51 protein-coding genes and 1 pseudogene (1 of these 52 cut by a window edge) are annotated in these 56299 nt (G+C 72.1%); 19 read left to right on the plus strand and 33 right to left on the minus strand.

The features are described from left to right. The 12 genes from ABZ464_RS37305 to ABZ464_RS37360 form a co-directional block, all read right to left on the minus strand. On the minus strand, positions 1–1931 hold a 1931-nt coding region (locus ABZ464_RS37305; RefSeq protein WP_359285031.1), incomplete at its 3' end, for a type I polyketide synthase. A gap of 205 nt (positions 1932–2136) precedes the next feature. Then, positions 2137–3195, minus strand: coding sequence for an LLM class flavin-dependent oxidoreductase (locus tag ABZ464_RS37310; protein ID WP_359285034.1), 1059 nt, complete (start codon positions 3193–3195; stop codon positions 2137–2139). After that, entirely contained in the window at positions 3192–4076 is an 885-nt protein-coding gene (locus ABZ464_RS37315) for an alpha/beta hydrolase (protein WP_359285036.1), read from the minus strand. Before ABZ464_RS37315 ends, ABZ464_RS37310 begins: the two co-directional genes overlap by 4 nt. A 1-nt stretch (position 4077) precedes the next feature. After that, on the minus strand, positions 4078–4956 hold the full coding sequence (locus tag ABZ464_RS37320) for a ferredoxin (RefSeq protein WP_359285039.1): 879 nt from the start codon (positions 4954–4956) through the stop codon (positions 4078–4080). Further along, positions 4932–6155, minus strand: a complete 1224-nt coding sequence (locus ABZ464_RS37325; RefSeq protein ID WP_359285042.1) for a cytochrome P450 — start codon at positions 6153–6155, stop codon at positions 4932–4934. The genes ABZ464_RS37320 and ABZ464_RS37325 overlap by 25 nt, the downstream gene beginning before the upstream one ends. Beyond that, on the minus strand, positions 6152–7330 hold the full coding sequence (locus ABZ464_RS37330) for an acyltransferase (protein ID WP_359285045.1): 1179 nt from the start codon (positions 7328–7330) through the stop codon (positions 6152–6154). The genes ABZ464_RS37325 and ABZ464_RS37330 overlap by 4 nt, the downstream gene beginning before the upstream one ends. 114 nt (positions 7331–7444) lie before the next feature. Beyond that, positions 7445–9064, minus strand: coding sequence for an ABC transporter ATP-binding protein (locus tag ABZ464_RS37335; RefSeq protein ID WP_359285047.1), 1620 nt, complete (start codon positions 9062–9064; stop codon positions 7445–7447). Next, positions 9061–9900 carry an ABC transporter permease gene (locus ABZ464_RS37340; protein WP_359285050.1) on the minus strand — a complete coding sequence of 280 codons (840 nt, stop codon included), beginning with the start codon at positions 9898–9900 and terminating at the stop codon, positions 9061–9063. The genes ABZ464_RS37335 and ABZ464_RS37340 overlap by 4 nt, the downstream gene beginning before the upstream one ends. Next, positions 9900–10868 (minus strand): ABC transporter permease, encoded by a 969-nt coding sequence (locus ABZ464_RS37345; RefSeq protein WP_359285053.1) that lies wholly within the window; start codon positions 10866–10868, stop codon positions 9900–9902. The genes ABZ464_RS37340 and ABZ464_RS37345 overlap by 1 nt, the downstream gene beginning before the upstream one ends. After that, a complete protein-coding gene (locus ABZ464_RS37350; protein ID WP_359285056.1) occupies positions 10868–12499 on the minus strand; it encodes an ABC transporter substrate-binding protein in 1632 nt (543 codons plus the stop codon). Before ABZ464_RS37350 ends, ABZ464_RS37345 begins: the two co-directional genes overlap by 1 nt. A gap of 57 nt (positions 12500–12556) precedes the next feature. Further along, positions 12557–13621: an LLM class flavin-dependent oxidoreductase gene (locus ABZ464_RS37355; RefSeq protein ID WP_359285058.1), complete on the minus strand. Its 1065-nt coding sequence runs from the start codon at positions 13619–13621 to the stop codon at positions 12557–12559. Positions 13622–13717: 96 nt separating this feature from the next. Further along, positions 13718–15166 (minus strand): DHA2 family efflux MFS transporter permease subunit, encoded by a 1449-nt coding sequence (locus ABZ464_RS37360; protein ID WP_359285061.1) that lies wholly within the window; start codon positions 15164–15166, stop codon positions 13718–13720. Positions 15167–15245: 79 nt separating this feature from the next. Here ABZ464_RS37360 and ABZ464_RS37365 point away from each other — a divergent pair, with 79 nt between their 5' ends. After that, on the plus strand, positions 15246–15923 hold the full coding sequence (locus tag ABZ464_RS37365; protein WP_359285064.1) for a TetR/AcrR family transcriptional regulator: 678 nt from the start codon (positions 15246–15248) through the stop codon (positions 15921–15923). Here ABZ464_RS37365 and ABZ464_RS37370 read toward each other — a convergent pair. From ABZ464_RS37370 to ABZ464_RS37405, 8 genes are read right to left on the minus strand one after another with little or no spacing between them, the layout of a single operon-like run. Continuing rightward, entirely contained in the window at positions 15913–16401 is a 489-nt protein-coding gene (locus ABZ464_RS37370; protein WP_359285266.1) for a flavin reductase family protein, read from the minus strand. The two genes, ABZ464_RS37365 and ABZ464_RS37370, sit on opposite strands and share 11 nt — an antisense overlap. 5 nt (positions 16402–16406) lie before the next feature. Then, on the minus strand, positions 16407–17495 hold the full coding sequence (locus ABZ464_RS37375; protein ID WP_359285067.1) for an alpha/beta hydrolase: 1089 nt from the start codon (positions 17493–17495) through the stop codon (positions 16407–16409). After that, positions 17492–18232: a 2-oxo acid dehydrogenase subunit E2 gene (locus ABZ464_RS37380; RefSeq protein WP_359285070.1), complete on the minus strand. Its 741-nt coding sequence runs from the start codon at positions 18230–18232 to the stop codon at positions 17492–17494. Before ABZ464_RS37380 ends, ABZ464_RS37375 begins: the two co-directional genes overlap by 4 nt. 23 nt (positions 18233–18255) lie before the next feature. Continuing rightward, the gene (locus ABZ464_RS37385) at positions 18256–18483 is read right to left on the minus strand and encodes an acyl carrier protein (protein WP_359285073.1); all 228 of its coding nucleotides are present in this window, start codon (positions 18481–18483) and stop codon (positions 18256–18258) included. Further along, entirely contained in the window at positions 18480–20381 is a 1902-nt protein-coding gene (locus ABZ464_RS37390) for an HAD-IIIC family phosphatase (protein WP_359285075.1), read from the minus strand. The genes ABZ464_RS37385 and ABZ464_RS37390 overlap by 4 nt, the downstream gene beginning before the upstream one ends. Beyond that, complete coding sequence (locus ABZ464_RS37395; protein ID WP_359285078.1) at positions 20378–21415, minus strand: 3-oxoacyl-ACP synthase III family protein; 1038 nt, start codon at positions 21413–21415, stop codon at positions 20378–20380. The genes ABZ464_RS37390 and ABZ464_RS37395 overlap by 4 nt, the downstream gene beginning before the upstream one ends. Before the next feature lie 26 nt (positions 21416–21441). Then, positions 21442–21849, minus strand: coding sequence for a hypothetical protein (locus ABZ464_RS37400; RefSeq protein ID WP_359285081.1), 408 nt, complete (start codon positions 21847–21849; stop codon positions 21442–21444). A gap of 49 nt (positions 21850–21898) precedes the next feature. After that, positions 21899–24496 carry an RHS repeat protein gene (locus ABZ464_RS37405; protein ID WP_359285084.1) on the minus strand — a complete coding sequence of 866 codons (2598 nt, stop codon included), beginning with the start codon at positions 24494–24496 and terminating at the stop codon, positions 21899–21901. Positions 24497–24741: 245 nt separating this feature from the next. Here ABZ464_RS37405 and ABZ464_RS37410 point away from each other — a divergent pair, with 245 nt between their 5' ends. Further along, on the plus strand, positions 24742–27444 hold the full coding sequence (locus tag ABZ464_RS37410; RefSeq protein WP_359285087.1) for an AAA family ATPase: 2703 nt from the start codon (positions 24742–24744) through the stop codon (positions 27442–27444). Here the strand turns inward: ABZ464_RS37410 and ABZ464_RS37415 are convergent. From ABZ464_RS37415 to ABZ464_RS37430, 4 genes are all read right to left on the minus strand, one after another. Beyond that, positions 27344–28015: a 4'-phosphopantetheinyl transferase superfamily protein gene (locus tag ABZ464_RS37415; protein WP_359285090.1), complete on the minus strand. Its 672-nt coding sequence runs from the start codon at positions 28013–28015 to the stop codon at positions 27344–27346. The genes ABZ464_RS37410 and ABZ464_RS37415 overlap by 101 nt on opposite strands. An 88-nt stretch (positions 28016–28103) precedes the next feature. Then, a complete protein-coding gene (locus ABZ464_RS37420; protein ID WP_359285093.1) occupies positions 28104–28964 on the minus strand; it encodes a metallophosphoesterase in 861 nt (286 codons plus the stop codon). Then, positions 28961–29743 carry an alpha/beta fold hydrolase gene (locus ABZ464_RS37425; protein WP_359285096.1) on the minus strand — a complete coding sequence of 261 codons (783 nt, stop codon included), beginning with the start codon at positions 29741–29743 and terminating at the stop codon, positions 28961–28963. The genes ABZ464_RS37420 and ABZ464_RS37425 overlap by 4 nt, the downstream gene beginning before the upstream one ends. A gap of 1 nt (position 29744) precedes the next feature. Continuing rightward, a complete protein-coding gene (locus ABZ464_RS37430; RefSeq protein ID WP_359285099.1) occupies positions 29745–30485 on the minus strand; it encodes an AfsR/SARP family transcriptional regulator in 741 nt (246 codons plus the stop codon). 230 nt (positions 30486–30715) lie between these two features. On the opposite strand from ABZ464_RS37430, the gene ABZ464_RS37435 reads away from it, so the two are divergent. From ABZ464_RS37435 to ABZ464_RS37450, 4 genes and pseudogenes are all read left to right on the plus strand, one after another. Continuing rightward, the gene (locus tag ABZ464_RS37435) at positions 30716–30931 is read left to right on the plus strand and encodes a DUF6059 family protein (RefSeq protein ID WP_359285102.1); all 216 of its coding nucleotides are present in this window, start codon (positions 30716–30718) and stop codon (positions 30929–30931) included. A 47-nt stretch (positions 30932–30978) separates the two neighbouring features. Next, the gene (locus ABZ464_RS37440; protein ID WP_359285104.1) at positions 30979–31152 is read left to right on the plus strand and encodes a hypothetical protein; all 174 of its coding nucleotides are present in this window, start codon (positions 30979–30981) and stop codon (positions 31150–31152) included. A gap of 395 nt (positions 31153–31547) precedes the next feature. Further along, a pseudogene (locus ABZ464_RS37445) lies at positions 31548–31826 on the plus strand (LLM class flavin-dependent oxidoreductase); the annotation flags it as partial. After that, positions 31822–32304: an LLM class flavin-dependent oxidoreductase gene (locus ABZ464_RS37450; protein ID WP_359285107.1), complete on the plus strand. Its 483-nt coding sequence runs from the start codon at positions 31822–31824 to the stop codon at positions 32302–32304. The pseudogene ABZ464_RS37445 and the gene ABZ464_RS37450, both read left to right, overlap by 5 nt. A gap of 809 nt (positions 32305–33113) precedes the next feature. Here the strand turns inward: ABZ464_RS37450 and ABZ464_RS37455 are convergent. After that, a complete protein-coding gene (locus ABZ464_RS37455; protein WP_359285110.1) occupies positions 33114–33731 on the minus strand; it encodes a TetR/AcrR family transcriptional regulator in 618 nt (205 codons plus the stop codon). A gap of 233 nt (positions 33732–33964) precedes the next feature. After that, complete coding sequence (locus ABZ464_RS37460; RefSeq protein ID WP_359285113.1) at positions 33965–34558, minus strand: helix-turn-helix domain-containing protein; 594 nt, start codon at positions 34556–34558, stop codon at positions 33965–33967. A 193-nt stretch (positions 34559–34751) separates the two neighbouring features. Here ABZ464_RS37460 and ABZ464_RS37465 point away from each other — a divergent pair, with 193 nt between their 5' ends. The 9 genes from ABZ464_RS37465 (at position 34752) to ABZ464_RS37505 (ending at position 43024) form a co-directional block, all read left to right on the plus strand. Continuing rightward, entirely contained in the window at positions 34752–35588 is an 837-nt protein-coding gene (locus ABZ464_RS37465) for a hypothetical protein (protein WP_359285268.1), read from the plus strand. 208 nt (positions 35589–35796) lie between these two features. Further along, positions 35797–36633 carry a mycofactocin-coupled SDR family oxidoreductase gene (locus tag ABZ464_RS37470; RefSeq protein WP_359285116.1) on the plus strand — a complete coding sequence of 279 codons (837 nt, stop codon included), beginning with the start codon at positions 35797–35799 and terminating at the stop codon, positions 36631–36633. 11 nt (positions 36634–36644) lie between these two features. Beyond that, on the plus strand, positions 36645–37838 hold the full coding sequence (locus ABZ464_RS37475; protein WP_359285119.1) for a cytochrome P450: 1194 nt from the start codon (positions 36645–36647) through the stop codon (positions 37836–37838). Continuing rightward, positions 37838–38074: a ferredoxin gene (locus ABZ464_RS37480; RefSeq protein ID WP_359285122.1), complete on the plus strand. Its 237-nt coding sequence runs from the start codon at positions 37838–37840 to the stop codon at positions 38072–38074. The genes ABZ464_RS37475 and ABZ464_RS37480 overlap by 1 nt, the downstream gene beginning before the upstream one ends. A 222-nt stretch (positions 38075–38296) precedes the next feature. Next, positions 38297–39085: an SDR family oxidoreductase gene (locus tag ABZ464_RS37485; protein ID WP_359285125.1), complete on the plus strand. Its 789-nt coding sequence runs from the start codon at positions 38297–38299 to the stop codon at positions 39083–39085. Then, positions 39082–39858 (plus strand): SDR family oxidoreductase, encoded by a 777-nt coding sequence (locus ABZ464_RS37490; protein ID WP_359285127.1) that lies wholly within the window; start codon positions 39082–39084, stop codon positions 39856–39858. The genes ABZ464_RS37485 and ABZ464_RS37490 overlap by 4 nt, the downstream gene beginning before the upstream one ends. Then, complete coding sequence (locus tag ABZ464_RS37495; RefSeq protein ID WP_359285130.1) at positions 39855–40703, plus strand: NAD(P)-dependent oxidoreductase; 849 nt, start codon at positions 39855–39857, stop codon at positions 40701–40703. The genes ABZ464_RS37490 and ABZ464_RS37495 overlap by 4 nt, the downstream gene beginning before the upstream one ends. Before the next feature lie 37 nt (positions 40704–40740). Continuing rightward, the gene (locus ABZ464_RS37500) at positions 40741–42222 is read left to right on the plus strand and encodes an aldehyde dehydrogenase family protein (RefSeq protein ID WP_359285132.1); all 1482 of its coding nucleotides are present in this window, start codon (positions 40741–40743) and stop codon (positions 42220–42222) included. Next, positions 42215–43024: a carboxymuconolactone decarboxylase family protein gene (locus ABZ464_RS37505; RefSeq protein ID WP_359285133.1), complete on the plus strand. Its 810-nt coding sequence runs from the start codon at positions 42215–42217 to the stop codon at positions 43022–43024. Before ABZ464_RS37500 ends, ABZ464_RS37505 begins: the two co-directional genes overlap by 8 nt. Positions 43025–43144: 120 nt before the next feature. Here ABZ464_RS37505 and ABZ464_RS37510 read toward each other — a convergent pair whose 3' ends face one another. From ABZ464_RS37510 to ABZ464_RS37525, 4 genes are read right to left on the minus strand one after another with little or no spacing between them, the layout of a single operon-like run. Next, positions 43145–43960, minus strand: a complete 816-nt coding sequence (locus ABZ464_RS37510) for an ATP-binding cassette domain-containing protein (RefSeq protein WP_359285136.1) — start codon at positions 43958–43960, stop codon at positions 43145–43147. Continuing rightward, the gene (locus ABZ464_RS37515) at positions 43957–45717 is read right to left on the minus strand and encodes a dipeptide/oligopeptide/nickel ABC transporter permease/ATP-binding protein (protein WP_359285139.1); all 1761 of its coding nucleotides are present in this window, start codon (positions 45715–45717) and stop codon (positions 43957–43959) included. Before ABZ464_RS37515 ends, ABZ464_RS37510 begins: the two co-directional genes overlap by 4 nt. Further along, positions 45714–46658 carry an ABC transporter permease gene (locus tag ABZ464_RS37520; protein ID WP_359285142.1) on the minus strand — a complete coding sequence of 315 codons (945 nt, stop codon included), beginning with the start codon at positions 46656–46658 and terminating at the stop codon, positions 45714–45716. The genes ABZ464_RS37515 and ABZ464_RS37520 overlap by 4 nt, the downstream gene beginning before the upstream one ends. Before the next feature lie 10 nt (positions 46659–46668). Further along, positions 46669–48255 carry an ABC transporter substrate-binding protein gene (locus ABZ464_RS37525; protein WP_359285144.1) on the minus strand — a complete coding sequence of 529 codons (1587 nt, stop codon included), beginning with the start codon at positions 48253–48255 and terminating at the stop codon, positions 46669–46671. A 420-nt stretch (positions 48256–48675) separates the two neighbouring features. Between ABZ464_RS37525 and ABZ464_RS37530 the strand changes: the two genes are divergently transcribed. From ABZ464_RS37530 to ABZ464_RS37545, 4 genes are all read left to right on the plus strand, one after another. Beyond that, a complete protein-coding gene (locus ABZ464_RS37530; RefSeq protein WP_359285147.1) occupies positions 48676–49293 on the plus strand; it encodes a TetR/AcrR family transcriptional regulator in 618 nt (205 codons plus the stop codon). Further along, entirely contained in the window at positions 49290–50087 is a 798-nt protein-coding gene (locus tag ABZ464_RS37535; protein ID WP_359285149.1) for a sugar phosphate isomerase/epimerase, read from the plus strand. The genes ABZ464_RS37530 and ABZ464_RS37535 overlap by 4 nt, the downstream gene beginning before the upstream one ends. Before the next feature lie 259 nt (positions 50088–50346). Next, the gene (locus tag ABZ464_RS37540; protein ID WP_359285152.1) at positions 50347–50595 is read left to right on the plus strand and encodes an alpha-L-rhamnosidase C-terminal domain-containing protein; all 249 of its coding nucleotides are present in this window, start codon (positions 50347–50349) and stop codon (positions 50593–50595) included. Between the two features lie 104 nt (positions 50596–50699). Further along, positions 50700–51578, plus strand: coding sequence for an alpha/beta hydrolase (locus ABZ464_RS37545; RefSeq protein ID WP_359285155.1), 879 nt, complete (start codon positions 50700–50702; stop codon positions 51576–51578). Between the two features lie 373 nt (positions 51579–51951). On the opposite strand, the gene ABZ464_RS37550 is transcribed toward ABZ464_RS37545, so the two are convergent. The 3 genes in view from ABZ464_RS37550 to ABZ464_RS37560 are tightly spaced (at most 28 nt apart) and all read right to left on the minus strand, a layout consistent with a single transcriptional unit that may run on beyond the window. After that, positions 51952–54495 carry a glycoside hydrolase family 78 protein gene (locus tag ABZ464_RS37550; RefSeq protein WP_359285157.1) on the minus strand — a complete coding sequence of 848 codons (2544 nt, stop codon included), beginning with the start codon at positions 54493–54495 and terminating at the stop codon, positions 51952–51954. After that, positions 54492–55733, minus strand: coding sequence for a family 1 glycosylhydrolase (locus tag ABZ464_RS37555; RefSeq protein ID WP_359285159.1), 1242 nt, complete (start codon positions 55731–55733; stop codon positions 54492–54494). The genes ABZ464_RS37550 and ABZ464_RS37555 overlap by 4 nt, the downstream gene beginning before the upstream one ends. Positions 55734–55761: 28 nt before the next feature. Then, positions 55762–56299 carry the 3' portion of a carbohydrate ABC transporter permease gene (locus ABZ464_RS37560; protein ID WP_359285161.1) on the minus strand. It continues 320 nt past the right edge of the window, so 538 of the gene's 858 nt are visible here — the last part of the coding sequence; its start codon lies beyond the right edge, outside the window — the gene reads right to left on this strand; its stop codon occupies positions 55762–55764.

Here is a 56299-nt window from a genome sequence, read left to right on the forward strand (position 1 = left end):
GTGAGTTCGCCGATGGAGTGTCCGGCGACCGCGTCGGGGGTGATGCCCCAGTGCGCGAGCAGGCGGGTCAGGGCGGTCTCCAACGCGAAGAGTGCAGGCTGTGCGTAGCGCGTTTCGTGGATCGACTCGTCGCCGCTGAGGACGAGTTCGCGTAGCGGGCGGTCGAGGTGGGGGTCGAAGGCGGCGCAGATCTCGTCGAAGGCGGCGGCGAACTCCCCGTACGTCTCGTACAGTTCACGTCCCATTCCGGGGCGCTGACTGCCCTGCCCCGAGTACACGAACGCCGTCCCGCCGCCCGAGGCGGCCGTGGCCTGGCCCCGTACCACCGCCGGATGCGCCTGACCCTCGGCCAGGGCTGTGAGGGCCGCCGCGGCCGTGTCGTGGTCGGTGGCGAGGACGACGGCGCGGTCCTCGAAGTGGGTGCGGGTCGTGGCCAGGGAGTACGCGGTGTCGAGCGGGCGCTGCCCGGTCGGGGCGAGGGTCCGGACGTGGTCGCGCAGCCGGGCCGCCTGGCCGCGCACCGCGTCGTCGCCGCGGCCCGAGACGAGCCAGGGCAGCGGGCCGGAGGGCGCGGCGGGCGTGGGGCCGGCCTCTGTGGGCACCGCAGTGCCCACGACCACATGGCAGTTGGTGCCGCCCATGCCGAACGAGCTGACGCCGGCGAGCAGCGGCTCGTCGTCCTGCCGGGGCCAGGCGCGGCCCTCCGTCACGACATCCAGGCCCAGCTCGGCGAGCGGGATGGAGGCAGGCGGCGTACGGAAGTTGAGGCTCGCGGGCAACCGCCCGTGGTGGACGGCGAGGGCGGTCTTGAGGAGGCCGACCAGGCCGGCCGCGCCTTCGAGATGCCCCACGTTCGTCTTCGCTGAGCCGACGAGCAGGGGCGGCGCCCCGGCTGCCACGCGCGCCGCGCCCAGCGCGGCCCCGAGCGCGGCGGCTTCGATCGGGTCGCCGACCGGTGTGCCCGTGCCGTGGAGTTCGACGTACTGCACCGCCGTGGGCGTGGTGCCCGCGTGGACGTGGGCCTCGCGGATCACCGCCTCCTGGGCCGCCCGGTCGGGGACGGTGAGACCCGCGGACGCGCCGTCGTTGTTGACCGCGCTGCCCAGCAGCGTGCACAGCACCGGGTCGCCGTCGGCGAGCGCCGCCGCCAGTGGCTTGAGGACGACGGCGACGCCGCCCTCACCGCGCACGTACCCGTTGGCCTCCGCGTCGAAGGTGCGGCAGCGGCCGTCCGGGGACAGCGCGCCGAACGTGGCGCTCGCGGCCGCGCTCGCCGGGCCCAGGACCAGGTTCACGCCGCCCACGATCGCCACGTCGGACTCGCCGCGGCGCAGGCTCTCACAGGCCAGGTGCACCGCCACGAGCGACGACGACTGGGCCGAATCCACGGTGAGGCTCGGACCGTTGAGACCGAGCACGTAGGAGAGGCGGTTCGCGAGGACGCCCCGGTTCAGACCGGTGATCGTGTGCCGGCCGACCGCGGCCGCGCCCTGGCGGTGGTGCAGCGCCGCGTAGTCGTCCCAGATGGCGGCGGCGAACACGGCGGTGCGGGTGCCGGCCAGGTCCGCGGGGACGATCCGGGCGTTCTCCAGCGCCTCCCAGCCCAGCTCCAGAAGCAGCCGCTGCTGCGGGTCCGTCGCCGCCGCCTCACGCGGCCCGATGCCGAAGAACGCCGCGTCGAACCGGTCGACGGCGTCGAGGTACGCCCCGAACCGGGGCGCGTCCCCCAGCTCCCGGCCCTCCGGCGCCTCACCCACCGCGCCCACGCCCCGGTCGAGCAGCTCCCAGAACGCGGCGACGTCCGGGGCACCGGGCAGCCGGCACGCCGCGCCGACCACGGCGATCGGGGCGCCGGACGCCTGCGGCGCGAGGGGGGCTTCGGCGGTCGGCCGGGCGGTGGGGGCAGTGGGGGCAGTGGGATCTGTGGGCATCGTGGGCTACCGGCTCCCTCGTCGACGACGGCACGGACCCGACGGCCGAGCCGTGTTCCTTCCTGCGGGATCACGCCCGGCCAGCGTCCGCGCGCCGCCTAACGGTGGCCTTTCGGCACGCTAAAGCCGTGCCGGGCCGGCCCCGGGAACGCCGAAAGCCCCGGCGACACCAGGGCCACCGGGGCGTGCGACGCGCGCCGCGCGCTCAGGGGGAAAGGCGGGGCAGGCAGTCCTTGGCGAAGACCCGCATTGACTCCCGCGCCGCCCGCGCCGGGAAGCGGCCGAAGCGGAAACCGGCGATGACGTACGACACCCCGACCTCGGTGAGTCGTGCCAGGCGCCGCGTCACCTCGTCCGCCGAACCGGCCACCAACAGATCCCCCGCCGCGGCGAGTTCCTCCGCGCTCAGCTCCTCGGCCCGCGGATACGGTGCCGCCCCGCCGAGCGGTACCCCGCCCTCGGCCAGTGCCCGCGACGTCGCCAGCTGCCGGGCCACCTCACGCACGGCCAGGCGCCGCGTCGCCGGGTCCGTACCGACGTACACGAAACGGTTCACGGCGACCTCACGGCTTCCCGCGGGCACCTCCGCGGCCGCCAGGGAACGGCGCACCGCCCGGCAGTGGTCCAGGACGGCCGGTTCGGGCATCGCCGCGTTCACCATGAAGTGGAAGCCCTCACGGACCGCGAAGGCCACCGAGTCAGGGCTGAGCGCGGCCGCCCACACCGGCGGGTGGGGGCGCTGCGCGACCCGGGGCAGCACCGTGGCCGGGGCGTCGATGCGGTGGAAGGCGCCCGCGAAGGAGGCGTCCCGCTCGCTCAGCAGCTTCCGCAGGACCAGCGCCGTCTCCTCGTAGCGGGCCCGGCTGTCGTCCGGCTCCCGGCCGAACACCCGGAACTCGTGCGGCTGGTAGCCGCGGCCGATCCCCACGTCGAGCCGGCCGCCCGACAACACGTCAAGGGTCGACACGTCGCACGCGAGGCGTACCGGATCCCACAGCGGCAGCACCAGCACGGACGTGCCGATCCGCAACCGCGGTGCCAGCGCGGCCACTTGAGCGAGCAACAGCAGCGGCGACGAGGTGAGGCTGTACGTCGAGAAGTGGTGCTCGGTGACCCACAGACCCTCGAAACCGGCCCCGTCCGCCCACACCGCGTCCTCGAACAACTCGGTGAACAGGACCTCGGCGTCGGCGCGTTCGGGCGACGGCGCCAGATTGAGGAACCCGACGCCCACGCGCAGCGCCGCGGGCGCGGCGCCGCTCACGGGTGCAGCCCCCGGCGCAGGGCCGCCAGGTGCTCGGCGCCGATCCTGCTCAGCTCGCGCGGATCGGTCGCCTCCCCGAACGCGTGGTACTGGCCGGGGAAGTTGTGCAGCTCCACGGGGACGCCCGCGCGAGCGAGCCGCAGCCCGTACTCGATGCCCTCGTCGCGCAGCGGATCGAGTTGCGCCGTCGAGATGTACGCGGGCGGCAGCCCCGACAGGTCCTCGGCGCGGGCCGGCGCCGCGTACACCGGGGCGCTGCCCAGCAGATCGCCCAGATACAGCTGCCAGCTCTCCTCCGCCAGCCGCCGGCTCCACACCGGGGTGTCCGTGAACGCCGTCATGGAACCGCTGTCCAGGCGGTCGTCCAGGACCGGCGTGCTCAGATGCTGGAACACCAGCGGCGGACCGCCCCGGTCCCGGGCCAGCAGCGCCGTACCGGCGGCGAGCGCCCCGCCGGAACTGGCCCCCGCCACCGCGAGCCGCGCCGGGTCGACACCCAGCGGGCCCGTGTTGCCGGCCATCCAGGACAGCGCGGCGTAGCAGTCGTCGAGGGCCGCCGGATAGCGGGCCTCCGGGGCGAGCCGATAGCTCACCGCGACGACGACCGCCGAGGCGTGCACCGCGGCCTGGGCGGCGCTGCCGTGCACCGCGTCGACATCGCCGAGGACGAAACCGCCGCCGTGGATCCACAGCACCGCGGGCAGCGCCGCCGCCGTGTCGTCCGGACGGTAGACCCGCACCCGGACATCGGTGACGCCGGGCGGCCCGGGCACCCGCTCCTCACGCACCTGCACACCCGGCACGGGCGGCAGTCGGCGCACATCGAGCAGCGGACCGCGATGCTCACCGAGCACATCGACGAGTCGTCCGGTCACCGGCATGTCAGGCCCCCTTCCCGACGGACCGGGCGTCCGCGATGCCCACGACGTCCGCACCGGCTCCACCGGGCCTGATGGGTCCGGCGTCCGCGCCAGTCCCGACGGTCCGGTCGGCCTCGTCGGTCGCGAGGGTGCCGTCAGTCCCGGTGTCCGCGGCGGTCCCGAGGGTCGGGTCGGCCTCGTCGGTCGCGAGGGTGCCGGCAGTCCTGGTGTCCGCGGCGGTCCCGAGGGTCGGGTCGGCCTCGTCGGTCGCGAGGGTGCCGGCAGTCCTGGCGTCCGCGCCAGTCCCGACGGTCCGGTCGGCCTCGTCGGTCGCGAGGGTGCCGTCAGTCCCGGTGTCCGCGGCGGTCCCGAGGGTCGGGTCGGCCTCGTCGGTCGCGAGGGTGCCGGCAGTCCTGGTGTCCGCGGCGGTCCCGAGGGTCGGGTCGGCCTCGTCGGTCGCGAGGGTGCCGGCAGTCCTGGCGTCCGCGGCAGTCCCGACGGTCGGGTCGGCCTCGTCGGTCGCGAGGGTGCCGTCAGTCCCGGCGTCCGCGATGCCCGCGACGTTTGCACCGGCCGCATCGGGCCCGGCGATCCCGTCCGTCCCAGCGACTCCCCCAGTCCCGCCGTCCACGGCGACTGGGTCGTCCGCGACCAGCGCGAGCGCCTGCGACGGGCACAGCGACACCGTCTCGCGCAGCCGCGTCTCGTCGGCCTCGTCGGCCACCCGCGCGTCGAGCACGAGCACGGTTCCCTCCTCCGACTGGTCGAACCGGTCCGGCGCGGACAGCACGCACTGTCCCGCGCCCAGGCACCGGCCCGGGTCCGCCGTGATGCGCATACGACGCACTTCCTCTCCCGACCACCCGCCCCGGGCGGTCACCATGTGACGGGCAGTTCCCATACGCCCTGCACCCCGCCGGGCTCCTTCACGGGCAGCCGCTGCGCGGGCACCGCGAGCCGCAGCCCGGGCAGCCGGCGGAACAGGGTGCTGAGCGCGATCTCCATCTCGGCGCGCGCCAGGTTCTGGCCGATGCACTGGTGCACCCCGTGCCCGAAGGAGATGTGGTGCCGGGCGCCGCGCGTCACGTCGAACGTGTCCGACCCGGCGAAGGCCAGCTCGTCCCGGTTCGCCGTGGAGATCACCACGACCACCCCGTCGCCCGCGCGGATCCGGTGCCCGGCCAGCTCGATGTCCTTCGTGGCGAACCGGGCCACCCCGTCGGCGATCGCCATGAACCGCAGCAACTCCTCGACGGCGGTGGGCAGCAGCGCCGCGTCCGCGCGCACGGCGGCCAGCTGGTCCGGGTTGTCCAGGAGCGTCAGGACACCGAGCGCGATGGCGCTCGCGGTGGTCTCGTGGCCCGCGACGAGCAACAGCAGCGCGATGTCGACCAGTTCGCGCCGCGTCAGCGCACCGGTGTCGACCTGCTCGGCGATCAGTGTGTCGAGCAGACCGTCGCCCGGCTCCGCCTGCTTGTGCCGGATCAGGCCGTCCAGATAGCGGCTGAGCTCGCCGAATGCTGCCGCGCTCTCCTCCAGGCTCGTAGACCCGGTGACAACACGGCGCGACTGGTGCTCGAAGAACGCGTGGTCGGAGTAGGGCACACCGAGCAGTTCGCAGATCACAATGGACGGCACCGGCAGCGCGAAGTCCGGCACCAGGTCCGCCACCGGGCCGCGCTCCTCGATCCGGTCGAGGAGGTCGTCGACCACCTTCTGAATCCGCGGCCGCAGCAGCGCCACCTTCTTCACGGTGAAACTCGACAGCATCATCCGCCGCTGCACCGTGTGCTCCGGCGGGTCCATGCCGATGAAGTTGCGTACCTTGCGCGCCGACTCGAAGCGCGGTGCCAGCGCGGGGAAGTGCGGATGGACCCGGTCCGAGGAGTACGTGGCCGCGTCCAGGAGCACCTGACGCGCCTCGGCGTGCCCGCTGACCGCCCACACCTGCCGCCCGTTGTAGAGCCGTACACGGGACACAGGCCCGTCCTCGGTGTACCGGTCGTAGCCGGCCGGCGGATGGTACGGGCAGCCGCGGGGCAGCGGATACGCGGGCGGCTCGGCGGCCGGCGCGGCCGAGGTCTCGGTCGTCTCGGTCATTCCTTGACCTCCAGGACTTTGGGGGCGTCCGGAACCGCGCCGGGGGCCACCCCCGGGCGCTGCCGGGGTGCGGAGAAGCGGCGCACGAGCGGGGTCTCCACCCAGGTGAACAGGGCGTGGGCCAGAGCCAGCGACACCGCGAACGCGGCGAGGGCCAGAGCGATGCCGGCCGCCGACGACCGGCCGGCGTCCTGGATCAGCCACTTGTGGCCGTACGTGACGACCAGGCCGTGCACCATGTAGAACGCGAACGAGATCTCGCCGAGCCGCACCAGGACCCGGCCGCGCAGCGGCGAGCGCCGCCCGTCCGTGTCCGCGAGGGCGGCCGCCGCGACCAACGGGGCCAGCCACAGCGCGGCGGACCCGGCCACCGAGAACAGGTACGGGACGTAGGAGACGACGACGTATCCGGCGACCGCGATGGCGACGGCCGGGGCGAGGGAGACGCGCGGCCAGCGGCCCGCCCGCACGATCAGGGCCAGCAGCATGCCGAGGACGAACTCCAGGGCCCGCACCGGCGGGAAGAAGTACACGAACCAGATCTGCTCGAAGGAGTACGTGCCGTCGGCGATGCCGGGGAGTCTCGCACCGGAGATCGCGGAGCGGGCGATCAGCGGAGCGGCGAACATCAGGGCGGCCACGACGGCGACGGCCGGCCACAGCAGCCGGACGGGGATCGCCTTCACCGCACGCAGCAGCAGCGGGAACGCCAGGTAGAAGAAGACCTCGCAGGCCAGCGACCAGCTCACCGCGTTCATCGAGTTGGTGGTGGCCATGTCCGGGAACCAGCTCTGCACGAGGAACAGGTTCGCCAGCGCCTGCCCGCCGCTGATCTTCTCGGCGGCGACGGTCATGAGGACCGCGGCGAGCGCGAAGGTCACCAGATGGTTGGGGTAGATCTTGACCAGCCGGCGCCGCCACAGCCGCGGGGCCGTGTCGTCGGTCCGTGCCGACCAGGTCAGCACGAACCCGCTGAGGACGAAGAAGAAACAGACGCCGTAGAAGCCGGCCTTGGCCAGGATGTCGCCCAGCGAGTCCCCGAGCCCGCCGCCGATGTAGCGGGACGGCAGGAACGTGACGTGGAAGGCGAACACGAGGAAGGCGGCGATGAAGCGAAGTCCCGTCAGGGACGGCAGTTTTCGGGCGGCGGCGCCCGGTGGTGGGGACTGCGGCATGGTCTCGCGCTCCTGGGTGGGAGGGAACGGGCATGCCGAGGCTGGCAGTTGCCGATTGGCCGGATCTAAAGTCGTCCTTTGGCCGGTGTTGGAGGACGGCGGCGGGAGGCGGGGTCACGTGGGCTCCCCGACGTGGTCGTCGCGCCGCGGGCGGGGCACGGCGTCCAGCAGGGCCCGCGTGTAGGCGTGCCGGGGCCCGGCGAACACCTCCTCGACGGGGCCGCTCTCCACGACGCGGCCGTCCTTCATGACGAGGACGCGTTCGCTGATCTCCCGTACGACGGCGAGGTCGTGGGAGATGAACAGGGTGGCAAGACCGAGTTCCTGCTGGAGCGAGCGCAGCAGCTGCAGCACCTGGGCCTGCACCGACACATCGAGCGCGGACACCGGTTCGTCGCACACGAGCAGCCGAGGGCGGGACGCGAGGGCCCGGGCGATGGCGACGCGCTGGCGCTGGCCGCCGGACAGGGCGAGCGGCCTGCGCTCCAGGTGGGTCTCGCCGAGCCCGACCTGCTTCAGCAGCCGCAGCGTCTCGGCGCGCCGGGCCTCGCGGGGCGTGTCCGCGGTGCCGAGCGCCTCACCGATGACACGGGCCACGCTCCAGCGCGGGTCGAAGGCGCTCAGCGGGTCCTGGGGGACGAGTTGCAGGGTGCCGCGGCGCGGGCGGCGCTCGCGCTCGCGCAGGCCGCTCCACGGCTCGCCCGCGAGCCGCACCTGCCCGGCGTCCGGCGGGAGGAGGCCGAGGACGATCCGGGCGAGCGTCGACTTGCCCGAGCCGGACTCGCCGACGATCCCGAGGGTCTCGCCCGGATGCAGGGTCAGGGAGACGTCGTGCACGGCGGTGCGCCGCACACCCCGGGCCGCCCTGAACTGCTTGGCGACACCGCTCACTTCGAGCAACGGGGTGCCGGCCCGCGGTGCCCGCTCGGGGCGGCGGGCCGGCCGGCCGCGCCCCGGGACGGCCGCCAACAGGCTCTTGGTGTACGGGTGTTGAGGGGCGTGCAGGACGTCGGCGGCGGCGCCGTTCTCGACGATCTCGCCCGCGTGCATGACGGCGATCTCGTCGGCGAGCGCCTCGACGACCGCGAGGTCGTGGCTGATCAGGAGCAGCCCCGTGCCGTCCGTCTTGAGGCCGCCGAGGAGTTCCAGGACACGGGCCTGGACGGTGGCGTCGAGCGCGGTCGTCGGCTCGTCGGCGATGAGGGCGCCGGGCCCCGCGGCCAGCGCCGACGCGATCAGGGCGCGCTGGCGCAGCCCACCGGACAGCTGGTGGACGTAACTGCGGGCGCGCTCACGGGGTTCGGGCATCCCGACGCGTTCCAGGAGGTCCACGACCCGGCCGGGTGCCTCTCTGCGGGTCACGAGACGGTGGGTGAGCAGCGGCTCGGCGACCTCCCGGCCGACGGGGCGCAGCGGGTCGAGGGCGACCAGGGCGTCCTGCGCGACCAGGCCGACGCGGCGGCCGCGCACCGCACGCCACTCGCGCGGCCCGAAGGCGAGCGCGTCCTGCCCGTCGAGGCGCAGCCGGCGCGCGGTGACGTGCGCGGTCGGCCCGGCGAGGCCGAGGAGACTGCGGGCCAGGGCGCTCTTGCCGGACCCCGACTCGCCGACCACGGCCAGGCAGCGGCCCGCGTCGAGGCTGAGGGAGACGTCGCGTACGGCGTGCACGGCGGCCGGGCCCGACCCGAACCGCACGTCGAGCCCGTCGACGTCGAACAGCGGTGTGCCGGTCATCGCGGGGACCGCCCTTCCCTAGGGGCCTGCGCGTGGCGTCCCAGGACGGTCACGGCGAGGACGGTGCCGACGAGCAGCAGACCGGGGAACAGGGCGATCCACCAGGCCTGTTCGAGATAGCCCTGCCCCTCGGTGAGCATGGCGCCCCACTCCGGCGTCGGCGGCTGAGCGCCGAGCCCGAGGTAACTGAGCGCCGCGCCGGTGGAGATGGACGCGCCGAGCGTCACCGTGGCCAGGACCAGGAGCGGGCCGACCGTGTTCGGGACGATGTGCCGTACGACGACGAGCGGGCGCGGTACACCGAGTGCGACGGCCGCCTCGACATAGCCGGAGCGGCGCACGACGAGGGCCTGGGAGCGCACCACGCGGGCGAACCCGGGAGCGGTGCCGACGGCGACGGCGAGCGTGGTGCCGAGCACCCCCTTGCCGGTGATCAGGACGACGAGGAGCGCGAGCAGCAGCCCGGGCAGGGCGAGCAGGGCGTCGGCGGCGCGCATCAGCACGGCGTCCCCGAACCGGCCCAGCAGCGCCGCCCCGAGCCCCCAGACGACGGCGAGCCCCATGCCCACGCCGGTGGCGGCGGCGCCGACCGCCAGCGAGTAGCGGGTGCCGTGGACGACCCGGGCGAACACGTCACGGCCCAACTGGTCGGTACCGAACCAGTGGTGGCCGTCCGGCGGCAGCAGCGCCCGCGCGGGATCGGTGGCGGCCGGGTCGCCGGGCGCGAGGAGCTGGGGTGCGAGGGCCGCGAGGAGGATGACGGCGAGGACGAGCGCGGCGACGGTCGCGGCGGCGGCGCGCGGCCGGCTCCTGGCCGGGTGGCGTGATGTCGACATCAGGCGGCGCTCACCCCCGTCTCCTTGCGCAGCCGCGGGTCCACCACGGTGTACGCCAGGTCGACGAGCGCGGCGACCACGACGAACACGACCGCGGACAGGGCCACCACCCCCTGGATCACCGGCAGATCGCGGTCGGCGACGGCCTGCAGGGTGACCCGGCCGATGCCGGGCCGCGCGAACACGTTCTCGACGACGACGGCACCGCCCAGCAGGGTCCCGGTGAACCAGCCGGCCAGGGTCAGCGCGGGCAGCGCCGCATGCCGCAGCGCGTGCTGGGAACGCACCCGGTGCTCGGCGAGGCCGCGCGCCCGGGCGGTCAGCGTGAACGGCTGGTCGAGCGCGCCGAGCAGCCCCTCGCGCAGCACCGGGGCGAGCACCGCCGCGATGGGCAGGGCCAGCGTCAGCACCGGCAGCACCAGGGAGCGCGCGTCGCCGGAGTCGGCGACCGGCAGCCAGCCCAGCCGGAACGAGAACACCGTCAGGAGCAGGATGCCCAGCCAGAACGAGGGCGTGGAGACGACGACGAGTTCGACGACCGAGGACAGCCGGCGCGGCCAGCGGGCGCGCCCGGTGGTGAGCAGGGTGACGGCGACGGCGAGCAGGACGGCCGTGATCGTCGACCACAGGGCGAGCTGGGCCGTCGGCCCGAACTGGTCGGCCAGGACGTCGCCGACCGGCTGCTGCAACTGGTAGGAGTCGCCGAGCTCGCCCCTGGCCAACTGCCCCAGATGGCTCAGGTACTGCAGTGGCAGCGGCCGGTCCAGGCCGTACTCGTGGCGGATCGCGTCGCGCTGCTCGGCGCCGACCAGCGCGTGGGAGCCGACGATCGCCTTCACCGGGTCGCCCGGCACCAGTTGGAGGACGACGAAGGCACAGGTGGCCGCCGCCCAGACGACCAGGAGCGCGGAGCCGAGCCGGGTGGCCGCGTAACGCAGCACGAGCGGGGCGCGCGTCGGCGCACTCATCAGCCCTCCACCCAGGCGCCGTAGAACTCGGGCCACGCCGAGATCGACATCCGCAGTCCGTGCACCTTCTTGCTGAAGCCGACGACGGAAGTGTTCACGTAGGCGGGGACGACGGCGGCCTGACGGAGTGTCCAGCGCTGCACCTTGGCGTAGTTCGCGGCGCGCTCGGCCGGCCGCTGCGCGGTCTGCGCCGCGTGCAGCCAGCGGTCGACCTGGTCGTCGGTGACATGCGCGAAGTTGTGGCCGCCGCCGACCGACGTCTCGCTGGACAGGAAGAACTGGCTGAGGATGTCGCCGTCGGCGCGCGCCCAGCCGGTCTCCACCACGTCGTAGCGCCCCTTGTCGAGCCGGTCGGAGACCTCGGTGGCGTCGGTGGAGGCGTCGAGCGCGAGCAGGATGCCGGACTTCTTCAGGTCGCCCTGCACCGCCTGCGCGAACAGGCTCGGCTGCCCGTAGACGGGGGCGCGCACGGTGAGCCGCTTGCCGTTCTTGGTGCGGTAGCCCTCGGCGTCACGGCCGGTCCAGCCCGCCTCGTCGAGCAGCCGTGCGGCCAGCTTGCGGTCGACGGGCCAGGACTTCTCCAGCGACGCGTCGTAGCTGTGCGGGGTGGTGGGGGCGAGGGTGCTCCAGGCGCGGGTGCCGGTGCCGAGGAAGACGGACTTCACCAACGCGTCCAGGTCGATGGCCCGTTGGAAGGCGCGGCGCACCCGTACGTCGGAGAAGAGCGGGCTCGTGGTGTTGAGGTAGAAGCTGTCGACGGCGCCGGGCGTGGCCCTCTTCACCACGCCCAGGCGGGTGTTGCGGGCGACGGCCGCGTACTGGTTGGCGGGCAGCGCGCCCGCCGCGTCGATCTGCCCGGAGGTGAGCATGCCGACCCGGGTCGCAGCCTCCGGCACGAACCGGACGGTGACCTGGTCGAGGCGGGCCGGGCCGGACTGGCCGGCGCCCTGCGGCGCCCAGTCGTAGGCGGCGTTGCGGGTGTAGACGCGCTGCTGCCCGCGCGCGTACCGGCCCGCCTTGAACGGCCCCGAGCCCACGGAGTCGGTGCCCGCGCACAGTTTGTCGTTGCCGTCGTCGAGCGAGGCGGGGGAGGCGATGCCCAGGTTGGTGGTGCTGGCGGCCTGGAGGAAGGGGGCGTAGGGGCGGCTGAAGCGCACCTGCACCGTGTACCGGTCCTTGACGGTGGTGGAGCGGTACGGGCCGAGCAGCCCGGCGGCGTACTGGGACTGGGTGCGCTTGGCGGTGATGTGGTCGAAGTTGGCCTTCACGGCGGCCGCGTCGAAGTGGGTGCCGTCGTGGAAGGTGACGTCCTTGCGCAGCGCGAAGGTGTACGTGCGGCCGCCGTCGCCGATCGTCCACTTCGTGGCCAGCCACGGCTTCAGGTCGCCGTCCGGCGTCTGGTAGACGAGCGAGTCGAAGACCGGGCGCTGCACGAACGCCGTCACGTCCTGCGCGCTGGTGTGCGGGTCCCAGCAGTCCGGCTCCTGGTCCGCCGCGTAGCTGAGCGTGCCGCCGGACCGTGGCGCCGCGGCCCCGGCGGCGCCGGGGCCGCCACCGCTGCTGCAGCCGGCGACGGCGAGCGCGAACGGGACGAACAGGGCTGCGGTGCGGACGGTCCGGCGTGGATGCATGGGGGCTCCGTATGGCGCGAAGGGGTGCGAGTGCCGAGGGAACTGTCGCCAGCCGGGCTAAAGCGGAGCTGAAACGCTCTCCGCGGTGCCGGGCCTGACCTCGGCCGCCGCCTGTGCGAGGAGCCGGAAGGAGTGCAGCCTCTCCTCCTGGTCGGGCACGACGGTCAGCGCCATCACCTCGTCAGCACCGGTGGCCGCAACCAGTGCGTCCAGCTTCTGCCGCACGGTGTCCGGGCCGCCGATCAACTGCGGCTCGGCGAGGTCGTCGAGGAAGCCGCGCTCGGCCTGCGTGAAGGTGTGCGCGGCCGCGGTCGCCGCCGAGGGGAACGCGTCGAAGCGCGGCACCTGGCGCATCCAGATCTTGCCGAGGAGATACGGGGCCGCGACCCGCCAGGCGTCCCGGTCGTTGTCCGCCACGGTCGCGAGCGCGGCGATCAGCGTGCGCGGCCGGTCCAGGTGGGGGGAGGGCCGGAAGGCGCTGCGGTAGGCGTCGAGCGAGGGCAGCGTCGCGTACGGGTTGATCTGGTGCGCGTACGCGTACGGCAGCCCGAGCGCGCCTGCGAGCTGTGCGCTCGACGGGCTGGAGCCCAGCGCCCACAGGTCGGGACGGCCGTCCGCGGCCGGTACGGCGATGATGCCGGAGGTCGGGTCGCCCGGCGCGAAGTAGCCGTTCAGCTCGGTGAGTTGACCGGTGAAGTCGTCGCCGCCGCGGTCGGGTGCCCGGCGCAGCGCGCGGGCGGTCAGCGGGTCGGTGCCCGGGGCCCGGCCGAGACCGAGGTCGATGCGGCCCGGGTGCAGTGCCTCCAGCGTGCCGAACTGCTCGGCGACCACCAGCGGCGCGTGGTTGGGCAGCAGCACCCCGCCGGATCCGACCCGCAGCGTTGTCGTGGCGGCGGCGAGCCGGCCTATGAGGATGCCCGGCGCGGACGTGGCGAGGCTGGGTGTGTTGTGGTGCTCGGCGACCCAGTACCGCCGGTAGCCGAGCGCCTCGACCTGTGGGGCGAGGGCGACGGTGCGGCGCAGCGCGTGGGTGGCGGAGTCCTCCTCGAAGACGGGGACGACGTCGAGGACGGACAGGGCGAGGGGGGAAGACGGGGAGAGTGGAGAATCGGTTCGGCTCATCGGTGGACTCCGGTGTGCTCAGGGGCTGTCGGTCCGGGGCTGCGCCCGCCGGCGCGGGGGATTGACCGGCGGGCACAGCGGTACCGGGGGTGGACCTCAGGCGTGGTCCGCGACGGGCTCGGCCGGTGCGGCCGCGGGCGCGGGCTGCGGCTTGCCCGGCAGCAGCAGGCCCGCGACGAGGACGACGACCGCCGCCGCGACCGGCCACCAGAAGGCGTTGCCGAACGAGTCGGCCGTGGGCGCGGTGTGCGCGCCGCCGCCCTGCAGCAGCAGCGCCACGACGGCGATGCCCAGGGACGCCCCGATCTGGTTGAGGATGAACACCGCGCCGGTCGCGCCGGCGACGGCCTCGCCGGGCACGGTCCGGTACACCGAGCCCATGGTGGGAGCGCCGACCAGGCCCATGCCGAAGCCCGCGGCGAGCTGCGCCACCGTCAGCGCCACCTGGGAGCTGTCCGCGTCGGACTGCGTGAACACCAGCGCCCCGGCCCCGATCAGCAGGGCGCCGACGGGCACCAGCCGCTTCGCGCCGAACTTGTCGGCGAGGTTGCCGGCGACCGGCATGCCGATCAGGGTGCCGAGCCCGAGCGGCGCGAGCAGCAGCCCGGATTCCAGGACGCTGTGCCCGTGCACCTGCTGGTAGTACAGCGGCAGCAGGAACAGCAGGGAGAACAGACCGCCGCCGAGCAGGAACATCGTGGCCACGCTCGCCGAGAAGCCCTTGCTGGAGAAGAGCCGCACATCGAGCAGCGGGGTCTTGCTGGTGCGCAGCGCGTGCACGGTGTAGCCGACGAACAGGGCGAGCCCGAGGACGAGACCCACGACGACCGTGGCGCTGCCGAAGCCGTGCGCGCCCGCCTGGGACAGGGCGTAGACGACGGCGGCGAAGCCGGGGCACAGCAGGGCCACGCCGAGCGCGTCCAGAGATACGGGATCGGAGCCGCGCGGCGGGTCGGCGGGCAGCACCCGGATCGCGAGGACGATCGCTGCGAGCGCGAAGGGGATGTTCACCAGGAACATCCACTCCCACGAGAGGTTCTCCAGGAGCAGACCGCCCACGATGGGGCCGACGACCGGGCCGAGCGTGATCGGCACCGAGATCAGGCCCATCACCCGGCCCATCCGCTCCGGGCCCGCCGCGGTCGCCACGACGGTCATCATGATCGGGTCGACCATGCCGCCGCCCAGGCCCTGCAGGACGCGGAAGGCGATCAGGCTCTCCGCGTTCCAGGCCACGGCGCACAGCGCGGAGCCCGCGAGGAACAGGGTCAGACCCAGCAGCCACATCTTCTTGGCGCCGAAGCGGACCATGGCCCAGCCGGCCACCGGGATGGTGAGCGCGACGGCCAGCAGATAGCCGGTGGTGACCCACTCGATGGTGGAGAGGGTCGCGCGGAACTCGCCGCCGAGCGTGCTGATCCCGACGTTGACGATGGTCGCGTCCAGGTAGGACATCATCCCGCCGAGCACCATCACGCCCACCACGGTGAGCAGTGCGGCATCGAGCCGGGCGGGCCCGGCCTCCTCCGCCTTCGTTACAGACACAGCAACTCCCTTTAACCGACTAGCCCTGCGAATTGAACTGGGTAGTTAAATTCTATGGCTGGCACGGTAGCATGGCCGTATGAACGTTGGCGAGAGCGAGAAGACCGCGGCCGTACCCGCCGAGCGGGGACGCATGGACAAGCGCAGGGCGATCGTGGATGCGGCGCTGCGCGTCTTCGCGCGCGTGGGTTACACGCAGGCGAGCCTCGACATGATCGCCACCGAGGCGGGCGTCTCGAAGCCGACGATCTACAACCATCTCGGTTCGAAGGAGAACCTGTTCCGGCACGTCATGACCGAGACGGCGGCCGGGGCCAACGCCAAGACGCTGCACGTCCTGCAGGACTTCCCCACCGACCCCGAGCGGCTGCGGCCGGGCCTCCAGGACGTCGCGCACAAGCTGGTCGACTGCTACTGCGACGAGCGCTCCGAGGCGGTGCGCCGGCTCCTGTACGCGGAGGCCGTGCGCTTCCCCGACCTGTTCGACGCCGTACGGGCCAGCGGGCCCGACCAGTTCACCGAAGCCCTCGCCGGCCGGCTCGCCCGCCTGTCCAACGCCGGGCACCTGCGCATTCAGGACCCCGTCCGGGCCGCCAACCAGTTCATCGCCCTCATCTACGACGAGCTGCCGGGCATGAGCGCCCTCGGCACCCGCCCGCTCGACCCGGAGCAGGTCGCCGAGGTCGTCACGGCCGGCGTCGAGACGTTCCTGCGGGCCTTCGGCGCGGGCGCGGACGAGGAACGGGTCAGCGACTGAACCCGCCGAAGACGCCGCGGTAGAACAGCAGCGGCTCGCCGTCCGCCGTCGCGTCCAGGGCCCGCACCCGCGTCACCACGATCGTGTGGTCCCCGGCCGGGTACTCCGCCTCCACCGAGCACTCCAGCCAGGCCAGCGAGCCCTCCAGGACCGGCGTCCCGCCCGGCGACCGGGTCCAGGGCAGGCCGCGGAACTTGTCCGTGCCCGACGCCGCGAGCCGGTTCGCCGCCTCCCGCTGCCCGGCGCCCAGGATGCTGATGCCGAGCAGCCCCGCCGCCCGGATGCGCGGCCAGCTGCTGCTGGTGTGCGCCACGCAGAAGGACACCAGCGCCGGTTCGAGCGACACCGAGCAGAACGAGTTCGCCACCAGGCCCGCCCGCGTCCCGTCCGCCGGATCGGTCGCGGCCACGGCGACCACGCCGGTCGCGAACCGGCCCAGCACGTTGCGCAGACATCGGGAGCCGCCGTCGAGCAGCATCTCGCTCACGCGGACCGCCCCTGGCCGTATCGCAGCCGGGCGAACTCGCGGGTAAGGGCGGCGCGTTCGGCCCCGTAGCCGCCGCGCATCCGCAGCACCGACAGCAGCGTCCACAGCCGTGTCTGGGCGAAGTGTGACGGCGAGCCGTGCACGTCGTCATGGGCCAACAGCCGTATCCCCCGCACCTCTTCGCGCAGATGGCGGGCGTCGGCCGGTGGGATGATCTCGTCGCGCAGACTGGTCACATGGGCCACCGGCACCCGCAGCGCGGCCAGTTCGTCCCCGGTCAGCGCCCAGTCCCGGATGAGGTCGTACACCTTCTCCGGCGCCGTGCCCGTCAGATGGGCGAGGGTGGCGGTGGTGACCTGCGGCACATGCCGCTGCCAGCCGGTGTCCGTGAAGAAGTCCCGCACCGGCAGTCCCGCCCCCACCACACCCCGGATCCGGTCGTCGCGCAGCGCGGCCCGCAGCGCCAGATGCCCGCTGAAGCTCAGCGCCAGCGCGTACGTGCGGGACACGTCCGCGCGGCCGGTGACCGCGTCGAGCAGTGCGGAGAACATGCCGGGGGAGTCCGCGTCGTAGGGCAGCGTGTTCTCGCCGACGCCCGGCATCTCCGTGACCACGCCCGCGAAACCGAGGTCGCCGAGTTGCGTCAGCACCGGCGCCCACTGCTCCTTGACCGAGACGATGCCGCCGGTCATCACCAGCAGCGGCCGCGGTTCGGCGGCGTTCAGGCCCACCGTCCAGCAGCGCACCCGGCCCGCGTGCAGCGTCACGTCGAGCCGCTCGATCGCCGGGAACGCCTCCGTGCGCCAGGCGTCGAACGTCTCGGTGCAGCGCTCCAGGGCGCCCTGCCGGGCCGGGCCGTCCACGTACGGGAAGCGGGCCATGTTGTAGTGCACACAGGCGTCGAGGAGGCGTCCCCGCCCGGCCAGCCGGTCCGCCTCGGCGCTCCACTCGTACGTCCACGACCCCGGCGTGCCGTCGCCGTCGTCATGGATGCGGGCGAGCAGCGGGTCGTAGTGCTCGGGCGGCAGACCCTGCGAACGGGTGTGGGCCACCACGAAGTTCTTCAGTTCCGCGATGTCGTTCATACGCTCTCCAGCGCCTCCTTGACCTCGGTCAGCACGTCCGCCGCCTCGGCCCCGTCGATCACCCGGTGGTCGAAGCAGCAACTGAGCCGCAGTACGGGCGCCACCGTCACCTCCCCGTCGCGCGCCACGGGCCGGTCGGTGACCCGGCCCACGCCGAACGTCAGCGTCGTGCCGCCCACCGACTGGAAGGAGTCCACCGCCCGGTGGCCGAGCGACGTCACCGCGACCGTGCCCGTCAGATGCGGCCGCAGCGCCAGCGAGCGGGCCGCCTGCCTGAACCGCCGCCGGGCCGCGAGCAGCGCGCCCCGGTGCAGCGCCCGGATGCCCTCGAACTCCGGCGCCCGCTCCGGATCGCTCTCCCGCACCCGCTCCAAGTGCCGCTGGATGTCCGCCAGCCGGGCCTCGTGCAGATCAGGGACGACCGTGCCGAGCACCACCCGGTGGCCGTCCAGCGTGCGGTCCAGGGTGAGCTTGCCGCTGACGAACGGATAACGGGCGACGCGCGGCCGCCACGGCGGGCCGCTCACCGCCGCGTTCGCCTCAGGATGCTTGGCAAGCACCCCGCCCACCGCGTGCAGCACGTACGCGGTCGTCGCGTACCGCACCCCGTCGGCAGCCAGGGCCGCCGCCCGGTGCGCGCGGACCGCGCTCATGTCGACCTCCGTGTCCAGGAAGACCGGCGCGAACTCCCGGATCACCTCCTGGAAGAACAGCGTGTGCCGGCGCTGGCGTGGCATCGGTTCACCGACGCGCGGCGCGCTCACGACGCGGTCGCCAGACGGTAGACGGCCTCCAGGGACGGCGCCTCCAAGACCTCGGCGAGCGCCAGCGGCCGACCCGTCTCCCGCTCCAGGATCGTGCACAGCGACAGCAGGTGCACCGAGTCCCACGACGGGACCGCGTCGAAGCCGAGGCCGATGTCGTCGGCGGTGACGGACAGGGCGAGTTCGTCGCGCAGCAGGGCCACGAAGTCGTCGATGGAATTCACGGGGTGTCGTTCCCTCCGGTTTCGGGCCGCAGCCTCGCGGTCAGACGGATGTGCTCCGGCGGCTCGGGCACCTGGGCCAGGTCGTGCCGGAACAGCTCCTTTGGCCCGTCCGCCGCGCCGGTCACGGCGGTGAATCCGGAGCGCGGGTAGAAGTCGGCCACCTTGCCGTTCTTCGCGCTCGGCACATAGCGGCCCACGACCTGACGGGCGCCCGTGTCCCGGGCATGCGCCAGCACGGCGGACAGGACCGCCTGCTCGATGCCGCGCGAGAACACCCGGCAGCTCAGCAGGAAGTTGTCGAGCCGTACCGTGTCGCCGTCGCGGTGCAGCAACACCGCGCCGACCAGGCCGTTGTCCCCGAACCTGTCGCCGGACGCGATCACCAGGACGTCCGCGTCGGGCGCCTGCGCGAGTGCCTGCACGTCGGCGGTCTGCAGCCGCTCGGTGGTCAGATTGAACTGGTTGGTGCGCAGCGTGATCTGGGAGACCCGGGCCAGCTGTGCGGCCGTGGCGGGCGCCACCGTCACCGTCACGCCCAGCTCCCTCAGATAGCCCTCCAGGGAGTCGAAGTCGTCCAGGAAGTCCCGGCGTGCCCGCTCCTCCTTGTACCGGGCGGGCCGCGCCCGGTCCTCGGCGGTCAGTTCCCGTACGTCGAACCAGCCGTCGCGCAGCAGGTCGCCGACGTGCCGGGCCGGTTCGTCGCCCACCGCGACCACGGCGACACCCGGCAACTCCCGGCGCACCAGACCGCGCTCGAAGGAGCTGTCGTCGACGAAGACGACGCTGTCCACGGACAGGTTCAGGTCCGCGGCCAGCTCCGTCAGGTTCTCGTGCTTGGGCCGCCAGTCGGCCCGCACCTGCACGAAGTCGCCCTCGCGCACAGCCAGTTCGGGGTGGTCGCGCAGTACCTTCACGACCGGCTCCAGGTCGTTCTTGCTGACCGCTGCCAGCAGCACGCCCTGCGCGGACAGCTGCCGGGCCACCCGCTGGAAGCGCTGGAACGCCTCCCCGCGATGGCCGCCCGCCACCTCGATGCCCTCCGGCCCTGCCTCGCCGAGGACGCCGCCCCACAGCGTGCCGTCCAGGTCGAGGGCGAGCACCTTCTTGCCGCCGCCCGCGAACTGGCGGAGCAGATGGCCCACTTCGCGCGCGTACGAGTCGAGCAGCTCCGGTGACAGATGCGCCTTGGCGTACACGCTCTGCCGTACGTCGCGGGCGGGCAGCCCCTCGGCGAGCAGCGGGTCCAGGTCCACGGTGACGGTCTGCGGCCACCGCTCGGGCAGCCGCAGCAGCCGCGCGTTGGCCTCCCGCCACGCGGCGCCGAGCCGGGCACGGGAGCGCAGGTCGACGAGTTGCGCGGTCAACTCCCGTGGCAGTGGAAGGGTGTTGAGGACGAGGGTGGCGCCGGGCGCGGCCCGCGCGAACACCTCCGCCGCCCGCTCCACCAGGTCGGCCTTCTGGGTGAGGACCCGCTCGGCGTCCTCGGCCGTCCACGGCAGCGGCAGCTCGTCGGCGACCAGGGCCGCGTCCAGGACGCACAGCACGAACGCCGGGCGGCGCGCGTACAGGGCGCTGTCCGGGGTGACGAGGTCGAAGACCCAGCTGTCGAAGTCCGACAGCGCCACCCGGGCGAGCAGCCCGTGCCGGGCGGCCTGCGCGGTGAGCGCGGGCGACAGCGCGGACAGGGTGCCGTGTCCGGTCACGGCGACGAGCGGCGCGGGGGTGTCCGGGTGGGCGGCCAGCACCTCGTCGGCGTCGAGCCGGGCCAGCAGATGGCCCGCACGGGCCAGGCCCGCGTCGTCGAGTTCCGCCAACAGGCCGCGCACGTGCGGGTAGTGGGCGGCGAGCAGGCCGTCGTGGTGCAGTGCGGCGAGTTCGGCCGCGGCGTCCCGGGTCACCGGGCGCTCCCCTCCAGCGCGAAGCCCGCCTTGAGCCACTTGCTGGACTCGATGGAGACACCCAACGCCCGCTCACCCGCGCCGAGTTGGGACAGGGCCTGCTCCAGCTGGAGGAAGACGATGGCGTTGCCGCAGTTGCCCGCGTCGTCGACCACCGAAACGTCGCGCGCCGCGGGCAGCGCGAGCCGGTCGCTGATCAGCCGGGTCATCCGGCCCGACAGCTGCGGCGGCAGCAGCAGGCCCACGTCCTCGGGGCGCCAGCCGGTGTCCGCGAGGAGTTCGTGGAGCACCTCCTCGGTCATCGGCGGCACGTGTTCCTCGATCGCCTTGTAGTCCTCGGTGGCGGCCGGCCGGTCGCTGTCCCGGTCGGCGGGCCCGAACCACTCCAGGACGGCGCCCGGTTCCCGGCCGAGCCCGACGAGCCGGGTGAACAGGGCCCGCACCGCCGCCGACCCGGGGCCCGGTTCGGCGGACACGACGGCGGCGCCCGCGGCGTCGCCGAACAGCACGAAGTTGACCAGCTCGGCCGGGTCCGCGCGGCGCAGGTCGGTCGTCACGTCGTAGAACCGGGCGATCACGTCACCGCCGAGAGCCAGCACCCTGCGGGCGGCGCCGCCGAGCACCAGCTGCCGGGCCACGTCGAGCGCCTGCACGGCGCCCGAGCAGCCCGACTGCAGCTGGAAACTGCGGACCTGGTCGATGCCGAGCCGGTCGGCGACCACGTTGACCGTGGCGGGCATCAGCCGGTCCGGGGTCGCGGTGCCCAGCACCACCGCGTCGATGTCGCCGGGTGCGAGGGCGGCCGCCTTGAGTGCCTTGCGGCCGGCCTCCTCCGCGAGGTCCGCGAGCGTACCGGTGAGCCGGCCGGACTCCAGGTCGAGGGCGAGATGCCGCGACCGGGTGCCGATGAACACCTCGACCCACTGCTCCCACAGCGCGTCCATGCCGAACCGCCGGGCCAGCGCCGCGTTGTCCACCGCCGGTCCCGGCAGCGCCGAGGCCGCCGACAGAATGTGCACGTCCTGCTGGGACATGTGCCGTTCCTCCTTGGGGGCCGCGACTAGTCGGAGAGCAGGATCCGTGCCTCGGCGGACGCCCGGACCCCGGTCATCCGCCACTTGCGGAAGCCGGTCAGACCCGCGTAACGGCCGCTCGTCCCGGTCGCCGGGTAGAACACCCACTCGCTGGTGCGCACGTCGTGGAAGTCGGCCCACCCCTCGGCGTGGATGGTGCCGTCCTCCAGGGTGATGTCCTCCGAGTAGTAGGTGAGCAGCCCGTCGTCGCCGGGGCGCACGTACTTGATCGTGAAGGTGCCGTGCGAGGTGCCGATGAGCGTGCCCGTCTCGTCGTACAGCTCGTCGTCGAAGGTGCCGCCCTGCCCGATCTGCGGGTCCTCCAGGTTGTGCACGTCGTCGACGACCTTGACGACGACTTCCTTGGGCACACGCAGCACGATCTGGTCCGCCATGGTGGCTGCCTTTCTCGATGGGTGAGGTGAGGAACGAGGAACCGGGGGTTCAGGGGGTGAACAGGGCGCGCCGCGCCCGCTGTCCGGCGACGCGCGGCTGCCGGTCGGGTGTCACACCGGGGCCGGTCACGTCGAACACGGCGGCGCCGGGCGTGCCCGGTCCCGGCGGGCGGGGGAAGAAGCCGCGCACGCCACCGCCGCGGGCCGCGACGGCCCACACGTCGTGCCGCGTCCACGTCCCGGTGTTCACCGGGTCGTTGTCCGCGAACGTGTACGGCGCGTACTGCAGCCCCGTCGGGTCGGGCTGCGTGAAGCGGCCCCAGAAGCCGTTGTAGAAGTGGTGGTCGAGCAGGTGGGCGCTGCGCAGCAGCTGGTAGGCGCCCCGGTAGCGGAAGGGGCAGGCCGCCGCGGCGTCGCCGGACGCCGTCACGGCGCCGTGCGGGGTGTGGCGGTAGCGGGCCGCGACGTGGCCGTCCTCGTCCAGCAGGGCGAGGACCGAGCCCTGCTGGTCGGTGACGGTCCAGTAGTGCCGGCCGTCCGCGGTGAGCACGGCGAGCAGCGTGCCGTCGGGGGCGCGCACGGCGTCGGTGGGCACCCCGTCGTCCAGGACCCGCCCGATGCCGAGCGGCGTGTACGCGAACACGTGCGTGACGGTGCGGCCGTCGAGCGCGGTCTCGGTGATCCGGCGCGGCATCTCCTGGCCGAGCGCGTCGTAGCGCATCTCGGCGACGAGCTGCCCGCCGAAGACGCCGGCCAGCGTCTGGTTCGTGGGGCTGTAGCTGAAGGAGCCGGTCGGGTTCACCTCGTCGGTGAAGTTGCCGGCGCCGTCGTAGCCGAACTCCGTCTCGCCGAACCGCACCACCTGGCCCGCCGCGTTGAGGGTGAAGTCGATCGAGCCCAGCCGCACCAGATGGTGCGCGTCGTCGTAGGAGTACGTGACGGCACCGGCCCGCACCAGCCGCTTCAGGCCGTCGTACGCGTACGCCGTCGTCTCGCCGTCGACGGTCGCGGAGCGCAGCACATCGGTGTCGGTGCCGTCCGGCCGCGCGTAGCCGTAGGCCGCGTGCAGCAGCTCCGTGCCGTCCCGGCCGCGCACGACCAGCGAGGTGCGGCGGCCCGACGCGTCGTAGCCGATCTCCTGCACGACCGTGCCGGCGTCGAGGCGGACGGGGCGGCCCGCCGCGTCGTGCGTGAGGCGGACGGTCCGGCCCGACGGGCCGGTGACGGCGGCCAGGGTGCCCGCCGCGTCGTAGGTGTAGCGGGTGGTGCCGCCCGCCGTCGTCAGGGACAGCGGGGCGCCCGCCGCGTCGTAGGTGAGCCGCACCTCCTCTCGGCCCGCGCCCTCGGTGCGGACCGCGGCGGCCAGGCGGCTGCCGGCCTGCGTGCGCACCCAGGTGAAGTCGTACGACCAGTCCGCGCCCGCCTTGCGGACCACGCGGCCCAGCGCGTCGTGGACCAGGGTGAGCAGGACGCCGCCCGAGTCCTCGTCCCGCACCTCGGTGAGCCGGCCCGACGCGTCGTACCGGTAACCGGTGCGCCGCCCGTTGCCCGCGGTGACCGCGGTGATCCGGGACAGGTCGTCGTGGTGGAAGACGGTGCGGCCCAGCGGCGCGGGCGGCGCGACCGCGGTGAGCAGGCCGTCCGCGTCGTACTCGAAGGCCGTCGTGTCGCCCTTGCCGTCGGTGAGGGAGAGCAGCCGGCCGTGGCCTGGGTCGTAGGTACGCCGGTCCAAGGCCTCGGCCCGGTCGGGCGCGCCGATGGTGACGAGGCGGCCCTGCGCGTCGTGGGCGAGGAGCAGCGTGTTGCCCGCCGGGTCGCGCAGCGCGGTCGGCCGTTCGGGATGGTCCGGATCGTCGTACGCGGCCGTGGAGCGCGCCGACGTCGGCAGCGTCAGCTCCGTCACCTGCCCCTGCGGGCCATGGGCGTAGCGGGTGGTGTGTCCGGTGGCGTCGGTGGCCGCCGTGAGCCGGCCGTGAGCGTCCCACGTCCAGCGGGCGAGCTCACCGGCCGGGCCGGTCACCGACAGCGGCCGGTCCTCGGCGTCGAAGGCGTGCACGGTGACCCGGCCCACGGCGTCGGTCACCGTGGCCCGCCCCGGCGCGTACCCGAACCGGACCCGGGCGGGCCCCTGCGGCCCCTCCCAGGCGATCTGTGCCACAGCGCCCGCCGGGTGGTAGGCGATGTCGACGGCGCCGCCGTCGGGCAGCAGCAGAGCGGCGAGCCGGCCCTCCGTGTCCCACCGGTAGCCGGTGTCGTGGCCGTCCGCGTCGGTGTGCCGCACCAGCCGCCCGTCCCCGTCGTACGCGAACGCAGCGGCTCGTGTGCCCAGCGGATCGAGCACTGCCGTGACCCGCCCGTCGGCGTCGCGCGCCAGCACCGCCCGGCGGTCGCGCGTGTCGGGGCCCGCGCAGTACGGCATCCAACCGGGTCCGAACCCGTCACCGGTGTCGTCGGGCCCGTCGGGCTTGCCGCCGCCGCGGTACTCGCCCACCACACGCAGTTCACCGCCGGGCGGGCCCGCCACGAACAGGTCCTGCCTGCGCAGCCCCAACTCGCCGGTGGGCAGGGCCACATGGAGTTCCTGCGTGTCTCCGAGAGGGAATCGCCACTGGACGGCATCGGTCAGGAGGTCGCAGGGCACGGTCACGGGTGGGCTCCTCGGTCCGGTTGGCGGAGCGCCAGCCTCACCCAGGGGTCTAAAGCTGTCCTAAGGGCCCCAACTCCCTTAGGCCGGGCGGCGGATGAATGATGTATGACACTCCTGTTACGCGTTGTTCGTCGCCGCGTGGCCCCCGTACGCTGGGTCGAGTCGAAGCTGTCCCGTGCACCGTCTCGGGTGCAACGCGCCCTTGAGACCGTGTCCGCGGGGCCCGGGGGAAAGGGACATCAGACTTGACCACCACCACGACCCGAATACGGACCGGCGCCCCGTTCACCGTGCGGAGCGCCGAACTGCAGCGGCTGCTCGCCGCGGTGGACCAGTGCGCGGTCCGCCGGGGCGGTGTCATGGAGGTCGGCGGTGACCCCGGCGCCGGCAAGACCCGGCTGCTGACCGCCCTCGCCCAGGAGGCCCCCGCCCGCGGCCTGACCGTGCTGCGCGGTACCGCCGCGGAGAGCTATGCGGACGTCCCCTTCCAGCCGTTCCTCGAAGCGTTCGGCAACTGGTTCCCCGGCCCGGGCGACCCCGCCCCGCACCCGGCCGCCGCCCTCGTGCGCGCCCTGGCCGACCCGCCCGCCGGACCCCGGCACACCGACTTCACCGGCCGCTGCCGCTTCTACGCGGAACTGCGCACCCTGCTCGCCGCCTGCGTCGCCGCCACCGACCGTGGACTGCTGTTGCTGCTCGACGACGCCCACTGGAGCGACATCGGCTCCGTCGAACTCCTCGACATGCTGGTGCGCTGGCCCGTCACCAGCGGACTGACCGTGGTCGTCGCGCACCGGCCGCGCCAGACCCCCGTTGCGCTGCGCGCCGTGCTGCAGCAGGGCGTCGAACTCGGCGCGGTCGAACCGGTGCGGCTCGAACCCGTGACCGTCACCCAGAGCGCGCACCTCCTCCAATGGGCAGGCCGAGCGGAGGAGTTGACCGCGCTGCACGCCCGCGCCGCGGGCAATCCCCTCTACCTCACGGCCCTCACCGAGACCGCCCCCGGCACCCCGGACACGGAAGCCGCGAGCACCCTGACGGCACGGCTGCTCACCGAGACGGCGCACCTCGACGACACCGAGCGGACCGCCCTGTACGCGGCGGCCGTCCTCGGCGACACCTTCGACGTCGACGGAGTCGCCGAGGTCGCCGCCCTCGACCGCGACGCCGCCTGCCGGGCGCTCGGCGCCCTGCGCCGCCGCGACCTCGTGCGAAGCGCCACCGCCGGCCATCTCGCCTTCCGGCACCCGCTGATCCGCCGCGCCCTGTACGCGGAGTCCGACGTCTGCTGGCGGGCCGGCGCCCACCGACGGGCCACGCACCGGCTCGCCGCGCTCGGCGCGCCGCCCGTCGAACTCGCCCCGCACATCGAGCGGGCCGGCGCCAGCCCCTCCCCGGCCGACCTCGCCGCCCTCGCCGAGGCCGCCCGCGCCGCCCTGCACCTGGGACGCGTGGACGACGCGGCGCACTGGCTGACCCGGACGCTCGGCACGACCGGCACGGCCCCCGACGGCACACCGGAGCTGTGGCGCTCCGTCGTCCGCGCGCTCGCCGCCCAGGGCGCGGTGGACAGTATCCGCGCCCTGGGCCGTGGCTACCTCGCGACCCCCGCGCCGGCGGCCGTCGACCGCGACGGCGACGTCGCCTTCCTGGCCACCGTCTACGGCGGGCTGGGCCACGCCGATGAGGCGCTGGGCCTGATCGCCGCCCACCTCTCGCGCGCTGACGGCACCGATCCCGCGCAGGCCGTGACGTTCCAGGTACAGCTGCGCCTGGTGCAGGTGCTCGCCGGATCGCTGCCGACCCGCTCCGACGTGGAGACCCTGGTGCGCGGCACCCGCGACGCCGACGCGACCACCGCCGGCGGTGCGCTCGCCCTGCACGGCATGTGCGCCGTGCTCACCGGCGACATCTGCACCGCGGAGGCCCGCCTCGACGCCGCCGCCCGACTCCTCACCTCCGTCGACACCGCAGCCGCACATCTGCCCGAACATCTGCTGACCCTCGGCTGGGCCGAGTCCCTCATGGGCCGGCACCAGGCGGCCCTCGGCCACATCGAGCGCGCCGTGCCGCTCGTAAGGGAGAACGGCGACAGCCACCTGCTGGCGCCGATGCTCAACACCCTGTCCTACACGCACTACCAGAGCGGCCGGATGGCCGACGCCCTCGACGCCGCCCAGGAGGCTCGCACCATCGGCCGGGCCATCGGCCGCACCGACCAGGCCGGTCTCGCCGAGGCCGTCATCTCGGCCGCCCTCGCCCAGTTGGGCGGCCCCGCCCAACTGGGTCGCGGCCCGGCCGCCGTCGGCCCCACCGAGCAGGTGCCGCGCACCCCGCTCAACGCGCTGCTGCACGCCGAGGCCGCCCTGGCCCGCGGCGATGGGGACCGCGCCCTGTCACAGCTGCTGCCGACCGGCGCCGCCTGGCGGGTGTCCGAACCGGTGCCCGTCCTCGCCGCCCGCGGCTACGAACTCCTCACCGCCGCCGCGCTGTTGAGCGCAGCACCCGACAAGGAGGCGGACATCGAGCAGTGGGCCGAGCATGCCGCCGAGGCCGCCGCCGGGATCGGACTTCCCGAGCAGAGCGGCCACGCCCTGCTGGCCCGCGGCCACCTCCTGGTCCGGCGCGGCCGGGCCGAGGAGGCGGCCCGCACCTACGAGGACGCGCTGGAACTCCTCGGCGGCGAGACCCCGGCGGGCGTGCGGGCCCGGCAGCTGGCGCGCCGTGCCAGGGCCGGGGCGGGGCGCGGCACCGCGCTGCTCGCCGATCTGACCGGGCGCGAGCGGGAGGTCGCGGACCTCGCGGGGCAGGGCTTCAAGTCCAAGGACATCGCCGAACGGCTGAGCGTCAGCCCCCGGACCGTGGACGTCCATCTGACGCGGATCTACAGCAAGTTGGGGGTCGACTCGAAGGCCGCGCTCGTCCGGCTGATGGCCTTCGCCGGCTGAGCGACGACAACGGCGGAGGCGAGCAGTCCGCCGGCCGCCGTCCAGCGTCCCTCGAACACGGCGACCGGCCGCCCGCCGACCACCGGCCCGGCACCAGGAGCCGGGCCCGGAACGTGCCCTGCCGGACCCCGGACGGCGGCACCGCGAAGACGATGTCCGCCTCCGGGAAGTCCAACAGCCGTCCGGTCAGCGGGAACCACACCTTGTATACGGCCTCCTTGGCGCTGAACAGCAACCGGTCCCAGGCGACCGAGGGCACGGCGGCGCGCAGCTGCGGCATCCGCGCCCGCTCCTCGTGCAGCGACACCGCCTCCGGCATGCCCGCGGGCAGCGGCAGATCGGGCTCCGCGTCGATGCCGAGCGCGGCGGTGTGCCGTACCCGCGCCACCGCCGCGGCCCGGTAGCCGGCGCGGTGCGTCATGCTCCCGACGATCCCGTCCGGCCACCGCGGCGCGCCACTGCGGCCCGGCAGCAGCGGCGGCCCGGCGAACCCGAACCGGGCCAGGGCCGTGCGCGCGCAGTGGCGTACCGTCGTGAACTCACGGCGCCGGGACTCCACGGCGTGTGCCATCAGCGGCTCCTCAGCCGGATGGGCCGGGCCTGCGGCGGGTCGCCGTACGCCTCCGCCACCTCCGTGCCCGGCGGCAGCAGCTCGCGGATCACCGTGGTCCTCCCCGCGGCGCGGGCAGGATACGGCGCGGTGCGCCGACCGGCCGGGCTCGGGTGCGCCACTCCCGTGGATAGCCCACGGACACCTCCTCGAAGCGGACCCCGTCGTGCCAGGTGGTGCGCGGAATGTGCAGATGCCCGTACACCACCGCCGCGGCCCGGTAGCGCAGGTGCCAGTCGCGGGTCGCCTCGGTGCCGCACCAGGCCGCGAAGTCGGGGTGGCGCAGGATCCGGGTGGGCTCGCGCACCAGCGGGAAGTGGTTCACCAGGACGGTCCGCACCTGCGGGTCCAGCGCGTCGAGGCGGGCCGCGGTCGCGTGGAGCCGAGCCCGGCACCAGGCGTCGAGCGACGGGTACGGGTCCGGGTGCAGCAGCGCTTCGTCGGCGGCCACCACCCCGTTGGCGTGCGCCCGCGCCAGGACCTCCCGCTTGGTGTGCGCGCCCGGCTGCCGGAACGTGTAGTCGTACAGCAGGAACAGCGGTGCCACGGTGACCGGGCCACCCTCGCCGTGCCACACCGGGTACGGGTCCTCGGGTGTGACGACCCCCAACTCCCGGCAGACATACACCAGATGGCGGTAGCGCTCCGCGCCGCGCAGCGTGACCGGATCGAGCCGGTGGGTCCACAGCTCGTGGTTGCCGGGCGCCCACACCACCTTCGCGAACCGCTTGCTCAGCAGCTCCAGCGCCCAGAAGACGTCCGAGACGATCTCCCCGGTGTCGCCCGCGACGATCAGCCAGTCGTCGTCGTGCTCGGGCCACAGGGCCTCGGTCACCGCACGGTTGTCGTCGAAGGCGACGTGCAGGTCACTGATGGCGAGCAGGCTGCCTCCGCCGGCTGCGCCGCTCACACCGGCGCGCCGGGCAGTCGCGACGCGACCAGTCGCGCCACGGCCGCCCACTGGTCGGCGAGGAAGAAGTGTCCGCCCTCGAACACCCCCAGCTCGAAGGTGCCGGTGGTGTGCCGAGCCCAGGCTGCGACGTCGTCGACGGACGCTTCCGTGTCACCGTCGCCGGCGAGCGCCACGACGGGACACGACAGCGGCGCCCCGGGCGTGCCCCGGTAGGCGGCGACGGCACGGTAGTCGGCCCGCAGCGCGGGCAGGATCAACTCCCTTACGCCTGCGTCGTCCAGGAGGCGTGTGCCGGTGCCGCCGAGCCGGCGGACCTTGTCGAGCAGCGCCCGGTCGTCGTCGAACGACTCGGTGCTCCGCCGCGGACGGGACGGGGCGCGGCGGCCGGAAACGAACAGCGCGCCCGGTCCGTCGCCGGAGTTCCGGGACAGCAGCGCTGCGGTCTCGTACGCCACCGAGGCGCCCATGCTGTGTCCGAGGAACGCCCAAGGGGCCGCGGTGACATGGGGGCTGTCCGCCAGGACCCCGGCGATCGTTTCGGCCAGCCGGTGCAGATCCTCGACGGCGGGCTCCCGGTGCCGGTCCTGACGGCCCGGGTACTGCACGGCCAGCACCTCCACCTGGGACGGCAGTGCCGCCGCGAGCGGCTGCCAGTACCCGGCGGCACCGCCCGCGTGCACGAAACAGAGCAGGGTGGCCGCCGTGTCGCGGCCGGGCCGGAGTCTGCGCAGCCAGCGGGCGTCCGCACCGGCCCGTACACCGGTTCCGAAGGCCATCTCAGCTCGCCAGCGGGAGGTCGAGGTGCCGGTCGGAGGTCAGGATCGCCTGGTGCATCCGGCGCAGCGAACGGCAGGGCTCCAGGCCGAGTTCGGCTCGCAGGACCCGCTGCGCGGACCGGTACACCTGCAGTGCCTCCGCCTGCCGCTCCGAGCGGTACAGCACCAGCATCAGCTGCCGGTAGAAGGACTCACGCAGCGGGAACTGGGTGATCAGCGACGACAGCAGGCTGATCACCTCCCGGTGATGGCCGAGTGCTGTGCGGGCGTCCACCATGAGTTCGAGGCACGCCAGCCGTTCCTCTTCGACCCAGGTGGAGAAGGAAGCCAGCACCGTACCCTCCGCTGTTCCCGTGCGCACCGGTCCGCGGATCAGTTCGAGCGCCCGATCGAGATCGGCGGAAGCCTGTTCGTAGCGCCCGGCGCGCTGGTGTTCGCGGCCGGTGCGCATCGCGTCCTGGAAGTCGTCCACGTCGAGCTCCGCGCTGCCTCGCTGCAGGAGGTAACCGGCGGATGTGGTCGCGATGGCACGCCCTTCGGCATCGCCGGCGGACATGAGGAACTTGCGCAACTGTGAGATATAGACATGCACGGCCGCTGCCGCACGGCGTGGCGGCCGCGTCCCCCACAACTCGGAGATCAACTGGTCCTTGGTGATGCTCCGACCAGCGCTCGAGAGCAGCAGGGCCAGGAGGGCCTCCATCTTGGGGGCACTCAAGGTGAAGTAGTCGCGGCCGTTCACCACTCGCAGCGGACCCAATAGTTCGTAGCGCATCGACACCTCGTGCGATCAGGGGAACTGAGTTGCGAGCTGTGTTCACAGTCGCGCATCAGGTGTCGTCGAGGCATCAGAGGTATTACGTACGTGACCGCGGTTGGCCGAGAACAGCCCTTGGCTGAGAGTCGATGTGAGACGGGACGCCAGCACTCGACTTTGGATCCGCTTAGGCCTTCCGGCGGAGACTGCTTCGCATGCGCTTCCTCGTCGCCCGTATGGTCCGCGCCGCATATGAGGCCCTGGTCGCCTTCGGATGGTTGTGGCTGGCCCTGCCCCCACCTCCTGTCGACGAGGCCGGCCCGCTGCTGGCCGGCCCACCGCGAGACCACCCGGAACGGCTGTGTCCGGGGAGCCCCCTGACGCCGATCGAACAAGCCTTGGAACGGGAACTGCAGGATCGCGCGCAGTGAGGTCCGCATGTTTGATCCTTCGCTGTCCCGCCACACATCTGTCTCCGATGGGACAGGGTGAGGTGGTGGAGCAGTTCGTCGCCCGGCTCCGCCGTCAGGCCGGCGCCAAGGCGCACCGCGAGAACTGCACACCGCTCACGGGCTGCGACAGCCACGCGATCACGCAGACCGCGCTGCGGCCCGACGCCCCGGCCACTGCGGTCACCGACGGGGCCTTGTGAACCCGGACAGCCCTTACGGATCCAGCTGGTCTCTGCCGTTCGAGCAATCGATCTCCCGGTCGACGTCGGGAGATCATGGAGTGCCCTGCTGTGAGGCCACATCGTCGAGCATGTCCTTGAGTTCCTCGAAATCCCGCTCGTCACCGCCGCGGCAAGGCGGACCCGCCAGACGTCCATGAACGGGTCCGCGCGAATTCCCAGTGATTCGCGACGGAGCGTCAGCGCATAAATGCTTACAGTGGCTTCGAGTCCGGGTGGTCTGGAGGAGAAAGCCCCCTCCAGACAACCGACTTGTAGCTCTAGAAGAACCCAAGTTTCTTTGGACTGTATGAACCAGAAGGTTCTTCGTCTGCTGGTGGTACACGCTCACCGTCGCCTCTGACCTGCGACAAAGGGTGGAATCGTCTGCACTGAGCCGAGGTGGTCCGCACCTGGTCCGGATCTTGGTCCGTGATCTGTGGTGTTGGCGTGCGAGTCCTGCGGTACGACATGGCACAGGTTGTAGAGACCGTCCGTGGGCGTCCGGGCGGCACATCGCCCGCAAGTTCGTCTGCCTGGACCACCTCTCGGGCGGCCGCGCGGGCTGGAACGTGGTCACCTCCGTCGTACCGCTGGAAGCGGCGAACTTCGGCTACGACCGCCATCTGGACCACGAGCTGCGCTACGGCCGTGCGGACGAGTTCGTGCAGGTCGTCAAGGCGCTCTGGGACAGCTTCGACGACAGGGTGGTCGTACGGGACAAGGCGACCGGCCGCTACTACGAACGCCGGACTGCACACCCCGCACCACCGCGGCGAGCACTTCGCCGTCCGCGGGCCCCTGAACATCGCCCGCCCGCCCCAGGGCCATCCCGTGGTCTTCCAGGCCGGATCCTCCGACACCGGACGGGAGTTCGCGGCCCGGCCCGGCGAGATCCTCTTCACTACCCAGCACGACCTGGGCGCCGCGCAGTCCTTCCACGCCGACATCAAGGCGCGAGCGGCCGCCCAGGGCCGCCGCGACCCCGCCCATGTCCTCGTCTGGCCGGGCCTCTCCCCGCTCGTCGCATCCACCGAGACGGAGGCGCGACGACGGCTGGCCGAGCTTCAGGACCTCATCCACGACGACGTCGCCCGCCAGCTCGTACAGGACAACATCGGCGACCCGGCCTGACCGACCACCCGGTGGACGGTCCGCTGCCGGACCAACCGCAGCAAGTCGCGCCGGGATCTGCTACTGAAGCTCGCCCACGACGAGAAGTTGATGATACGTCAGCTCGCGCACCGGTTCGCCGCGGGCTCCGCCGTCGCCGGCGCACCCAAGTAGATCGCCACCAAGGCCGAAGGAGCGGGAGGCACCATCGGTCTGGCTGTGGGTCTTCGAAAACCGGTGCGGCCCCCGTGCCACGGACCGGTCGGGTACTCCGACGCCAGGAACCGGATGCCGAGCATCTGCTCCAGGCCGGCCTCGACCCGCCGCCGCAGCGCCACCGTCGAACCCCGCAACTCGACGTCCCGGCCATCGGAACAGCTTCGCTACTGCCCTTGCAGCCTGAGCGCGTGAACATGTCCCGCCTGGAACCTCATGGCCCGGACTCAGCCTCGGAGGAAGATCCCCGAGGGCGCAGGGAGAAGGAGTTCCAGATCCCGGCGCGCCGGCTCGGCGATGGGCCCGTCTCCGCAGGCGAGGGGAGCAGATCGAGCTCGACCAGCAGGACGCGGCGATCAATGTTGGGCAAGGAGTCGGACCGATCTGCCGCCGACGAGCGGTACGAGGAGGCCGGGCCCTCGATAGCCCTGGGAGACATGATCGTCGCGCATCAAGGCGCTCAGTTCTTCTACTGCCGTTGACCATTCGATGAGGTCGTCGCGGGACACGCCTACTGGAGACTCAACGTCGGGTCGATCCCTCGCGTCGGAGCCGGTGACGGGGCGGGTGCGGAGGCGCTGGAGCTTGTCGCGCGAGAGGCGGCCGCGGTGCCCTCAACCTTGCGGTGACGCCTCGCCGTTCCCCTCGAACAGCAGCCGTACGAAGTCGGTGACCGGCCCGACGATGTCGAGTTCCTGGTCGAGGATCCACTGCAACTGGAGTCCGTTGAGCACTGCCTGGAAGAGGATCGCGGCGCTTTCGGGCGAAACGCCCTTGCGGAGGCCGGCGCGGGAGGCCTCGTCGGGGAACCCGTCCGTGAACTGGGCCCGGCTGCGTTCGTAGCGGTCGACGAAGTACGCGTGCGCGGGGTGATCCGGTCGGGAGGCCGCGGCCGCGAGCTCTATCCACAGCCGCATCAACTCGGGGGCCTCCTGGTGGCGGTGGATCAGCTCGGCGAGGTAGGGCCCGAGGCGGTCGGTGCTGTCGACCTCCTCCACGCCGTGCTGCCACTCCTCGGAGTCGCGGTCGGCGAGCACCTCGGCGAGTAGTTCGTCCTTGTTGCGGAAGTGGTGCAGGAGCCCGGCGTGGGTGATGCCTGCCCGTTCCGCGATGTCGCGCAGGGAGGCGTTGGCATAACCGCGCTCGGCGAAGCTGTCGCGCGCCGCGCGTACGATCTCGGCTCTGCGGGCCGGTGTCTTCGCGTACGGCCCCCGTGCCTTTGCCTGACTCACGGTGTGCTCACTCTCCTCGATGGCGCCCAGTATGAAAACCTACCACATGGTCGTAATTTAATTCACCACCTTCGCCGAGTGAGTGAAGTGTAACGCTCTGGTTACGATGTTCGATCGTGCACTTCCTGGCCTTCTCGTGCGGGCCTAGCGTCGAAGCGAAAATCAACCAGTTGGTAAAAGTCGAACCCTCCCGGGTGCCGGCCTCTCCATCGCACTCTCCCGAGTGCATCGTCTCAACCGTTCGTGGTGGCTCCCTCGTAGCGCCGCAGGAACCGCTCCACGAAGTCGAGGGCGTCGGCGTGACGGGTCGTCATCCCCATCGCGTTCTCCATCATGATGATCCGGCCCAGAGCGTTCGTGAGCATGAGCAGTACGGCTGGGGACACCTCGGGCGGCAGTTCGACGCCTGTTTCCGTGAGTCGTCTGGTGAGTGCCGCCAGTTGTGCCTCACGGTAGCGGTCGGCGTAGCGGGCGAGTTCGGTGCGGATCGTCTTGCGGTGGTTGGCCAGGGCGGCGAACTCCGTGGTCAGCGCGTTGCCCGGGTGGCTGGCGATCTGCCACAGGGTGTGCAGCGGCTGCGGGCCGTCCAGTAGGCGGATGACCCGCTCCATCTCGTGGTCGCCCCGCCGCCGCAGCATCGCGAGGAAAAGATCGTCCAGCGTGCGGAAGTAGTACAGCACCAACGCCGGCGCCACCTCGGCCTCGCGGGCCACCCGGCGGATACCCACGGAGGCGTAGCCCTCCTCGAGCATCAGCCGCTCGGCGACGTCGAGCAGCATCTGGCGCGTCTTGGAGTTCTCGGTACCCATACGGCGAGGCGCAGTCATGGGGCTCATTGTCCTTGACGGCTCCGGTTGGCGCTGTTAAACAGTTGTTCAGCACTCGTGTTAAACACTCGTTCAGCGTGAACGGAGGGCCACATCGATGGCTCGCAATACGGGTACCCGGGTTCTGTGCTTAGAGGATTCACGGCTGTCGACGGGCACCGGCACCTACGTCGACGACCTCGTACGGCCCGGCATGCTGCGTGCCTGCCTGGTTCGCGGCCGGGTCGCACGGGCGCGCAGCACCGGGACCGACATGTCGCAGGCGCTTCGACGGGACGGCGTCCACTCGGTGTTCACCGCTCAGGACCTCGACCCCGCTGAGCAGTGCCACACGCTCAACGGGCGCGACAACCCCGGCACACCCCGTCCGCCGATCGCCGAGGGCGAGGTTCGGATTGTCGGTGACCCGGTGGTGATGGTCGTCGCCGTCGATCGTCACACGGCGGAGGACGCGGCCGAGTCGGCCGCGTTCGTGCACGCCACGCACCACGGCAGCCTGGTGGGCGGGCCGGCCGGACGCCCGCCGGCGGGCCTCGTGCCCGTCTTCGACCGGGCCCCCGCACGTGGCGGGCGTGACCGTCCACCACCAGTCCTGCGGTCCGGTTCCGACGGAGCCCCGCGGGATCGCCGCCGGATGGGGCGCCGTCGCGGGAAAGACGACCATCTGGGCGGCCACCCCGTCCCCGCTCGAGGTCCGCTCTCTCCGCGGCCGGCTGCTCGCCGTCGACGAACATCGGCTGTACGTGGTGAAGCGGACTCCGGCGGCTTCGGGCAGGAGGCGCTGCCGCAGCAGGACGACATGTGCTTCATGCTCCCGGCCTCCGGGCTGCCCGCCGTGCTCAAGCGGATCGGGGTACCGGAGGACGACGGCCGGGACCTGCACCGCGAGGGCACCGCCAGGGAGCTGGTCACCTGCCGACCGGCTCCGGCGGGAACCCCACCGTCGTGTCGGTGCACACCGACTTCACCATCACGGACGAGCCCGCCCAGTTCGGGCACGGAACCCTGGCCGAGGTCGCGGGCGCACTGACCGCGCGGTCAGCCGACGACCTGGCCGCAGAACCCGCCGCAACGACGCCACCGCCCTCGCCGCCCTGTTCCTCCTCGTGTTGGTCCGGCGCGGTCGCCGGCGCACCGACCGGTGGCCAGGCCTCCCCGCCGGACTCCGACCCAGCCCACCTGCACCCACCCCATCCCGACGAGCTCAACCCATCCCGCACCGAGGAAACGAGGTAGTCATGCCCGGACGAGTCGAAGGCAAGGTCGCCTTCATCACCGGCGCCGCCCGCGGCCAGGGCCGCAGCCATGCCGTACGGCTGGCAGAGGAGGGCGCCGACATCATCGCCGTCGATGTGTGCAAGCAGCTCGACGGCGTCACGTTCCGCATGTCGACGCCCGAAGACCTGGAGGAGACGGTCAGTCAGGTGCAGAAGCTGGGGCGGCGGATCCACGCCGTGCAGGCGGACGTCCGCGACCACGACGCGCTCAAGGCCGCCGTGGACGACGGTGTCGCCGAATTCGGCCGCTTGGACATCGTCGTGGCCAACGCCGGCCTTGGCAGCACCGGCGCCACCCTCGACGTGATGGACGAGAAGACCTGGCGCGACATGATCGACGTGAACCTGACCGGCGTGTGGTTGTCGACCAGGGTGTCCACCCCGCACATCGTCGCGGGCGCCCGGGGCGGCTCGGTCATCCTGACCAGCTCGGTCGGAGGCCTCAAGGGCTACCCGAACATCGGCCACTACATAGCCGCCAAGCACGGCGTGGTGGGTCTGATGCGCACGATGGCAGAGGAGTTGGGGCCGCACGACATCCGCGTCAACACCCTGCACTCCACCCAGGTCAACACGCCGATGGTGATGCACGAGGACACCTACAGGATGTTCCGCCCCGACCTGGAGAACCCCACCGCCGACGACTTCGCGGCGGTCTCCCAGAGCATGCACGTGCTGCCCACTCCGTGGGTCGAGTCGCTGGACATCAGCAACGCCGTCCTCTTCCTCGCCTCTGACGAGTCCCGCTTCGTCACCGGCGCGACCCTGCCGATCGACGCCGGCGCCCTGCTCAAGTAGGAGGCGTGTACGTGACTACCGCAGACACCATCTACTGGGACCCCTACGACCCCGCCCTCGCCCGCGACCCCTATCCCCTCTATGCACGGCTGCGCGAGGAAGCACCCCTTTACTACAACGACCAGCACGACTTCTACGCCGTCAGCCGCCACTCCGACGTCCAGCGCGGTCTCGCCGACTGGCAGACCTACTCCTCCTCCCGTGGCGACATCCTCGAAATCATCCAGGCGGACATCGAACTCCCGCCCGGCACCCTCATCTTCGAGGACCCGCCCGTCCACGACATCCACCGCCGTCTGCTCGCCCGGGTGTTCACGCCCCGCCGGATCGCCACCCTGGAGCCGCGGGTACGGGCCTTCTGCCGCCGGGCGCTCGAACCGGTCACCGGAGCGGAGCGGTTCGACCTGGTCGAGGCTGTCGGCGCCGAGATGCCGATGCGGGTGATCGGGATGCTGCTCGGCATCCCGGAGGCCGACCAACCCGCCATCCGCGACAAGACCGACGACACGCTGGGCACCGTGGACGGCGGAAAGATCAACCACGAGGACATCCTCAGCACGGACGCCTTCAAGGACTACATCGAATGGCGCAAGCAGCACCCGTCCGACGACCTCATGACCGAGCTGATGACCGCCGAGTTCGAGGATGAGAACGGCGTCACCCGCACCCTCACCGACGAGGAGGTTCTGACCTACTGCTCGGTGGTCGCCGGGGCCGGCAACGAGACGACGGGCCGCCTCATCGGCTGGTTCGGCGCCCTGATGGCCCGCTACCCGGAGGCACGCGGAGAGCTGGCGGCCGACCCCTCGCTCATCCCCAACGCCATCGAGGAGATCCTGCGCTTCGAGCCGACCGGTCCGTTCACCGCGCGCCACGTCACCAAGGACGTCGAGCTCCACGGCCGCACGGTCCCGGCCGGCAGCGCCATCCTGTTCATCCAGGCCGCCGCCAACCGCGACCCCCGGCGCTTCGACGACCCGGACCGCTTCGACATCCACCGGGTCACCCAGCACATGAGTTTCGGCGTCGGCGCCCACTACTGCCTGGGTGCCGCACTGGCCCGGCTGGAGGGCACCATCGCGGCGCAGGAGATGCTCAAGCGTTTCCCAGGCTGGGACGTGGACTGGGACCACGCCGAGCTGGCCCAGACCTCGACCGTTCGGGGCTGGAAGACCCTGCCACTCGTCATCGAAGGAGCCCGGTGATGACGGAGCGGTGGACGGTGAGCGTCGACAAACGGATGTGTGTCCGGACCGGACTGTGCGCGGCCTCCGCGCCCGAGGAGTTCGAACTGGACGAGGGAGGTCAGGGCCGCGCACGGTCCGAGACCCTGCCGGCGTCCGAACTGGTCCTGGAAGTGGCCGAGTCCTGTCCGATCGAGGCCATCGGCATCACCAAGGCGGCGAACGGCGAACGGGTGTTCCCGCCCAGGTCCGCCTAGCCGTCCCTGTCGCCGATCACGCGCGCACCGTGCCCGCTGCGGTCCCGCGCCGCGCTTCGCCGACGCTCGGTGCCCCGCTCGACGGCCCGGGGGCCACGTCCGGCCCCGGGGCCTGGTCGCCGCGACGACTTCGTCCGTTCCCGGCCGGAGTGCCCCGCGCGACTGCTGCGGTACCCCAGAGCACCCTTCTGCCCACCAGTGAGTGGAGGAACGCCACCAGCGATGACTATCGACCTGCACAACGCCGTGGCGGTGGTCACCGGTGCCGGCAGCGGCATCGGCCGCGCGGCCGCCCACGCCTTCGCCCGGCGCGGCGCGCGCGTGGTCGTCACCGACCTCGTGGCCGAGCGGGCGCATGCCGTCGCAGACGAGATCGGCGACGCCCAGGCTGTCGCCACGGGCTGCGACGTCACCGGCCTCGACGACCTGGACGCCGTCCGCAAGCTGGCCCTCGACCGGTTCGGCCGCATCGACCTGGTCATGAACAACGTCGGCATCCTCGCCGTCGGCGCCGTCGAGGACATCCCGTTGGACGCCTGGCAACGGGTCGTGGACGTCAACCTGTTGGGCGTCGTACGCAGCAACCTCGTATTCCTGCCGCACCTGTTGCAGCAGGGCTCCGGCCATGTCGTCAACACCGCCTCGACAGCAGGCTTGTTGCCCTATGGTTTCGACCGGCTGCCGTACACCGCGACCAAGCACGCTGTCGTCGGCCTGTCCGAGGCGCTCGCGCTCTACCTGCGCCCGCGCGGCATCGGCGTCTCCTGCCTGTGCCCGGCCGGGGTGGCGACCAACATCGTCGAGCAGATCACCTTCTACGGGAGACCGGCACCGCCCCACGGCCCCGACTTCCCCGTTCTCGACGCCGACTCGGTCGGTGAACTCGTCGCCGACGGTGTCGCCCAGGACCGCTTTCTCATCCTCACCGCACCGCAGGCCGCGGACGAACTGCGCGAGCACGGTGCCGATGTCGACGCCTACCTGTCCCGTCTGACGAAGGACGCCCCATGAGCAGCACACTCGACCGGCTCCGCCTGGACGGCAAGGTCGCCGTCGTCACCGGCGGCGCCGGCGCCATCGGCCAGGTCTACGGCCGGGCCCTGGCCGAGGCCGGTGCCTCGGTCGTCCTCGCGGACCTCAACGGCGACGGCGCCGAGCAGGCCGCCAAGACCCTGGCCGCCGACGGACTGCGCACGCTCGGCGTGCGGGTCGACATCACCGACCGCACCTCCGCGGCCGACATGGCCGCGAAGGCGACCGACGCCTTCGGCGGCATCGACATCCTCGTCAACAACGCCGCCCTCATGGCCGAGATCCCCCAGGTCGACCTCCTGGACCTGCCCGGCGACTGGTTCGACCGCGTCATGCGCGTCAACGTGTTCGGCGCCGTCGTCTGCGCGGGCGCGGTCAAGGCGTCGATGGTGACGCGGGGCGGCGGACGGATCATCAACCAGGTCTCCGCCGGCGCCTTCATGGGCGGCGGCATCTACGGCGTCAGCAAACTCGCCCTGGTGAACGTCACCGCCGGCCTCGCACGGTCCCTCGGCCCGCTCGGCATCAACGTCAACGCCATCGCGCCCGGGCTGGTCGAGAACGAACCCGGCCTGCGCAGCCTGCCCGCCGACCATCCCGTACGCGCCGCCCTCGCGTCCGGCATCCCCGGCAAGAAGTCCGCGCCCGCCGAGGACCTCCTCGGCACCCTGCTGCTGCTCGCCTCCCCGGCCGGCGAATGGATCAACGGACAGACGATCAACGTCGACGGCGGCTGGGTCACCCGGCTGTGACCGCCACCGGGACAGCCACGACACGTGTCGGATTCATCGGACTGGGCAGTCAGGGCGCGCCGATGGCCCGCCGGATCGCGGAGGAGGCGTTCCCCCTGACCCTGTGGGGACGCCGCCGTGCGACGACGGACGCGTTTTCCGACACGGCTGTCGCCGTGGCCGCGACACCGGCGGACCTGGGAGCGGCGAGCGACATCGTGTGCCTGTGCGTCGTGACGGACGCGGACGTCGAGGACGTGCTGCTGCGGCCCGACGGCGTTCTGACCGGCATGGCACCCGGCGGAGTCGTCGCCATCCACTCCACCGTCCATCCCGACACCTGCCGACGCGTTGCCGACGAGGCCGCCGAGCGGGAGATCGCGGTGGTGGACGCCCCGGTCAGCGGCGGGGGCGGCGCCGCCGCCGAGCGCAGGCTCCTGGTGATGTCCGGCGGAGAGGAGGAGGACGTCGTCCGCTGCCGACCGGTGTTCGACACCTTCGCCGATCCGGTGATCCACCTGGGACCGCTGGGCAGCGGTCAACTCGCCAAACTGCTCAACAACTTCGTGTTCACCGCCCAGGTGGGCCTGGCCCTGGACACCTACTCCCTCGCCGACGGCCTCGGCATGGACCGCGGCGCGGTCGCCCAGGTCCTTGCCCACGGCACCGGAGGCAGCCGGGCCGCCGCCGTCCTCGCCGCGTCCGGCTTCCGCACCGAGGGGCTGCGCCGGGCCGTGCCGCTGCTGCGCAAGGACGTCGGCCTCCTGCTCGACGTCGCCGAGGCGGCTCGGGCCCCGAAGCCCGGGACGCTCGGGGACCTGGCCACGCACACGCTCTCGACGTTGGGCGGCTCTCCGGCGCCCTGACCACCGCCCACCCGGACGACCTCAAGGCGGCATCGACATGACCACATCCACATCGCTCTCCCATGACCTGGGCACCACCGGCCCCCTCGTCGACGGCACATGGCTCGACCACACCTCCGTCGGTCGGCGGGACCACATCAACCCCGCGACCGCCCGCGCCAACGGAACCGTGCTGCTCGCCGGGCCGGACGAGATCGACGCGGCCGTCGCCGCGGCGAAGAAGGCCTTCCCCGAGTGGCGGGCGCTCTCCCCCGACCGACGTAGGCGCATCCTCCAGCGGGTGGAGGAGCTGATGCTGGAGCGCGTGCCCGAACTCGGCCGGCTCAACACCCTCGAACTCGGCGTGCCCGTCCGCGTGTCGGCGGCGCTGGCCCACCTGAGCGCGGGCTGGTTCGGCTACTACGCCGGCTGGGCCGACAAGATCGAGGGCGCGACCATCCCGCCGAGCCCGCGCATGGCGCCCGGCCTCGACTACACCGTCCCCGAGCCGTACGGCGTCATCGGCACCATCCTGACCTGGAACGGTCCGATCATGTCGGTCGGTATGAAGATCGCCCCCGCCCTCGCGGCGGGCAACTGCGTCGTCGTCAAGGCTCCCGACCTGGCCCCCTTCACCGTGGCCCGGTTCGCGGAGATCGCCCTGGAGGCCGGGTTGCCCCCGGGCGTGCTGCACGTCCTGCCCGGCGGCCCGGACGCCGGCGACCGGCTGGTCCGCCACCCGGACGTCGCGAAGATCTCCTTCACCGGAGGCATCCCGACCGCGAAGAAGATCCTCGACGCGGCCCGGCACACCCTCAAACCGGTCGTGCTCGAACTGGGCGGCAAGACGGCGAACATCGTCTTCTCCGACGCCGACCTCGACGAGGCCGTGACCGAGACGGTCCGTTCCTGCTTCAACCTCTCCGGCCAGGGCTGCAACCTCACCACCCGCATGCTGGTCCACCGTGAGGTGTACGACCGGGTGGTCACCGCCACCGGCGAGGCCGCCGCCGCCCTGCGGGTCGGGGACCCCTTCGACCAGACGACGGCACTCGGGCCGGTCGTCGGCGAGACGGCCCACCAGCGCATCCTCGGCATGATCGAACGCGCGGCCAAGGACAGTCGCGTGATCGCCGGCGGCCACGCCACCGACCCGGCCGGGCTGGCCCCGGACAACCGCGACGGCTACTTCATCGACCCGACGGTCCTCGCCGACGTCGACCCGCACAGCGAGGTCGGCCAGCACGAGGTGTTCGGCCCCGTACTGTCCCTGATCCCCTTCGCGACCGAGGACGAGGCGGTGGAGCTGGCCAACTCCACGCCCTACGGCCTCGGCACCGCCGTCCACACGCGCGACGTGTCCCGGGTGCAGCGCATCGTTCCGCGGCTCCAGTCGGGCACGGTCCTCGTCAACGGTGCCTCGGGCCAGCCGCCGGGAGCCCCGTTCGGGGGCTACAAGCAGAGCGGTTACGGCCGTGAAGGCGGCAAAGAGGGGCTCCACGAGTTCCTCCAGACCAAGAACGTCTTCGTCCGTGCGTGACGAGACGCCCGAACTCCCACCCCAGGAGGCCGAGATGCACGACGATCCCGCGGCACGGATCCGGACCGAAGTGCTGCCCGGCCATGAACCTGCCGCGGCGGTCACCCCGTTCACCCGCGCCTCGCACGACTTCCTCTACGGCGAGGTCTGGTCGCGCCCCGGCCTCAGCCGCCGGGACCGCCGTTGGGTGACCCTCACCTGCGTGGCCGCCGCCGACTCGCCCCAGCCCATCGAGGACCACGTCCACGCGGCGCTCGCGTCGGGTGACATCGAACTGACGGCCATGCTGGAGTTCGTCCTGCACTTCGCGGTGTACTGCGGCTGGCCCAAGGCCTCTCACCTGGAGGGCGCCGTCGCCCGGCAGTGGGACCGCACGCACCGCGAGCGCGGTGAACCGACACCGACCTGGCCGCAGCTGAGCGACGACACGCTCGGCCCCGGCGCCTGGGAGGAGCGGATCAAGCGTGGCGTCGAGGAGTTCGTCGACGTCAACCTGGTGCCCGCCCCGCCGACGAACTCTCCGTACCGGCACGCCGGCATCCTCAGCTTCGTCTTCGGTCACGTCTGGCAGCGTCCCGGGCTGACCCGCAGGGAACGGCGGATCATCACCGTCGCCTGCGTCGCACTCGACGACTCGCCGATCCCGCTGCGCTCGCACGTCACCGCGGCGCTCCACTCCGGCGACGTCACCAAGGAGGAGATGGACGAGATCGTGCTCCAGTTCGCCGCGTACTACGGCTTCGCCAAGGGAGACGCCCTCGCGGACGCGGTCGAGACGGCGTGGGCGGCCAAACCCGACTGACTGAACCGGTACCGATGGAGGAAGGGGCACCCCGGCACGAGAGACCCCTGAGCATCGGGACACCTTTCTGAACTCGTGTCTGGGCACTCCCGAACTCGGCCCCGCGGTACGGAGAGCCTGTCACAGGCGTCGCCGTGCCGCGCGCCGGCGGCGCTGTCCGACCGGGTCCGCGACGGGTGCGGCGAGCAACAGCCTCCGGGTGTACGGGTGTTCGGGGCTCGTGGTGATCTCACCCGCAGGTCCGGTCTCGACGATGTCCCCCCGGTGGATGACGCTCACCCGGTGGCTGACGTGCCGGATGACCGCGAGATCGTGGGAGATGAACAGGTAGGCGACGCCGGTGCGTCGCTGGATGCCGACGAGCAGGTCGAGGACGCGGGCCTGGGTGGTGAGGTCGAGTGCGGAGACGGGTTCGTCGCACACGATGAGGCGGGGGGCGGGTGCCAGGGCGCGGGCGATCGCGATGCGCTGCCGCTGGCCGCCGCTGAACTCCCGCGGCAGCCGGTGCGATGCGTCGTTCGGCAGTCCCACCTGGTCGAGCAGCTCAGCCACTCGCTGTCGGGCCTCACCCGCCGGTGTGCCCTGGACGACCAGCGGCTCGCTGAGGATGTCACCGATGGTGAGGGCAGGGTTGAGGGACGAGTACGGATCCTGGAACACGACCTGGATGTCGCGGGCCAGGGCGCGCCGTTCCTTGCGTCCGGCGTGGGTGATGTCGTTACCCCGGAAGCGGACCGTGCCGCCGCTGGGCGTGACCAGGCCGAGCACGGACCGGCCGATGGTCGTCTTGCCGGAGCCCGACTCGCCGACGATGCCGAGGGTCTCGCCCTGTCCGACGGTGAGTGACACACCGTGGAGAACCTCGTGGGGGCGGGCCCGGAAGCCTCGTCCGGGATAGGTGATGCGCAGATCGCTCACCTCCAGCAGGGTGGTCATCGGGTCTCCGTTTCGAGCGCGTCCGCGGGGGCGGTCGGTGGGTCGCTGCGCAGTGTGGTCTCGTCGAGGATCGAGTCCAGGAGCCTGCGGGTGTACGGGTGCCGGGGCATGGCGAACAGTTCCTCCGTCACGCCGGTCTCGACGACCGTGCCCTCTCGCATGACGGCGACGCGGCCACAGATGTCCGCGACCACGCCGAAGTTGTGCGTCACGAGGAGTACGGCCATGTTGAGGTCCTTCTGCAGGTCGCGCAGCAGGTCGAGGATCTCCGCCTGGACGGTGACGTCGAGGGCGGTGGTGGGTTCGTCGGCGATGAGCAGCAGGGGCCGGCTGGCGACGGCGCCCGCGATGAGGACGCGCTGTGCCATGCCGCCGGAGATCTGGTGCGGGTAGGAGCGGAAGGTGCGTTCGGGGTCGGGGATGCCGACCCTGGCGAGGAGCGCCAGGACCCGCTCGCGGGCCTCGTGCCTCGACATGGGTGTCGCCGCGCGCACGCCCTCGACGAGCTGGGAGCCCACCGTGCAGGAAGGGTCGAGGTTGGACATGGGTTCCTGGGGGACGTACGCGATGGACGTCGCCCGCACCGTCCGCAGTTCACGCTCGCTCAGGCCGAGCAGCTCCCGGCCGTCGAGCCGGATCGAACCGCGGGTGACGACGGCCTCCGCGGGCAGCACGCCGAGCGCGGCGAACGCGGTCTGCGTCTTGCCGGAGCCGGACTCGCCGACCAGGCCGAGTGTCTCCCCGGCCGCCACGGTGAGTGTGACCCCGCTGACGACTTCCTTCAGTTCGCCGTTCGGTGTCGGGTAGGCGATCGCCAGGTCGTCTACGGTGAGAAGCGCGGACACGGCGTGCTCGGTGGCGGGCGGCGGCCGGTACGCGGTGGCCGTGACGATGCGGGACGGCTGCGGACGTCCGCCCTCCAGGGCGTCCCGCAGCGAGTTCCCGAGTAGCACCAGCGAGGCGGTGATCATTCCGAGTACGAGACTGGGCCACAGGAACTGCAGCGGCTCCTCGTACAGGTTGGTGAAGCCCTCGGAGATCATCGCGCCGAAGCTGGGCACCGTGCTGGAGCCGACGCCGAGGAAGGCGAGGCCCGACTGGACGGCGATGGAGGATCCGGCGAGGAAGGCGGTGGCGATGATCACCGGCCCGCGGACCACGGTGAACACGTGCCGGCGCAGGATGCGCCGGTCGGGGAGGCCCGAGACCCGGGCGGCGTCCACGTACAGCTCGTTCTTCACGCCGAGGACGAGATTGCGGACGAGCCGGTGGATGCCCGGGGAGAGCAGCACCCCGAAGACGACCATGGTGGCCCGGTAGTCGCCCTTGGTCACCGGCATCAGGATGATGAGCAGGAGCAGCCCGGGGAACGTCATGATCAGGCTGGACAGCCACTCGGTGACTCCGCGTACGCGCCGCCCGAAGTACCCCCCGATCAGCCCGGACGTGACCCCGATCGTGAGGGCGATGCTCGCGCCGATGAGCGCCGACGTCGTACTCGTGTTGATGGAGAACAGGAGTCTGGCGAAGATGTCGCGGCCGCTCTTGTCCCCGCCCAGCAGGTAACCGTGCTCGCCGAGGCCGGCGTTGACGGCGTCCAGGTTCGCCTGGTTGGCGCCGTGGTCGGTGAGGACGGGTGCGAGCAGGCCGAGCAGGACGATGACGACGAGCAGGCTCGCGCTGCCGACGGCCTGGGGGTCGCCGAGCAGGCGCCGCAGGGTCGACCGGCGGCGCGCGTTCGTATGCGTAGTGGTCAACTGGTCATCCTCGCCTTCGGGTTGAGCCAGCCGTTGAGGAGATCGACGACGAGGTTGACGACCACGACCAGGAGCACGCCGAAGAGGCTGATGCCCATGATGATCGGCACGTCGCCCTGCAGGGAGGCGTTGAACGCGTACTGGCCGAAGCCCGGCAGCGCGAAGATCTGCTCGATGATCAAGGCCCCGCCGAGCATCTGGATGAACTCCAGGGAAAGGACCGTCAGGGCCGGTCCGGCGGCGTTGCGCAGGGCGTGGCGCAGCACGATGGAACGGGTGGGGATGCCCCGGGTGCGCAGGGTGCGCACGTAGTCCTTGCGCAGTTCGCCGATCATGGCGCCGCGGATCTGCGAGGTCAGACTGGCGACCCCGCCCATCATCAGGGCGACCACGGGGATGGCGATGCCGCTCGCCCAGCGGGTCGGGCTCTCGCTGAAGTCGGTGTATCCGGTGGCCGGGAAGACCCGCAGTTTGACGGCGAACACGTAGACCAGTGCGATCGCGACCAGCAGGCTGGGGACGAGGTAGCCGATCATCGCGGCGCCCTGCGCGAACCGGTCGACGGCGCCGCCGCGCGCGGCGGCGGCCACGCCGAGCGCCACGCTGATCAGGGAGGTGGCCAGCAGCGCGACCACGACGATCGACAGGGTGACGCCGAGCCGGGCGGTGATGGCGGAGCGGACCGGCTCGCTGGTGAAGTACGAGGTGCCGAGGTCACCGCGGACGGCGTGCGAGAGCCAGTCCAGGTACTGGACCGCCACCGGCCGGTCCAGGCCCATCTGGGCCTTCTGGGCGACGACTTGCTGTGGCGTGGCGCCGTTGCCGAGGACGCTGCCCGCCACGTCGTCGAAGGACGTGCTGAGCAGCAGGAACGTGATCATGGTCACCAGGACCGCGAGCACGAGGCCCGCGGTCAGGCGACGCAGCGCATAGAGCGTCATGGGCCGCTGCTCACCCTCCGGACTGCGCGGAGCCGGCCACGCCGAACTGCCGGATGGTGGCCATGGTGGCGGAGCCGTCGCCGAGGTAGGTGATGCCCTTCTTGGTGGCCCAGTCGGTGCCGATGTAGAAGACGGGCGCCAGCCAGGCGTTCTCGACGCCGAACTTGTTGATCTCCCGGTAGATCCCGGCGGACTTCGCCGGGTCGAGTTCCTCGGCGGCCTGGCCCAGCAGTCCGGTCAGCTTCGGGTCGGTGGAGTGGAACACGTTACGGAAGCCGGTCGGGGTGTAGAAGCTGGTGGTCATGCCCGGGTCGGAACTCAGGCCTTCGATGATCAGGAACATCGGGTACTTGCCCGACGCGACGGCCGTGGTGGACTGCTGCGCGGGCACGGGCTCCCAGGTCACCTTGATGCCGATGTCGCCGAGTGCCTGGGTGAAGATCGGCTCGAAGGACTTGGTGAAGACGAGGCTCGGCATGGTGACCGAGAAGCCCTTCGGGTAGCCGGCCTCGGCGAGCAGCTTCTTCGCCCCGGCGACGTCGTACGGGTACGTCTTGTTGAGGGCCTCGTCGTAGGCCCCGCCCTTGGGGTTGAACAGTTGGTCGGTGGCCTTGCCCGAGCCCTGCAGTATCTGCTGGACGATCTTCTGCCGGTCGAAGGCCATGTTGATGGCCTTGCGGACGCGCAGGTCGCCCAGTGGCTTGAGCTTGCTGCCCGCGCGGTCACCGAGGACGAGGTAGGCGCCCGCGGTCGCCTGCACATGGGTGATCTGGAAGCCGGCCGCCTTGATCGCGGACACCTGCGAGGGGTCGACGGTGCCGGCGTTGGTCTGGCCTGCCTTGAGGGCGTTGGCCGATGCCGTGGGGTCGGTGATCACGCGGATCTTGACCGTCTTGAAGGGGTACGCCTTCTTGTTCCAGTAGTCGTTCCGCCGGTCGAGCACGTACACCGAGCCGTTGACCGTGGCCTTGGTGTCGAGCGTGTAGGGGCCCGAGCCGACCGGGTTCAGGGCGGTGGACTTGTTCGCCATCGTCTTCGGGTCGCCGATCACGCCGGGGGCCGTCGACAGCGATTGGAGCAGTGAGGCGTCGGGCCGCTTGAGCCCGATGACGACCGTGGAGGCGTCGGGGGCGTCGACGGAGGAGAGGGCGGCCAGCGACAGCTGGCTCTGACCGGGCGTCGACCGGGTCCGGTCCAGGGTGGCCTTCACCGCGTTGGCGTCCACCGGCTCGCCGGAGCTGAACTTCATGCCCGGGCGGATCTTCAGCGTCAGCGTGCGGCCGTCCTTCGAGTACGACCAGCTCCGCGCCGCGCCGGGATGCATCCGGCCCTTGTTGTCCTCGATGAGGAGCGTGTCGAAGATCGAGTCCCAGACATAGGTCTGCTGGCCCTCGATGAGCTGGGCGGGGTCGAACGAGTTGGGGGTGCCGAGGATGGACAGCGCGAGGGTCGCGTCGGCGCCGGAGTCCGACGTGGCGGCCGGGGTGCTGTCGCACGCCGCCGTGGCCGTCGCCAGCAGGGCTACGGCCACGGCGGCGGTCAGGGCCTGCGAGTGCGGCCGTGGCCTGGGCCGGGAGTGCGAGAAGCGGATGCGCATGGGCGGATTCCTTCGTCCTGGAACCTGGAGAGCCGAGGCCTTCGTCAGTGCGTCGGTGCGGTCGTGCACGGGTGCACACGTGGGTCGATGCACGTGTGGGGGCGTGCGGCGGAGCCCTGGGTGATGCAGGCGTGCGGTGGTGAGCGGGGCCGTCGCGGCGGTTGCGGATCCGTCGCCGTGCCTCGCCACACGAACAGTTACCACGTGGTCGAATTTCACTCGGAAGGTAAGCCTCGCCGGGATGTGCGGGAAGAGTGGAGACCGCGTTCGTAATCAGAGCGTTATCTGGCGTGAAATCGTCGCGTCCCGACCCTTGTGCTCGCGGCGATCACGGCTCAGACTCCGGGCAGGGTGTGAAATTTTAAGCCTTGGAAGGTTTTTGAGCTCGCCATGACGGGACTCGGGAGGAGGAAGCGCACCGTGACTCAGGCCAGGGCCCGCGGCCCGTACACCAAGACGCCGGCCAGGCGGGCGGAGATCGTCCGGGCCGCGCGCGCGAGCTTCGCCGAACACGGTTTCGCGAAGGCTTCGTTGCGGGATATCGCCGAGCGGGCCGGGATCACCCACGCCGGGTTGCTGCACCACTTCCGCAACAAGGACGAGCTGCTCGCCGCCGTGCTCGCCGAGCGTGACACCGAAGAGCGGCGGTACGCCGAGTCGAAGGTCCCGGACATGGACCACCTCGCGCCGTACCTCGGCAACATGTTGCGCCACCACCAGAAGGCCCCCGAGCTGATGCGGCTGTGGATCGAGCTGGCGGTTGCCGCCTCGCGTCCCGGGCATCCCGCGCACGCCTACTTCGTGCATCGCTACGCCTGGGGCAACGACCGGTTCACACGAGGCATGCGCGGCAAGGAGCGGCGCGGAGAACTGCACGAGGCGCTCGTCCCCGAACACGCCGCCACCCTGCTGCAGGCCGTGCTCAACGGCCTGCAGCTGCAATGGCTGCTCGACCAGGACCTCGACATCGTCGGCCCGGTCCGGGCGTTCATGAGCATGACTTTCCCACAGGTCGCACAACCAGAGGACGAAGAATGAGACCCGGCACGCTCGCCGTCCAGCTGTACAGCGTGATCGAGGCTCTGCAGGCCGACCGCCCCGGCACTCTCGCACGCCTCGCCGCGCTCGGCTTCCGCCACGTCGAGCCGTTCGCGCTCGGTCTGTGGAACACATCTCCCGGCGAACTGGCGGCCTCCGCACGTGCGTTGCGCGCGGACCTGGACGAGGCCGGCCTCGGTGTCAGCTCCGTGCACATCGCCGTCTCGGCCGACAGTCAGGCATCGGTGATCGAGACCTGCCGCATCCTCGGCACGGACACCGCCTTCGTGCCGGTTCCCTGGCTCGTCGACGGCTTCGACGAGCGGTCCCTGGAGACCCACGACGGAGTACGCGCCTTCGCCGGCCGTCTCAACGAGGCTGCGCGGGAGCTGGCCGGGGCGGGGATCCGGCTCGGCTACCACAACCACCACTTCGAGTGGGCCCTGCTGCCGGGCGGTGCCCACGCCTTCGACGTGCTGTGGGATCTGCTCGACCCCGAGGTCCTCGCCGAGGTCGACGTCTACTGGGCCGCCGTGGCCGGCCAGGACCCGGTCGACGTGGTGAAACGCCTCGGCGAACGCGTCGTGGCCGCCCACCTCAAGGACGGGCCCGCCGTACGGGAAGCACCGCAGACACCCATCGGCACCGGAGACATCGACATCCCGGGTGCGTTGCGCGCGGGGGCCCACCTGCGCTGGCACATCACGGAGATCGACCAGACGGAAGCCGACCGCTTCGAACTGCTCGCGGCCAATCGGCAAGCCCTCCTGGCGGGCGGCCTGACCGTACCCTGACGGTCCCCGAGCCGCCATCGCCCCGCGGCAGGGGGCCGCGCGGTGGACGACGGCCGCACGACACGTCGGGGAAGCGGGACCGGTCCGGGCCGTGCCCGTGTACGGCGGTGTGGCTGATCCACGAGGCCGGGGGCCATCCCGACACCGGGTTCCTCTCCGGGCCGTTCCTCCTGGACGTCCTCGGGGACCTCGGCGGGACGGCCCTGGCTTACACCCTGCTCTTCCAGGACAGCGCGCCCTCCTGCTGTACGAGGTGGACATGGGCGCGACCACGATCCGGGAGTCCTGGGCCGGGGTCGACCCGGACGGGCATCCGCGCGAACTCTCCCTGTCGGCACGGGTCGGCACGCCCTTCGGACCGGCGGGCGTGCGATGGACCAGGGGCCGGGAAGAGGTCCAGGTCGAGATCGTCGTACCCGGTAACACCCGAGGAGTCCTCCGCCTGCCGGGGCGGGAGGACCTGAGCCCGGAACCCGGCAGCCACACGATCACCGTTCGTTCGCCATGACCGGAGAGACCATGCACCACCCTGTTCCCACCACCTTCCAAGCGGCTCTCGCGGGCGTCGATCCCGCATTCATGGCCCCCTTTTTCCAAGTTCCCGACGCCGACGTGGATCCCGAAATCGCCCTCCGGATGGCACGGGCCGCCGGCGGTGCGAAGACCGCGGTCCGGGCAGGGGTGGGTGCCGAGCGCCGAGCGGTGCCGGGGCACCCCCATCTCACCGCGATGGTCTACGAGCCCGAGGGCCGGGAGCGGCCCGGCGGAGCGCTGCTGTGGCTGTTCGGCGGCGGCCTCATCCTCGGATCCGCCGAGCACGCCAACGACGTCGCGTCCGCCTTCGCCGCCGAACTGGGCGCGCTCGTCGTCGTCCCGGACTACCGGCTCGCACCGGAGGACCCGTGTCCGGCAGCCCCGGACGACTGCTTCGCGACCCTCCAGTGGATGCTCACGCACGCCGAGGAACTCGGAATCGACCCGGGACGGATCGTCGTCGGGGGTGAGAGCGCGGGCGGCGGGCTCGCCGCGACGGTCGCCCAGCGGGCCCATGACATCGGCATCGAGCTGCGCCTCCAGGTATTGGTCGCACCCATGCTGGACGACCGGACCGTCGTCCGCGCGGAGGCGGAAGGCCGCGTGACCGTCTCATGGACGGTGCCCGCGAACAGGTTCGCGTGGACCAGCTATCTGGGACACGCTCCGGGCGAGCCGGAGGAACGCCCCTACGCCGTGCCGGCCCGGCGCGCGGACCTCGGCGGACTCGCGCCGGCCTGGATCAGCGTCGGCGAGATCGACCTGTTCCATCAGGAGAGCGCCGACTACGCGCGGCGCCTCGGCGAAGCCGGGGTGGCCTGCGAACTGACGACGGTCCCCGGTGCCCATCACGCCTTCGAGCTGGTCGCGCCCGAGCATCCCGTCGTCAGGGACCTGCAGCGGGCCCGGGCGGAGGCGATGCGCGAGGCTCTTCGTCCGGTGGGTCACATGAGGTGACGGCAGGCGGCCAAGGGAGCTGGGGGAGCCGCGGCCTCGATGACCTCCTGGCGGCATGCCGTCATGCCGCTCCGGGAGACGACGGCCGCGCCGTGCGTGGGGGAGCGGGACCGGTTCGGGGGCTGTGCCGACCTGCGACGTGAACTCATGCCCGACGTGGGCGGAGAGGCCGGTGGACGCAGTACGAGGCGCACCGGCGGACGGGACACGGATTCCCCAGCGAGCCGTAACACACAGGAAACCGGGGTCACCCGCACCGAGAACCCGGAGGCGACGCCCCACGCCCGCGGGAGCAGTCGTGTAGGAAGGCAGACGTCCTGGGCCGGCTCCCAGCAGAGCCTCGCCCCCACCCGGTTGACCGACCGGACCAGCCTCAGGGGGAGCGCCGCCCCGAGCGCAGGGCCGCCGCGATCTCCCGGCGGCCGTGGGGCGGCAGGGACGAGTGGTCGTCGAGCGCGGTCGCCAGCGGAACGTGGGTGTTGCGCGAGAGGAACCGGTCCAGGTCCAGGGCCGGCAGATGCCGCTCCAGGACAGCCGTGACCGCGGGCCACACGGTGTCGTCCCCGGCCAGTGTCCCCACCGGTGTGTCCAGGGACAGCGGCCCGGAGCGCGGGCTCGCCCGGTACGTCCAGCGGTGCGCCCCGGCTTCGACCGGTACCGCGAGGCTGTCGGGGTGCAGGGGGAGTTCGACGGTCGCGGCCGTCTCCGGTGGGACGTCGACGGCGAGTGTCATCATGCCGTCGTCGTCCCTCCACTCGACCTTGATCGTGCCCGTGGGTGTCCGGTGCGCGGCCCGCACGTGCGTCAGGTCCCCGCCGGGACGCGGGGCGACGCGGACCGTGCGGTATCCCGGGCTCGTCGGCTCGATGCCCGCGACGACGGTGTGCAGCCAGTGGGCGATGGCGCCGAGAGCGTAGTGGTTGAGGGAGGTCATGCCGGAGGGGTTCACGGTGCCGTCGGGCAGGATCGCGTCCCAGCGCTCCCAGATCGTCGTCGCCCCGAGCACGACGGGATGCAGGAACGACGGCGCGTCCTGCCGCAGCAGCAGCCCGTAGGCCTCGTCCGTGTAGCCCGTGCGGGTCAGCGCGTGGGCGAGGTGCGGTGTTCCGGCGAACCCGGTGGAGATCGCGTAGCCGTCGCCGCGCACGATGTCCGCGAGCCGCCGGCCCGCCACCGGCAGCTGGTCCGGGTCCAGCAGCCCGAACTCGATCGCGAGGGCGTAGGCGGTCGCGCTCTCACCGCTGACCCGCCCGCGCGCGGTGACGTACTCGTCACGGAACCCGGCCCGGACCCGCCCGGCGAGGGCGGCGAAGTGCTCTGCGTCGTCCGTGCGGCCGAGCACGCGGGCGGTCTCCGCCATCTCGCGTGCGACCTTGGCGAAGTAGGCCGTGGCGACCAGATGCGGGTCGGTCCTTCCCCGCTTCGGGTCGTCGAGCGGGGCGGCCGGATCGAGCCAGTCCCCGAACTGGAAGCCGGAGCTCCACACGCCGCGCTCGTCCAGGAGCGCCTCCACGCTCCGGGTGAACGCGGTCATCGAGTCGTAGCGGCGTCGCAGGATCCCGACGTCCCCGTACTCCTGGTACAGGGCCCACGGCAGGCTCACCGCGGTGTCGCTCCACAGCGCGGTCGGCGCCCGGTAGGTGTGCTGCACATCGGGCACCACGAACGGCACGTGGCCGCGCTCGGCCTGCTCCGCGGCGAGGTCGTCCAGCCAGGAGCCGAGGACGCCGGAGACGTCGTACAGGAAGGCCGCGGTCGGTGCGAAGGCGTTGATGTCGCCGGTCCAGCCGAGCCGCTCGTCGCGCTGCGGGCAGTCGGTGGGGAGTCCGACGAAGTTGTCGCGCATCGACCATACGACGTTGTCGTGCAGCCGGTTGACCAGCGGGTTCGAGGTCGTGAACCATCCGGTGCGCGGCATGTCGCTGTGCACGACCACGGCCCGGACATCGGCCGCCGAGAGGGGGCCGGGCAGTCCTTCGAACTCGGCGTAGCGGAATCCGTGGAAGGTGAACCGGGGCTCGAACTCCTCCGGTCCCGTGCCGGCCAGCACGTACCGGTCCGTCGCCCGCGCCGTGCGCAGGGTGGTGTAGTCCGGCTCGCCGTCGACCAGGACCTCGGCGTGCCGGACGGTGACGGCGTGTCCGCGAGAGCCGGCGAGCCGCAGCCGGACCCAGCCCGAGATGTTCTGGCCGAAGTCGACGATCGTGGTCCCGCGGCGCGAGGAGCGGATGCCGAGCGGCGGCAGCTCTTCGATGCGCCGGATCGGCGGTGCGGCCGGGGCGACCAGGGTGGCCAGGTCCCGTTCGATCGCTTCCGCGGGTTCCCAGCCGCGGTCGTCGAACCCGGGAAGGTTCCAACCCGCCTGCTCCAGAGTCGCGTCGATGGTGACCCCGTCGTAGACGCCGTTGGCCCTGACCGCTCCTTCGCCGGTGCGGAACCGGTCGTCGGTGACGACCAGTTCCGTGCGGTCGGGACAACGCAGTTCGATCACCGCGAACAGCGCGACCCGGTCGGCGAACTGGCGGCGCCGGGCGATCTCCTCGTAGCCCAGCTTTCCCGTGGCCCAGCCTTCTCCGACGATCGCGCCGAAGGCGTTGGCGCCGGACCGGACGAGGGAGGTGATGTCGTGGCTGCGGACCACCAGACGGTGGCGGTACGACGTCCAGCCCGGTTCCAGGACCTCGTCGCCGACGCGGGCTCCGTTCACGTACGGCTCCACCACCCCCAGGGCGGTGATGTGCAGCGTGGCGGTGACCAGGTCCGGTGGCGCGTCGAACGCGCGCCGGAAGTAGACCGCCGGGTCCCCGGCCTCGCTCAGCGGCCGCGCGCGGGCGCCGACGAACACCGCACCGTTTTCCAGGTGTTCGTCGGCGCCCGGCCGCCAGGCGCCGGCGGTGACGGCCGGCCGACGGGTCACAGCCGCGTCCGGCGGGCCGCGAGGTCGCCCAGCCAGGTCGCCGAGCCGCGTGGCCTGCGTGCGAAGGTCTGACGGTCGACCTCGACGAGTCCGAAGGTCACGTCGTACCCGGAGAACCACTCGAACTCGTCCAGCAGCGTCCAGTGCAGATAGCCGCGCACTTCGACACCGTCGGCGACCGCGGCGGCCAGGTGCCTGAGCGCATGGCGGGTGTGTTCCCGTCGCAGTGTGTCGTCGTAGGTGCAGACACCATGCTCGGTGACCAGGACCGGCCGCCCCGAGACCGAGGCCGCGTCGCGCACGGCGTTGGCCAGCGACCGTGGATACAGCTCCCAGCCGAGCGCGTCCACGGGCCTGTCGGGTGCCGGCTTCTGCACGCCGTCGGCCCCGACGAGCCGGCGGGTGTAGTTCTGCACCCCGACGAAGTCGTCGTCGCGGCTGACTTCGAGCCACGCCGTGACGGCCTGCCGCCGCAGGGCCTCGGCACGGTCCTCGAAGCCGGGCACGGGCTGGTAGTCCACGCAGGCGAGGGACCATCCCACCGGGACGTCCATGTGCGACCTGATGGTCTCGCGTGCCCGCCGGTGTGCCTCCGTGTAACGGCCCAGCTGGTCGCCGTCCCACAGCATCATCGGGCGGAAGACGTTCGCGCCGACGGAGTGGCGGCGGGTGGCCTGCTCCAGTGCCTCGCCGAGATCACCGGCCGCGGCACCGCCCACACCGCCTCCGCCCACGGCGGCCACGGTCGCCACGTTGGGCTCGTTGAGCGTGATCGCCCAGTCGACCTCGCCTGCCAGATGCTCCGCCGCCCGGTCCACATACCGCTCGAAGCGGTCGACGGCGCGGGCGTTCGTCCAGCCGCCCTCGGCGGCGAACCACAGGGGGGTGGTCCAGTGGTTGAAGGTCACGACGGTGCGCAGGCCGAGTTCGTGGCAGCGCGCCGCCAGCCTCCGGTAGTGGTCGAGCTGAGCCGTCGAGAACTGGCCGGGCTCCGGTTCGACGCGGGCCCACTCGACGCTGAAGCGCAGGGCCTGCAGTCCGAGGTCCGCGGTCAGCCGGACGTCCTCGGGCCAGCGGTTGTAGAAGTCGACCGCGTCCGCGCTGCGGTGTTTGAACACGGTGTCGGGGGTCTGCTCAAGAGCCCAGCAGTCGCTGCTGACGTTGTTTCCCTCTATCTGGTGACCGGCGGTCGCTGCGCCGAAGAAGAAGTCGGACGGGAAGCCGTGGTGCTCCGTCACGTGCGGTGTTCCTCTCACGGGGTTGGGGTCAGCCCTTGATCGCGCCGGACGAGAGACCGGGAATGACACGCCGCTGGACGGCCAGATAGACCAGGACGATCGGCAGGCTCGTCAGGACGACGTGCGCGAAGATCAGGTTCCAGCGCATCACCGACTGGTCGGCGGAGGCCGACGCGAACTGGTACAGCGCCAGGGGCAGAGTCGCCCGGTCCTGCCCCTGGAGCAGGAACTCGGCGAAGAAGAACTCGTTCCAGGTGGAGATGATCAGGATGACCGACCCCACCAGGAGGACGGGGACGACGAGCGGGAAGATGATGCGCGCGAAGATCTGCGGTCTGCTCGCGCCGTCGATGGCGGCCGACTCCTCCAGTTCCCGTGGGATCGACTTGACGAAGCCGGTCGCGAGGAAGATCACCGATCCCATGCGGGTTCCGGTGAGCACCAGGAAATAGCCGATCCGGGAGCCGTCGATGTGCAGGGTCTGCAACTCGTAGATCGTCGGCAGGACGGCCGGCGGCAGCACCACCGAGAGCACGGTCGCGTTGTAGGCGACCTTCGCCGTCATG

Origin of the sequence: Streptomyces sp. NPDC005820, from assembly GCF_040630255.1 — a bacterium.
GTDB lineage: Bacteria > Actinomycetota > Actinomycetes > Streptomycetales > Streptomycetaceae > Streptomyces.

What these genes read in the sequence shown, in the direction of transcription:
- ABZ464_RS37315 (WP_359285036.1), bottom strand. Translation starts at nt 4,076, where the DNA reads ATGCCGGTGACCGGACGACTCGTCGATGTGCTCGGTGAGCATCGCGGT.
- ABZ464_RS37320 (WP_359285039.1), bottom strand. Translation starts at nt 4,956, where the DNA reads ATGGGAACTGCCCGTCACATGGTGACCGCCCGGGGCGGGTGGTCGGGA.
- ABZ464_RS37325 (WP_359285042.1), bottom strand. Translation starts at nt 6,155, where the DNA reads ATGACCGAGACGACCGAGACCTCGGCCGCGCCGGCCGCCGAGCCGCCC.
- ABZ464_RS37330 (WP_359285045.1), bottom strand. Translation starts at nt 7,330, where the DNA reads ATGCCGCAGTCCCCACCACCGGGCGCCGCCGCCCGAAAACTGCCGTCC.
- ABZ464_RS37335 (WP_359285047.1), bottom strand. Translation starts at nt 9,064, where the DNA reads ATGACCGGCACACCGCTGTTCGACGTCGACGGGCTCGACGTGCGGTTC.
- ABZ464_RS37340 (WP_359285050.1), bottom strand. Translation starts at nt 9,900, where the DNA reads ATGTCGACATCACGCCACCCGGCCAGGAGCCGGCCGCGCGCCGCCGCC.
- ABZ464_RS37345 (WP_359285053.1), bottom strand. Translation starts at nt 10,868, where the DNA reads ATGAGTGCGCCGACGCGCGCCCCGCTCGTGCTGCGTTACGCGGCCACC.
- ABZ464_RS37350 (WP_359285056.1), bottom strand. Translation starts at nt 12,499, where the DNA reads ATGCATCCACGCCGGACCGTCCGCACCGCAGCCCTGTTCGTCCCGTTC.
- ABZ464_RS37355 (WP_359285058.1), bottom strand. Translation starts at nt 13,621, where the DNA reads ATGAGCCGAACCGATTCTCCACTCTCCCCGTCTTCCCCCCTCGCCCTG.
- ABZ464_RS37365 (WP_359285064.1), top strand. Translation starts at nt 15,246, where the DNA reads ATGAACGTTGGCGAGAGCGAGAAGACCGCGGCCGTACCCGCCGAGCGG.
- ABZ464_RS37370 (WP_359285266.1), bottom strand. Translation starts at nt 16,401, where the DNA reads ATGCTGCTCGACGGCGGCTCCCGATGTCTGCGCAACGTGCTGGGCCGG.
- ABZ464_RS37375 (WP_359285067.1), bottom strand. Translation starts at nt 17,495, where the DNA reads ATGAACGACATCGCGGAACTGAAGAACTTCGTGGTGGCCCACACCCGT.
- ABZ464_RS37380 (WP_359285070.1), bottom strand. Translation starts at nt 18,232, where the DNA reads ATGCCACGCCAGCGCCGGCACACGCTGTTCTTCCAGGAGGTGATCCGG.
- ABZ464_RS37395 (WP_359285078.1), bottom strand. Translation starts at nt 21,415, where the DNA reads ATGTCCCAGCAGGACGTGCACATTCTGTCGGCGGCCTCGGCGCTGCCG.
- ABZ464_RS37400 (WP_359285081.1), bottom strand. Translation starts at nt 21,849, where the DNA reads ATGGCGGACCAGATCGTGCTGCGTGTGCCCAAGGAAGTCGTCGTCAAG.
- ABZ464_RS37415 (WP_359285090.1), bottom strand. Translation starts at nt 28,015, where the DNA reads ATGGCACACGCCGTGGAGTCCCGGCGCCGTGAGTTCACGACGGTACGC.
- ABZ464_RS37425 (WP_359285096.1), bottom strand. Translation starts at nt 29,743, where the DNA reads ATGGCCTTCGGAACCGGTGTACGGGCCGGTGCGGACGCCCGCTGGCTG.
- ABZ464_RS37435 (WP_359285102.1), top strand. Translation starts at nt 30,716, where the DNA reads ATGCGCTTCCTCGTCGCCCGTATGGTCCGCGCCGCATATGAGGCCCTG.
- ABZ464_RS37440 (WP_359285104.1), top strand. Translation starts at nt 30,979, where the DNA reads ATGGGACAGGGTGAGGTGGTGGAGCAGTTCGTCGCCCGGCTCCGCCGT.
- ABZ464_RS37460 (WP_359285113.1), bottom strand. Translation starts at nt 34,558, where the DNA reads ATGACTGCGCCTCGCCGTATGGGTACCGAGAACTCCAAGACGCGCCAG.
- ABZ464_RS37465 (WP_359285268.1), top strand. Translation starts at nt 34,752, where the DNA reads ATGCTGCGTGCCTGCCTGGTTCGCGGCCGGGTCGCACGGGCGCGCAGC.
- ABZ464_RS37470 (WP_359285116.1), top strand. Translation starts at nt 35,797, where the DNA reads ATGCCCGGACGAGTCGAAGGCAAGGTCGCCTTCATCACCGGCGCCGCC.
- ABZ464_RS37480 (WP_359285122.1), top strand. Translation starts at nt 37,838, where the DNA reads ATGACGGAGCGGTGGACGGTGAGCGTCGACAAACGGATGTGTGTCCGG.
- ABZ464_RS37485 (WP_359285125.1), top strand. Translation starts at nt 38,297, where the DNA reads ATGACTATCGACCTGCACAACGCCGTGGCGGTGGTCACCGGTGCCGGC.
- ABZ464_RS37490 (WP_359285127.1), top strand. Translation starts at nt 39,082, where the DNA reads ATGAGCAGCACACTCGACCGGCTCCGCCTGGACGGCAAGGTCGCCGTC.
- ABZ464_RS37500 (WP_359285132.1), top strand. Translation starts at nt 40,741, where the DNA reads ATGACCACATCCACATCGCTCTCCCATGACCTGGGCACCACCGGCCCC.
- ABZ464_RS37510 (WP_359285136.1), bottom strand. Translation starts at nt 43,960, where the DNA reads ATGACCACCCTGCTGGAGGTGAGCGATCTGCGCATCACCTATCCCGGA.
- ABZ464_RS37520 (WP_359285142.1), bottom strand. Translation starts at nt 46,658, where the DNA reads ATGACGCTCTATGCGCTGCGTCGCCTGACCGCGGGCCTCGTGCTCGCG.
- ABZ464_RS37525 (WP_359285144.1), bottom strand. Translation starts at nt 48,255, where the DNA reads ATGCGCATCCGCTTCTCGCACTCCCGGCCCAGGCCACGGCCGCACTCG.
- ABZ464_RS37535 (WP_359285149.1), top strand. Translation starts at nt 49,290, where the DNA reads ATGAGACCCGGCACGCTCGCCGTCCAGCTGTACAGCGTGATCGAGGCT.
- ABZ464_RS37540 (WP_359285152.1), top strand. Translation starts at nt 50,347, where the DNA reads ATGGGCGCGACCACGATCCGGGAGTCCTGGGCCGGGGTCGACCCGGAC.